A 48,769-nucleotide genomic window follows, 5' to 3' on the forward strand; every position below is an offset into this window, starting at 1 on the left:
CTTCACCCCCGGCGACCGCGTCGTGGTGATGACCTGCCCCGCGTGCGGACGCTGCACGGCGTGCCGCCGCGGCGACGACAACCTGTGCCAGGACACCCAACTGCCCGGGCACCAGCGTTTCGGCGGCTACGCCGAATACGTCACCGCCCCCCAGAACGGACTGCTGAAGGCACCCGACGGTGTCGACTTCGAAACCCTCGCCTGCGTCCTGTGGTCCTACGGCACGGTCCTGCACATGGTCAACGCTCGCGCCCGCATCCAGCCGGGCGACACCGTCCTGGTCACCGGCGCCTCCGGCGGCATGGGCACCGCCGCGCTGCAACTGTCCAGGCTCGCCGGAGCCCAGCTGATCATCGCCCTCACCGGTTCTGCCGACAAGACCGACGCCCTGCTGACTGCCGGCGCCGACATCGCCCTCAACTACAAGGACCCCGACATCGTCGAGCAGATCCGCGCACAGACCGGCGGCACCGGCGTCGATGTCGTCCTGGACAACGTCGGCGGCCCGATGCTCCCCCTGGCGATCAAAGCGTCCCGGCTCGGCGGCAAGATCGTGCTGGCCGCGGTGATGGGGGGCCGGACCGCCGAGGTCCACATCGGTGAGGTCTTCGCCAAGCACCTGGACATCCTGGGCACCCGCGCCTCCACCCGCCGTGAGCAGGAACTCGTCCTGCAGTTCGCCGCCGCCGGGAAGATCGCGCCCGTCATCGGCGCCCGCTACCCGCTCACCCAAGCCGCGACAGCCCACAAGGCCCTGGACGCGGGAAGCTACGTCGGCAAGATCGTTCTAGTGCCCTGACCCACCGCCAGACAACGCTTCCGCCGCCCCGCTCGCCTAGCCGGTCCTTCCTCGCCCACGCGGCAAACCGATCACCACTGGCCTGGTTCTATGCCGCGGCGCTTCACCGCGGCGGCCCCAAGCACCCCACCTACAAGGCCATCGAGGAACTCGGCCGTGCGCGGTCAAGAGCATCTTGGGAAAAGCAGGTGGCGCTACGGGGTGTCTGTGCGCGGGTAGGGCAGCACGAGATGGCCGATGGACAGGCCGCGGATCAATGAGCCGGCGAGGTTCTCGGTGAGGGCCGCCAGCGCCAGCAGATCGAAGGTCTGGCAGATGGCGATGCGCTCGTAGCCGGAGTCTTTGTAGGGCAGAACCATGCCCTGATCCCCTTGCCGGACGATTTCGTAGGCCCAGGCGCCGTTCAACCCGGTCACACGCAGGCCGACCAGCCAATCGCCCTGGTAGCCGCTGTGCGTGTCAGCCAGGCTTCCGGCGAGCGCGAGCGCCCCGTAGGCCAGGCCGAGGACCAGCCAGGGACTCACCGCCCGGTACTGCGGCTGCTCGTCGTGGAGGTTGGCGGATGCATTTCGCCATCCCGGGGCCACATGGGTGCACCCGACCCCGCATAGAAGGGTGACCGATCCGTCCTCGTGGACGGAGGTCACCAGGAAGCGGCTTTCGTGGATCGCACCGGTCTCTCGGTCGACACCGTTGACCAGCGCGTAGCCGGTGCTGCGCCGTTCCCACACGCCACGATCCAGATCCGGCGCAAACTCCGCATGGCCGCGGTCACGCACGATGCCGCCGGTGATCGGGGCGAGTTCATACTCGGGGCGTTGGGTGAGCAAGTCGACCAGCGCGTCCTCGGCCCCAGCGGCGGGATGGGCGACCAGGTACAGGTGGCCGTTCTGGGGGTAGTTGATTGACCTGGCAGGTCAGTGGCCTGGAGGCTGGTCCGCCCTGTAAGGCAAGTAGATGATTCGCCGTTCGGGGATCTGGGGGGCCCGCAGGATTCTCGGCCGTGCCGAGCTACGCACGTGGCGGGCCGGTGAAGCCCACCGGTTTCGGCGAAGTCAGTCGGGCTCTCGCTGAAGAAGAGCATCTCGACGCGAGAACCACCTGACCCTCCGCCCCATCGTTGGAGGACGTAGGCGAGAGCAGATCCACTCGTATCAGGCCGAGCTGGTGCTGGCGGTGCGATCCACGGCGCATCAGCGGCTGGCGTACCTCCCAGCCTAGACGCGGTTCAAGAAGGTGATCGCGCGCGTGCAGGACTGCCTCGCTCTGCCGCAGTCATGAAGGCGGCGCCGGAGTCGGCACGGCTCCTGTCGCGGCGCGACTGCGCTGTCAGCGTCGGCACCGTTAGCCTCCACTGGCCAACGCCTCCAACTTGCCTAACGTTCCTCAATCCGGTCCGGGATGCCGACCTGCATGATTGCTTGACAACCCAAGAAAACGATGGGCGTGCTCGGCGATACCTCCGTCCTCGAGGACGAGGAGCTGGTCGGCCGCGGTGACCGTCTCGAGCCGGTGCACGATGACCAGCACGAACTGGCCGGCTATCAGCGCGGTCAGCGCGCGGCCGATCGCGGCGGCCGACGCGGGGCCGCCTCGTCCAGCTGAACGGCGTCCGTACGCTCAGCGCACGTCCACGGGACGGGCGGCGCCGGTCGCCTCTGGCCACAGGGTCGAGTCGCCCGTCATGCTCCGCTACCTGGCGGCCCAGGACACGTTCGGGAGAAGGGTTCCTTATCAGGCAGGCCCGTAGGGGGGTATGGACCGGTCGGAGCCGCTTCCCTGTGCCCCACTGCGCCGTCCCCGAGTGCCTGGCCGGAGGCATCGCGCTGGAGCAGCCCGAGCAGAGCGATCACTGTGTTCTCTAGGCGCTCGGTGCTGCACAGGGCCTCCGTCAGCGCGGCGTAGGGATCGGCGGCATCCCTGTGAGTCAGTGCCTCCTCCAGCTCCAGCCGCAGTGCGGTAAGGGGGGTGCGCAGCTCGTGCGAGGCCTGAACGGCGAACCGGCGCTGCCCCGCGGTGAGGCGCCCATCAGGAACCTCACCATAAGGGCAGACGCCTGGATGCAGTTCGATCATCGTCAGTCACGTTCCCACACAGTCGCTGGTCGCTACCTCACCCACCATCACCCCGCGCTGGCACCCGCAACACCGGGGAAACTACCTATCCCGGTACCGGTCCCCCGCATGTCTCCCTGGAGCAGCCTCCGAGACAAGAGCCCCTCTCACGGACCTTTCCGGCGCCGCCGCGAACCGATGCCAGAGGCGTCGTCCCTGGTGAGCGCGTTGCCGGTGGCGCGGCCAGCGCGATCGCGCCACGGTCGACATGCCCGGGAACTGCAGCGATGCCTGTTGGACGACTCAGGGGTCGTAACAGTATGCGCATGTAGAATGACATGTAGTGATGGTTTGGTGTGGGCGGGTGCGCAAGGACGAGCAACCCCCATGGATCGCGCCCTTGGCGACTTCTGCGGCCGGGGTATCCTTGCGGCTCGGGGGAGCCGCTGTGCCGGGTACGCCGGGAAGCGGACAAGATGCTGTACGGCGCCTCCGGCGAGGCCCCCGGTCGGTGGACCGCACGTGCTGGCATTTTCCTGTTGCAGGTGGACGCGCACCGGTCCAGAGCGCGGTCTCGCAACAGGTGACGGCTGAACCGTTCGACAATGTCGGCGCCCAACCCGCGGCGTTCCGTAGCGCACCGGCGCACCCGAGAGCGATCTCAGTCGCTGCCCTGGCAACGACCAGTCCGTATGCTCTCACCAGCAAGATTAAGGAATCTGCTCCGCCTGAGCATACGAGGGCGGCACCACGTTGGCGCCCGCCCCAGCGGCCCGGTCTGTACGGACAGAGCCGACCGGAACCGTTCGACAATGTCGGCACCCGTTCGTTGACGGTTCTGTACCCCCAACTTAGCTTCAAGCCCATCCGCGCAGAAGAACATCTCTTCCCCGGCGAGCCACGCCGGCCGCGGCAGACAACGGCTTTGTCCGGCGGACCGCTGAAGCGACCCAGCCTCAGTGGTCGGCCCCACCCCAAACGCCGTAGGTCTGAGCTTCTGTAGGAAGGACGACCTGTGCCATCCACCACCCCGACACGAAGCAAGAAGGGCCGACTCGCCGCCTGGACCGCGTCCACGGCGACCATGCTGCTCGGCGCAGCTTTGCTGGCCGCGCCCACAGCCGCATCGGCCGCACCCCCCTCCGCAGGCCAGCCCAGCGGCACGTTGCCGCACATCACCGGCCCGCTGCCGGTGACCGCCTCCTCCCACCCGTTCGGCGCCGCCGACCACGAGGGCACGCCGGAGAACCTGAAGAAGATCGGGTACGTCGAGGAGGAGTACCTGATCAGCGGCAAGGCCAACGTCTACAGCTGGCCCAAGGACGGTCCGGCCCAGGTGCGGACCCCCGGCGCCCCCTACACCACCCGGATCCTGGTGCGCCGGCCCGCCAAGGCTTCGCGTTTCAGCGGCAACGTGGTGACCGAGATGCTCAACCCCTCCAACCTCTTCGACCTCAACATCGGCTGGGCGATGATGCATCGCCAACTCGTCGCCAACGGCGACGTCTGGGTCGGCGTCACGGCCAAGCCGGTGTCGATCGTCGCACTCAAGAAGTTCGACCCGAAACGCTACGGCTCCCTCAGCATGGCGAACCCGCTTCCGCTGAATGACCCGCGCAACTGCACCAACGTCCCCGCGGACTCGTCCCGCACCACCGAGAACGGCCTGGCCTGGGACATCTTCAGCCAGCTCGGCAGCCTGCTGCGCAGCAACAGCCGCAGCAACCCGGTGAGCTACGCCAACCAGAGGAACCACACCCACCGCGTCCAGCACCTGTACGGGTTCGGGTACTCCCAGACCGGCGGCTACCTGTACAACTACAGCAACGGCATCCACCCGCTCGACGTCCAGCGCAACGGCGGCCGCCCGACCTACGACGGCTACATCGTCGCCGTCGCCGGCGGCAACTTCGCCGGCGCCGTGCCGATGAACCAGTGCGATCCGGTGCCGCCCACCGGAGACCCGCGCAAGCAGTTCAACAACGTCGGCGTACCCATCCTTCACTTCATGTCCCAGTCGGACTACCTCGCCGGGATCGCCTCCCGGCGTCCCGACAGCGACAAGCCCGCCGACCGCTACCGCGGTTACGAGATGGCCGGCGCGGGCCACGCCACCCCCGACGAGCTCAACTACTCCGCCGCCCCCGCCGACATCCAGAAGGCCGGGCAGCCCGCTCCGCCGATGAACTGCAACGAGGGGCCCCGCAGCCGGTTCCCGAGCCACATCTTCTTCGACGCAGCGATCCGCAACCTCGACCTGTGGGTGCGGCACGGGATCCGTCCGCCGCACGCCTCTCCCATCGAGGTCAAGGACAACGCACCCGTCCTCGACCAGTACGGCAACGTACGCGGAGGCCTGCGCTCGCCGTACCTGGACGTCCCCACCAGCACCTGGTACGGCAACTCCACCGGCGCCTCTTTCTGCGCCATCGCCGGCCATGAAGTGCCCTTCACCGAAGCGCAACTCAAAAAGCTCTACCCCACCCACGGCGCCTACGTCCGCGCGGTCGTCAAGGACACCCGCGCGCTCGTCGCGCACCGCACCATCACCGGCGCCGATGGACGAGAACTCATCAACGAGGCAACCCACGCCGACATCCCATAGCGCGGACAGCGCACCCCCGCCCGGCGGAACAGGCGGAACACGATCAAAATGACGTGGTCGCAGGCAGACAGTTCTTGCCGCAAACGGCCACCTGAGACAACTGAACATTTCGGCAGAAAAACCGGGCAGTGACCCCCGGGCACCTGAGCCGCACGGTGCGTACCCAAAACACCATTTGGGTGCGCACCCTGGCGGTTTACGGACACTGGATTGCCTGCAAGAGAAAGGGCATGTGAGCGGTCATGGCGGGTCTGAATGCAGAGGCGACGGTGGCGGCCACCGCCGGGATCATCCATGATGTGGGGCGCGAATGGATGCTGCTTGAGGAGACCGCACAGCGCGGCAAGGACTCCGGATTCGAGAACCCAGTCGCGTTCTATTTCGCCGGACGCGGCGGTGTTCTGGGAGATGTCGATGCCGAGGTCGTGTCAGCGGCACTGGGGTGGTTCGAGCCCGGTTTCGTCAAGGCGATGTGGGAGGAAGGTGTCGCTGTAGCAGGGGCGCGTGAGGCGGCACGCCGGTACGGGCGGGCCTGCGCAGCCTGGGGTATGGAACACCTCACCCAGGTTCCCGGCGGCGAACGGCTGGCCGAACTGGCCGCCCGCATCATCATGGCGGCGGAGGGTTCGGGCCTGCCCCTGTTCGCCGGTTGGCGAGCCGAGCCGACCGTCGAGGAGTGGCCCGGCCGGCTCGCGCAGTATCTGCACGTGCTCAGGGAATGGCGTGGTGCGCTGCACCTGGTAGCGACGACCGCAGTGGGCCTGTCACCGCTCGAGGCGATCCTCACCGGGAACGGAGCAGAGCAGGCGCGATTCTTCGGATGGCAAGGCGAGTTCCCCGACTGCGAACCGCTCAAGGAACATCGCCAGCAAGCCGAGGACACGACCGACCGGCTCGCCGCCCTTGTTCATCAGCGAGCACTGGCGCCCGACGAGCGCACCGAATACGCCGAACTGATATTCGGGTTGGGTGCGACTGCCTTGCAATAGCGATACCCCCTGTGCATCGGCTGACGGATTGGTGGCTTGGCACCATCGCTTCCGCTCCCGGGCGGGCCGATCACCCGGCCCCTGACCTATGAGATCGGCCACCAGGTGCGGCTTGTAGTTTCCCTGGCGTGTTCTCCCGCGGGAAGCGTAGGAGCAGATCACCATCTGCACGCGGCTCCGGCGCTGGCCGGCGGGCGCAACGGGGACCGGTTGCTGGCTTCGGTCCGCGGACCGAAGCGCCCCCGGCGGGGGCGTCGACCGCCGGTTGTCGGCCGACTCCACGCTCCGTAGGCACGCCGGAGGGCGCCCGGCGCCGCACGGGCGCGCGGGCCTGGATAGGGCCCGGTGATCGGGCGGCGGCTCAGGTGATCGGTTAACCGGTGTAACACGAGCCGACGGGCGAGTACCGAGGATGCTTGCACGACGGGGTCGCGGAGGCTGATGCGCGCCGCCAATGGATTCACAAGCCGTTCATCTCGGCTCGGTAGGCCCTCGGTCGCCGTGACCGCCGTGGTGGCCGTGGCCGAGGATGCCGCGGTAGGTGTTGCGGTAGTCCTGGGGGCTGGTGCCCAGGAGGCGGCGAAAGTGTGGTCGTAGCTACACGGCGGTGGTGAAGCCGGCGCGGTCGGCAATGCTCTCGATGCTCAGGTCAGTACCTTCGAGCAGTCGTTGAGCATGCAGGATGCGTTGGTGGAGCAGCCACTGCAGCGGTGAGATGCCGGTGAGGGCACGGAAGCGCCGATCGAAGGTACGGCGGCTGTGCCCGGCGATGCTCGCGAGCGCGTCGACATCGAGCGGCTGGTCGAGGTGCTCGAGCGCGTGGCGCATCGCGGCTGGTCGATGTACTGGGCTTGGCCGCCGCTGCGGTGGGGCGGCACGACCATGCGCCGGGCGATGGGGCCCGCGACGCGAGCACCCCACGTACGACGCGCCAGGTGCAGACAAGCGTCACGGCGGGCCGCACGGTGCCGGCGTTGGTGATGACGTCGCCCTGGTCGAGGTAGAGCACTGTCGGGTCCACGCGGACGGCCGGGTAGCGGGCGGCCAGCGTTGGCGCGTGGATCCAGTGGGGCGCTGCGGCTGCCCGGCGGAGCAGTCCAGCGGCGGCGAACACGAACGCTCCCATACACGGGCTTACCGTGACCGCGCCGTCGGCATGAGCGTTGCGCAGTGCATCAAGTACCGGTTCGAGCGGGTCCTTGAGTGCATCGCCTGGTCCTTCTCTCGCCCGGGGACAGCACCATCCTTTAGTGAGCATCCGCGAGGCAGCAGGCTCTGGGGTCTTCCTCTTGCCCAAGGCCAGTCTGCTGCGGCCTACGGCGCTGACGCTCAAGAGAGCGCCTCGGAGTTTCGCGGGCATGTCTGCCCGGCTACGGCGGGCTCCTGGACGCGCTGCTGAGCCGGGCCGCCAATGCCATTACCAACACACCTGGCGCCCACGCCACTGAATCACCACCGCGCTCCGCCAACTCGTTGGCATCGTGCACGACCGCCTCAAAAGCGGAACTTCTCAACTCTCCCCGGGATGTCTTTCTCGCGTATCCCGGCCGCTTCCCCCGCATCGGGCACCCGTCCCAGCCAAAACATGAAGGAGGCTTTCAGCGCGGCGATCCATCACTGGGCGGGATCAGGCCGCCCCGAGCCCGGAGTGGAAGTCTCACCGTGGTGATGCGCTGACCTGCTGCAACCGTAAGGCGGCGCGTCCGCCTCTTGGTTGTCACGTGATGACAACGCATCGAAATTCGTTGTCCGACCCGTCATTGTTCGAGGTCGTTTCCCTTCCTATCGTTTCCAGCCTTGGAACATCGGTCAGCTAAGGGGACGGCTATCTTGCGATGCATTTTCGATGCCATCTGCCGCCGGGTGCACGCGCCTGGATTGGCAGCCTTTGCGGGTTACGTCAACGCCGCAGGAGAGATCGCGGGCCACGTTGCCGCCGGCCGGCTCGAAGGTGTATCGCCTCGCCGGGGGGCCGCGGATCTGGCACTGCCGGGGACCACTGAGCTCGCTCCTGTGATCCGGTGAGGAGCCGCTGACTCGTGTTCACCTTTACCGGCACCGACGGCCTGCGGCTGTATGTGCATCAGTGGCAGCATCCCGGCGCCCCACGCGGCGTCGTCCAGATCTCGCACGGGATGGGGGAGCACGGCGGTCTGTACTCCCGCCTTGCAGTGACACTCGTCCGCCACGGCTACGCCGTGTACGCCCATGACCATCGGGGCCATGGCAAGTCCATGAAGGAGGGTCCCGGTCACCTGGGTGAGGATGGCTGGAACCGCCTGGTTGCCGATCTGTGTGCTGTCACCGGGCACCTGCGCGATCGCCATCCCGGGCTGCCCTTGGTGCTGATCGGGCACAGCATGGGCTCTTACGCCGTCCAGCAGCTGCTGTTGGACAGGGCTGACCTGCTGGCCGGCGCGGTACTGACCGGGACGACTGCGTTGGACGGCCTGGTCGCGCGGCTGGAGAAGGAGCCCGACCGGATCGGCTACTACAACGCGGCCTTCGAGCCGGTCCGGACCAGCTATGACTGGGTGAGCCGCGATGACGCGTTCGTTGACGCGTTCGTCGTCGATCCGCTGTGCGCCTTTCCGCTGGACGCCGATGGCCTGCGGAGCATGTACGCCGCCGCGCCCCGGCTGGCTGCGCCCGACTCGGTTCCGCCGGACCTGCCCCTGTACGTGATGGTCGGCGAGCACGATCCGCTCAACGCCGGGCTGACCCTGTCTGACCTGCTGGTGCGCCGGTATCGGCGTGCCGGCCTGACAGACCTGACCTACCGGACCTACCCGGAGGCCCGGCACCACCTGCTGCACGAGACCAACAGCGACGAAGTCACCGCGGACCTCGTCGCCTGGATCACCCGGGTGACCGGCTGAAAGGAGAACGCCATGCAGTCCTGTCTGGAGACGGCATGCTAGAAGTATCCGGCCTCACCGTCCGGTTCGGAGGAATCACGGCGCTGAACAGCGTCGGATTCACGGTGGGCGCCCGACAAATGGTCGGCCTCATCGGACCGAACGGTGCAGGCAAGACCACCTTGTTCAACTGCTTGACCCGCCGATACCAGGCCGACGAAGGGATCGTCCGGTTCGAGGGCACCGATCTACTGTTGGTGCCGCCGGCGTCGGTGGTCTCGCTGGGAATCGCCCGCACATTCCAAAACCTCGGCCTGTTCGCCGAGATGTCGGTGTGCGACAACGTGCTGGTCGGCGCGCACATCAGGGCGCACGCCGGGTTCGTGTCCGCGGGCCTTCGCCTGCCGTCGGTGCGGCGGGAGGAAGCAAGGCTTCGGATCGAGGTCGAGGCGCTCCTGGAGCGGCTCGATCTCAGCGACGTCGCCGAGCATCCAGCGGCGGGGCTGCCCTTCGGGACGCTCAAGCGCATCGAGTTGGCCCGCGCGCTGGCGGCCGCCCCGAGGCTGCTGCTGCTCGATGAGCCGTGCAACGGGCTCAGCCACAGCGAGGTCAGAGAGTTCGCCGCTCTGCTGCGTGAGCTGCGCGAGGAGCGGGACCTCACCGTCATCGTCGTGGAGCACCACATGGGCTTTGTCATGGGGACCTGCGACCGGGTCATCTGCCTGGAGTTCGGCCGGAAGATCGCCGAGGGGACACCCGCCCAGGTGCAGAACAACCAGGCCGTCCGCGACGCCTACCTGGGGACTTCGACATGAGGCGCGCACCGAACGACCACGCGGCCGATGAGCGGTTCCTGGTCGCCGAGGATCTGCACGCCGGGTACGGAGCGGGCAGCGTGCTACATGGCGTCGGCTTCAGCGTCGCCGAGGGCGAGGTCTGCGCTGTCCTCGGCGCCAACGGCGCAGGAAAGACCACCCTGCTGCGTGCCCTGTGCGGAATGATCCGCACGACCGGGAAGCTGCGGCTGGGCGGCATCGCGCTACCGCGCCGTCGGCCGGAGGCCGTCGCCCGGATGGGAGTCGCGCACGTGCCCGAAGGCCGCGGCACCTTCGCGCCGCTGACCGTCGAGGAAAACCTGCGACTGGGCGCCTACACCCGCCGAGATCGCACCGCGATCTCCGCCGACCTCGATCGGGTCTTCGGCTATTTCCCTGTCCTGAAGCAACGGCGGGCGCAAGCCGCCGGAAGCCTCAGCGGCGGCGAGCAGCAAATGGTGGCGATCGGCCGGGCACTGATGTCTCGGCCCCGGCTGATCCTGCTGGACGAGCCATCCCTCGGCCTCGCCCCACTGGTCACCCGGGAGCTGTTCCAGATCGTCAGGGCAGTCAACGAGGAGGAGCGGACGACCATGATCCTGGTCGAGCAGAACGCGCACCTCACCCTGGAGTTCGCGCACCGGGCGCATGTGCTGGAGACCGGGCGGATCGTGCTGTCCGGCTCGGCCCAGGACATCCGCGCCGACGAGCAGACGGCCCGCGCCTACCTCGGAATCGGGGTGAAGTAGCCATGGCAGGATTCCTGCAACAACTGGTCGAAGGGCTCGGCTCAGGGGCCATCTACGCCAGCCTTGCCCTCGCACTGGTCCTCATCTACCAGTTCACCGGCATCGTGAACTTCGCCCAAGGCGAGCTGGCGATGTTCTCCACATTCATCGCCTGGCAGTTCGTGCACGCGGGGGTGCCGTTCTGGCTGGCGCTGGCGCTGACGATGGCGATCTCGTTCGCCGGCGGAATGCTCATCGAACGCGTCATCATCAGGCCGGTCGAAGGTGCCCCCGAGCTCACCTTGGTGATCGTCACCCTCGGGCTGTTCATCCTGGTGAACGCGGCCGCCGGCTGGATCTGGTCGTTCCTGATCAAGGACTTCCCCAGCCCGTTCCCCAGCGGCGCGCTGGACACGGGCGGGGTGAGCCTCTCCTACTCGACCCTGGGGGTCCTCGGCGTGGTCGCGGCAGTCATGGGACTGCTCTACCTGCTGTTCCGGTACACCAAGGTCGGGCTGGCCATGCGGGCGGTGGCGAGCAACCCCGAATCGGCGCGGCTCTCGGGTGTACGGGTGAGCCGGATGCTGGCCCTCGGCTGGGGGCTGGCCGCGCTGGTCGGTGCGGTATCAGGGGTGCTGGTCGCTCCGGTGCTGTTCCTGGAGCCCAACATGATGAGCGGCGTTTTGATCTACGCCTTCGCCGCGGCGACCCTCGGTGGCTTCGACAGCCCGGTCGGCGCGGTGCTCGGAGGGCTGATCGTCGGGGTCGCCGAGACGCTCGCCGGCGCCTACGTCGGCGCCATCGGCTCCGATCTGAAGATCGGCGTGCCGCTGGCCATCATCATCGTCGTCCTGCTGTTCCGGCCGCAGGGCCTGTTCGGGCGAGCGGCGGTGGAACGGGCATGAGCCACAATCACGATACGCGCGGAGTGCTCGCACCGGCGACCGCACGCGTGAAAGGCACCCACGAGTCCTCCCCGGCCACAAGCGGCATCGCCCGCCACTGGCAGTGGACGGTCATCGGCCTGCTGGCCGTGGCGGCGTGCGTCGCACCGTTCCAGCTCGTGCCGTTCCGGGTGTTCCAGCTGACGATGGTGCTGGTCTACACCGTGGCGCTGCTCGGCCTGAATCTGCTGGTGGGACACGCCGGGCAAATCTCGCTGGGACACGGCTGCTTCTTCGCCGTCGGCTCCTACGCAGCGGCGATCATGATGGACCGCTGGGATGTGCCGTACCTGGTGACGCTACCGGCCGCCATGGTGGTGACGTTCGTGCTCGGCTTCGGGCTCGGCATCCCGGCGCTACGGCTACGAGGCCTGTACCTGGCACTGGTCACCATGACCATCGCCATCTTCCTGGTACCGCTGCTCAAACGGTTCGGGTCGGTCACCGGCGGGTCGATGGGACTCACTCTGGCCCATCCGGTGCCACCGGCCTGGACGGGCCTGGCACCCGACCAGTGGCTGTACTTCGTGGCGCTGCTGATCACGGTCGTGGCCGGCGTGGTGGTCTGGTCGCTGCTGCGCTCCAGGGTCGGCCGGGCGTTGCACGCCATCCGGGACAACGAGACCGCCGCCGAGGTCATGGGGGTGCATCCGGCCCGGTACAAGACCCTGGCCTTCGCCTGGAGCGCCATGCTGGCCGGCGCCGCCGGCGCGGTGAACACCTGGGTGATCGCCTTTGTGTCTCCCGACTCCTTCACCGTCAACCTGTCGATCATGCTGCTCGCCGGGATCGTCGTCGGGGGCCTGGGGTCGACGTTCGGGCCGCTGCTGGGCGGCGCGTTCGTGATGTACGTCCCTTCCTTCTCCCAGGGCCTCAACGAGGCCGCACCCAACGTCGTCTTCGGGCTCCTGATCATCGCCGTCATGTTCCTCGCCCCAACCGGGCTCGCCGGCCTGGCAGGCCGCGCGGGCCGCATCCTCCACCGTCTCCAAGCAAAGAAGTGAGCCTCCATGCCTAACAAGACGATTCGCCTGACGCCGCCGCTGGCCCTGACCGCGGCCGCGGTACTGCTCGCCGCGACCGCATGCGGCGGCCGGGGCGACGACGGCGCCGCCACCGCACAGGGCGAGTGCAAGGGCCAGCAGACCACCGGCATCACCAGCAAGAGCATCAAGCTCGGCGGAATCTACCCCCTGTCGGGCCCGTCGTCGGCCTACGGCCAGATCCCCAAGGGCATCAAGGCCTACTTCGACTACGTCAACGCCGAGAAGGGAGGCATCGGCGGCCGCAAGATCGACTTCACTGTGCGCGACGACGGCTACCAGCCGCCCAAGTCGGTGGAGGAAGCCCGCCGCCTGGTCGAGGAGGACCATGTCTTCGCCCTGTTCCAGACGCTGGGGACCCCCACCTCCTCGGCGGTGATGCAGTACGCCAACCAGCAGAAGGTCCCGCAGGTGTTCGTCTCCAGCGGCGCGACCAAGTGGGGCGCCGACCCGGCGGAGGACCCGTGGACCATCGGCTGGCAGCCCAGCTATTCCTCCGAGGGGCGGGTCTACGCCCAGTACCTCAAGAAGGACAAGCCGGCGGCCAAGGTCGCGATCCTCTACCAGAACGACGACTTCGGCAAGGACCTCCGCAACAGCTTCGTCAACGCGATCAAGGGCAGCGGCGTGAAGGTGGCCGCCGAGCAGACCTACGAGGTCACCGACCCCAGCATCGGCCCGCAGATGCACAACCTCGCCTCCTCCAAGGCCGACGTCCTGCTGGACATCACCACACCCAAGTTCGGCACCCAGGCGCTGGCCGCCGACGCCGACGACACCAGCTGGAACCCGCTGCACATCATCAACAACGTCTCGTCCTCCTCGACCGTGCTCAAGCCGGTCGGCTTCGCCCGAGTGCAGAACATCGTCTCCGCGGCGTTCCTCAAGGATCCCTCGGACCCGCAATGGGCCAACGACCCCGAGATGCAGCTGTACAAGGCCAAGCTCGGCAAGTACGCGCCCGGCCTGGACCCCACCAACGCCTTCTACAGCCTCGGCTGGGCCTCTGCCAGCGCGATGGACAAGGCCGTCACCGCGATGAAGTGCCCCACCCGCGAAGGTCTGATGAAGTCGGCTCGCGACCTTAAGGGCGTCCGCTCCGACCTGCTCCTGCCGGGTGTCACGATGCAGACCGGCCCGGGCGATGGCTACCCGCTGGAGACGCTGCAGCTCGAACGGTTCAAGGGCACGCGCTGGAACCTGTTCGGCAAGGCCATCGACACCCGGAAGGCCGCCTGATGAGGAAACTCCTGCTCACCGCGGGACTGGCCGCAGGCCTGCTGACAGGCGTCCTGCAGACCCCCGCCGGCGCCGAGCCCACCAGGGCGCCGACCGGAGCGCCGACCGTCGCCACCGATGCAGGGGTGCTGCGCGGAGCCGCCACCGGCACCACCGATCAGTTCCTCGGCGTCCCCTACGCTGCCCCTCCGGTGCAACAACGGCGTTGGAAGCCGCCGCAGCCGGTGGCCCGCTGGAAGGGCGTGCGGTCTGCGACCCGCTTGTCCGCCAGATGCATTCAGAACACGACTGCGCCCACCTCTGAGGACTGCCTCTACCTCAACGTCTACACGCCCAAGGGGGCGTCCCCAAGCACGCACCGCTACCCGGTCATGGTCTACATCCACGGCGGCGCGTTCGTGTCGGGCACGGGCAGCAACTACGACCCGACCACGATGGTCGAGCGGGGCGCCATCGTCGTCACCCTCAACTACCGGCTCGGCGCCCTCGGCTTCCTCGCCCACCCGGCGCTGGCCGCCGCCGACGGCTCGGCAGGCAACTACGGCCTGATGGACCAACAGGCCGCACTGCGCTGGGTGCAACGCAACATCGGCAGGTTCGGCGGCCAGGCGAACCGGGTCACCATCTTCGGCGAGTCGGCCGGCGGCGACAGCGTCCTGGCCCACCTGACCTCGCCCGGATCAGCCGGCCTGTTCTCCGCTGCGATCGCCCAGAGCGGCGCCTACAACCTCAAACTCCAGTCCCGCGCGGACGCCGAGACCGACGGCGAGGCCCTGGCCGCCGCAGCCGGCTGCCCCGACCAGACGGCTGCCTGCCTGCGGTCCCTCCCGGCTTCGGCGCTGCTGGCACAGCAGAAATCGATCCTTTATCTGCAGACCGACGGTGCGGTGCTGCCCCGGTCGCTGGACGACGCCTTCCGCTCGGGCGCCTTCCACCATGTCCCGGTCATCAACGGGACCACGCACGACGAATCCACCTACTTCGTCGCGACCGGCTATGACCTGGCCGGACAGCGCGTGACCGCGGAAAACTACCTCGCCGGGATCCAAGCCATGACCGGCGTCTCGCCGGCCGCGGCCAAGCGGGTCGCGCAGCGGTATCCGCTCACCGCCTCCACCAACCCGGCCTCCGCGCTCGCGGCCGCCGCCACTGACGCCAGCTTCGCCTGCCCCGCCTTGCAGCTCGACGGCTGGCTGTCCAAGCGCGTCCCGACCTACGCCTACGAATTCAACGACCGCAACGCACCACAGCTGTACCTGCCGCCGGTGTCGTTCCCCTACGGCGCCTCACACGCCTCGGAACTGCAGTACCTGTTCACCGTCGGCAACGCCGTATACCCGGCGGCCCTGTCGAAGGATCAGCAGGCCCTGGCCGCCACCATGCGCAAGCACTGGACGAACTTCGCCAAGGACAGGCAGCCAGCAGACAAGCGGACCTGGCCGCTGTTCTCCGGCGCCGCTCCACAAATGATCTCCTACGCGCCGTCCAGGCTGGGCGAAGTCACCGACTTCTCCCGCGAGCACAACTGCGATCTGTGGGCCTCCCTGCAGTGACGGTCAGCGCCGCTCGGTGAACCACGCCGCGATCTGAGCCCGGGTGCGGAACCCGAGCTTGTCGAGGATGTTCTGGACGTGGGAGTCGGCGGTCCGCTGCGAGATCACCAGCTTGGCGGCGATGTCGCGGTTGGACAAGCCCTCGGCGACCAGCCCGGCGACCTGCCGTTGGCGCCCGGTCAGCGATCCTGGCCGGGCGCCATCGGCCGGTGCACCGGGCTCGGTCTCCTCCAGCGCGAACCCCGCAGCCTCTGGCCAGGTCATGCCGCGCCCGGCGGCGAACGCCCGCTCGAAGCGGTCATCGCCCAGCGCGGCGAGTGTGCTGGACTTGTGCGCGCGGTGCGGACCGGACACCGCTACCTCTGGTGCCGACCCGATCGCCTGCCACAGTGTCGCCGCCGCGCCGAACAAGGTGGCGGCCCGGACGTGCTCGCCCTTGCGGTCGGCGATCCACGCCAGATTGTCCAGCAGGTACGCGGTGCCGGAACCGGCGCCGATCTTCATCAAATTGCGCAGCGACTCGCGGGCGAGCTGCTCGGCCAGCTCGACGTCGCCCCGCTCGACCTCCAGATAGGCCAGCCCGAACTGCGCCATGGCGCGGTAGCGGGTCTCTCCCCGGGCTTCGCAGAGGTCAAGCATCCGGCGCAAGGCGCGCCTTCCCTCTTCCACCTCGCCCCTCCGGTAGCCGCTGGAGACGCCGAAGATCCACAAGGGGTGCAGTTCCCGCCGGACGTCGCCGTGCGCGCGGAACACCGCAGCCGCCTCGGCCGCCAGGTCGGCGGCACGAGTGTCGGTCCGGATCTGCGCGGCGAGGGCACGCACGTAGTTCAGCAGCGCACCGAGCAGCTCGTCGCGGGAGTCGGCCGTGAGCTGGTCGGCTTCGGTGAGCCGGTCCGCGGCGGCATCGAGGTCCAGGATCCACACCGCGTGCAGTGCGCAGAACGCCAGCGCCCGCGGACGGTCGGGATGGTCGGCGGAGGTTGCGGCCAGGGCCCGGTCGAGCCATTGGCGGCACTCGGCGCTGTGGCCGAAGAACGTCCAGTACTCATCGAGCCGGGACGCGATCCGAAGGACCGCACCGGCCTCGCCCGGTTCGGTGAGTGACCATTCCAGCGCGGCCCGAAGGTTCGCCTGCTCTGAGCGGAGCCGGGTAATCCAACCGAGCTGCTCCGGGCCGGCCCAGTGCGTATCTGCCGCCGTGGTGAAACGATCGATCCAGTCACGGTGGCGCCGGAAGGCGTCGGTGCCTTCACCTGCCTCATACAGTAGTTCGTGGCCGCGTTCGCGAATGGTCTCCAGCATCCGGTAGCGGGCGACGTCCCCGTGTTCCTCCCGAATCAGGACCGATTTGTCGAGCAACCCGTCCAGGGCGTCCAAGACCTCCTCGCGTGCAAGGCCTGGCCCGGCGCATACCTCCTCTGCGGCCGCCAGGCCGAACGTGCCGGCGAAGACCGAGACCCGGCGCCACAGCGCCTGCTCGGCGGGAGAGCACAGCGAAAAGCTCCAGTCGATCGTGGCGCGCAGTGTCCGCTGCCGTTCGGGCACCGTGCGCGGCCCGGCGGCGAGCAGCGGCAGCCGCCGGGTGAGCCGGTCGGCGATCTGCTGCAGTGACAGCGACCGCAACCTGGCCGCCGCCAGTTCGATCGCCAGGGGCAGCCCGTCCAGCCGCCGGCAGACCTGTACGACTGCGGCGCTGTTGCCATCGGTGATCTCGAAGCCGGGCAGGACAACCGAGGCGCGTTCCACTAGTAGATGCACCGCGTCGTAGCGGGTCAGTTCCCTCAGCGAAGGCGCTGCATCGGTCGCGGGCACCGGCAGCGGGGGAACATGCAGAACCTGCTCTCCCGCCACGCCCAAGGATTGTCGGCTGGTCGCCAGCATGGCGGTATGCGGACAGGCGGCCAAGACGGCAGAGGCGAACGCCGCCGCCGCGTCCACTACGTGCTCGCAGTTGTCCAACACCAGAAGCAGCGCGTCCTCACCCAGGCGGTCGGTCACCAGCTGCAAGGCGGGACGACGTGAGCGGTTGTGCAGGCCCAGCCGAGTGGCCACCAAGTCCGGCAGCAGCCCGCCTTCGCGCACCTCGGTGAGATCGACGAAAACCAGCCCGTCGGCGAACCGGGCGGCCGTCCGCGCCGCCACTGCCTCGGCGAGTCGGGACTTGCCCACCCCGCCCGGCCCGGTCAGCGTCACCAGCCGGCCCCAGCGCAGCATCGAGCACACCTGCGCGGTCTCGCTCCGACGACCGACATAGCTGGTGGCGACGCGTGGCAGGTTCATGGCGTCCATTACCGTAGCCAACAGCCATCACCTCTGCTACCAGGCATGCCAGCTCAGTTCGGGTATCTGGCGGCCCCGCGGCGCAGCAGCCGGGCGCGCAGCAGCAGGTGCATCTCCAGTTGCTTGTCGGGGTCGTACAGATCGTCGCCGAAGAGCTCCTGGAGTTTGCGGAGCCGGTAACGGACGGTCTGCGGGTGCACCTGCAACCGTGTCGCCACAGAGCTGGCCCGGAAATGGCACTCGAACAGCGCGAGCAGCGTCGCCTCCAGCTCGTTGCGTAGCCCGGCCTTGACCAGGGCCAACGGGGCCAACCGGTCGGCCGCTACGAGATCGGTGAGATCGGCGCCCAAGGCCATCAACAACTGCGGCAGGTGCTCGGCGGCGCAGACCGGTCGCACCCCGTTCCCCGTGATCCGTCCTTGTCTTACCAGTTCCAGCGTTCGATCTGCCCAGCGCAAGGACATGGCTGCCTCACCCACCCCTACTGTGGGCCCGATGACCGCCGTCCAGCCGCGCAGAGCGCTCCCCAGCCTGCTGAGGCGCTGCGGGCCGTCCGGGTCGGGCACGATCGCGCAGGGCTCGGCCAGGTGAAGACCCGAGAGCGCATCAGGCGGAAGCAGAGGGCGTCCGGTCACCGGCCCGCCCGGCCGCACCACAATGACGGCGATGCTGTGGGGCACCCGCCATCCGGCCTGCTGAGCGGCCTCTTTGATCTGTAGGTCCGTCGAGGCTGACGTCAGTAGTAGGTCAAGCAGTCTGCGTCGGTTTCTCTCCTGCTCGGCGATCGACGGGGCCTGTAGACCATGGCCTGTGACGATGGCTTCGGCGATGCGGTCGGTGTAGGCGAACGCTGTTTGGGCGATCCTGCCGACCGCGCTGAACGCGATGCTGAAGCCCAGCCGCTCGGCGTGCTCGGTAAGTCGTGCGATCGCTATCCCAGCGGCCAGCCGCACCGCGGCAGTCAGCACATCGGGTCCCCGGCCCTCGGCGGCCTCCTGAGCGCCTGCTTCACAAGCCCGCTGCAGAATCTGATCGGACGAGAGCTCCGGTTCTGCGAGAAGGTCAACGAAATGCCCGATAGCATCCTCGATGAGCGAGTCGAGATAGCCCACCCTGCCGAGCGCTGGAACTTCCCGCCGGATCTTGACCGTGACTTCCGCTGCGACCTCAGGCACGTGCGAGCGGAACGTTCTGTCGAGCGCAGCATTCTGCCGGATGATGCTCACCGTGGCCTCCTCGTCACCCGTCGCAGGTGCAAGGATCGTTGGAGGAAGTTTCTCCGCACTATCCGCAAAACTACGCATCTGCCTGACCCGGCCCGCCGCTCAGTTCCAGGTCAAGCGCCCGGAGGTGAGGGCTCCAGGACCGGCATGAGCGTGCACGAGCGGCCGTCGGGCCACATGCCCCTGCTCGACCACGGACGGAACGCCACGGTTGGCTTAACGGCCAGTTTGCGACGCCGCTTCGCCGAACCGGAAGACATCATCGTCGACGGTCCATTGTTGAGCCATCTCTACGGCTTTTCGGTATTTGCGATACTTGCGGGCGCCGAGGTCATTGTCGGGGTGCGGGGTCCAGGCAGCGGCGTACTGCCACCTGCTGCGAAGCGCGTCAGCACTCGGCCATATTCCAGTGGCCAGGCCGGCTGCATAGGCCGCGCCGAGGCAGCTGGTCTCCAGCAGCAACGACCGGACGATCCTTAGATCGAGCACGTCGGCGAGTGACTGCATGAGCAGCCCATTGGCGGTCAGTGCGCCGTCGACCCGCAAGAACTCGGGTTGGAAACCATAGTCGAGTGTCATGGCCTCGACGATTTCGCGGGTCTGGTAGGCCGTCGTCTCCAGCACGGCGCGGGCCAGGTGCCCACTGTCGGCGAGATCTGTCAGACCCGCCAGGACACCGTGCGCATCCGGGCGCCAATGAGGGACGGACAACCTCGATGGTGTCGGCGCCAGGTAGACCCCGCCGCTATCGGGCACGGATTCGGCGAGGCCTTGCAACTCGGGTGTGAGGCCGAGGTGGCTTGGCCGGTTCGGGAGCCAGCGGGTCAGCGGGGCGGTGTCGGCGATCGCGCCTTCAAGAGCATAAACCGCAGGTTCGCCTTCGAGCTGGAAACCGACCGTGGACAACAGCCCGTGTTGAGAGGCCACGGGTTGGTGGCCGGTGTTGAGCAGCAGGAAGCCGCCGGTGCTGTAGGTGCACTTGGCCTCTCCGGCCGCAAGGCAGGACTGCCCGAATAGCGCCGCTTGCTGGTCACCGAGGGCGGCGGCGATCGGCACGCCCTCCAATACGCCGCGCGCTGTCCCGTAGACCTCGGCCGATGGACGGATTTCCGGCAGCATCGAACGGGGGATGCCCATCGCGGCGAGGGCGTCCTCGTCCCATTTCAGGCTCCGCAGGTCCATCAGGAGGGTGCGGCTCGCGTTGGTGACATCGGTGACGTGGACGGCGCCGCCGGTCAGATTCCAGATCAACCAGGTGTCCACCGTCCCGAACAGCAGTTCCCCGCGCTCAGCGCGGTCTCGGACACCCGGCACATGGTCCAGCAGCCACCGGATCTTCGGGCCGGGGAAGTAGGACGCCACCGGAAGGCCCGTACGTGCCGCGAACCGCTGCAGGCCATGCCTCGCCACAAGTTCGCGGCAGAGCGCCTCGGCGCGAATATCCTGCCCGACCAGCGCATTGTGCACGGGCCGTCCGGTCGACCTGTCCCATACGATCGTGGTCTCGCGCTGGTTGCTGACTCCGACGGCGCAAAGATCGGCCGCCCGCAGGCCAGACGTGCGCAGGGCGCTAGCGACGACGTCCTGAACCCGCACCCAGATTTGGGTACCGTCGTGCTCCACCCACCCTGGACGGGGGAAGAACTGCTGGTGCTTTCGCTGGGCGGCTCCCAGCACCCTGCCGGAGGCATCGAAGATCATGCACCGGGTGGAGGTCACCCCCTGGTCGATTGCCGCGACATGGCGCTGCCGCATAGGTGGGTCCCCCTGTCTGGCTGTTCAGCGAATACAGCGAGACCCTAGGGACGTGAACGCGTCGCCAACAATGCCACGGCGGCTAACGTTCCCGACGACATTGTCACCGCGAGATAACGAGGAAAGCGGTGAGGTCGCTTAGCTGATCGTGTGGACCGCAGCCGTGGGAGCGTTCATCGTCGTGGCGCCGGCTGTAGTGTCGATGGTCGTCGCTTGGCCGGTCGGACCTCGCACAACACGTTCGGGCCCCGGCGCCATGGAACGCCAGGGCCCGAACATGACCGCAGCAGCCTCGCCCATCCCCAGTGGTGCCGCTGCGAGTCTCTACTGAGCCGACCGCGTCACCGGAGATTCTCTCCCGCGGTAGCTCTCCCGGGCGGGCCCCGGAACGCCGGGGCCCGCCCGGTCAGGTCACGATGAGCAATTCCCCTGGTGCGAGGACAGGTAGGAGTCGGAGGTGATGGGGCAGTTGAACTGCTGGTACCGCGAGTCGCCGGACAGGTACACCTTCAGCCACGGGACGACGTACCGGGCGATGTTCGCGTTGGCGGTGAGCACCGTTCCGTGGTTGCCGCCGGCGATGTCCAGCAGCTGCTTGGGCGTGGAGCTCGGGAGCCCGTTGTAGACGGTGGGGGACTCGCTGCTGAGGGTGTCGTTCTGCCCGGTGATGATCATGGTCGGGATGGCGACCTGGCTGAGCTGCGAGGACTGCACGGCGGGCTGGTTGACCGGGTCGAGCAGGATCGCGGCCTTGAGGGACGGCTTGTTGAACTCCTCCAGGAGCGACCCGCCGCCGCCGAAGGAGTGGCCCAGGACGCCGAGGGTGTTGGCGTTCACCCTGCTCTTGACGGTGCTGGTCTGGGTGAGGTAAGTCAGCGCCTTGTCGATCTGGGGCTGCCGCTGGGTCGGGTAGAGCATGGTGCTGGTGAAGTTGATCGTCATCGCCACGAATCCCTGCGATGCCAGCGTCTTGCCGTACCACGACAGGACGGACTGGGAGCTGGTGAGGCCGGGGGCCAGCACCACCCCCGGGTAGGGGCCGTCGGTGGTGGAGGTGGGGTAGTAGATGGTCGCCGCGCCGAACTGCCCGCTGTTCTGCACCGTCGCCGTGGAGGTCTGGTACGGGCCGGTCAGGGTCTTGACGTCGTTGAGCGTGGGGTCCGGCCCCGCTGCGGCCGTCGCGGGGGTGGTGGCGACGGTCGTCGACAGCAGGCCGGCGGCGGCGAGGGTGGCGGCCGCCAGTGCCCGCGAACGGACGGCGCGACCAGCGTGTCTCGTGCGGGGCTTCATCCACATTTTCATGCGGGGGTACCTCCTCGGGTAACGGCGGGTCGTTGGGTCCCGCTGCTGCCAGGGAGTGTCTGTCGGGCCGTTGATTTCCCGCTATCCGTATAACTACCTGTCTGCATACGTGCATTTCTTGCTTCCGATGGAGATCGTTCCGCTCTGAACGTCCATGACGCTGACGGGGTCGGCGCGACCGCGGTGAGCCTGCGCGCGGCGTCGACGAGCACCCTGGTGCACGACCAACGATGACGGGCGGGAGCGTGGTCGCGCGCTGACGCTCTGGAATTGCAGTGCTGCGGCCCGCTACTATCTGTGGCCCTGCGGCGCTTTCGACTGGTCGACCACCTCCTCCCACCCCCACCCAAGGAGGCGTCCCGTGTCCGAACCGTCTCCACCTCCCTCCGACGTCCCCGAAATGTCCCCCAGCATGGACGGCGAGGCCGCTGCTGGTCTTCCGGCCGAACTCACCAGTTTCATCGGGCGCCGGCGCGAGTATGTCGAGCTGAGGCGACTGCTCGGCGAAGCTCGCCTGATCACGTTGACCGGGCCCGCCGGGATCGGCAAGACCAGACTGGCGACACGGGTGGCGGCCCGGATCGGGCATGCCTTCGCTCAGCGCGTTGTCTTCGTCGACTTAGCGGGATTGCGTGATCCGAACCGGTTGCCCGATCAGGTCGCCAAGCGGCTGAACCTGCAGAACATGACCGGCAGGCCGATCTGCGATGTCGTGCTCGATTACCTGCAGGACCGTCAGGTTCTGCTCGTGCTGGACAACTGTGAGCACATGATGCCCGACTGCTCGGTGTTCGTCGGCTTGTTGCTTGCGCAGTGCCCCAAGACAAGAATCCTGGCCACCAGCCGGCAGTCGCTCGCGGTAGCGGGGGAGCGTGTCCTCCCGGTCGCGCCGCTACCGCTACCGGACGCGCGCGAGCATGCCGAGCAGCACGAGTTGGAACAGTACGACGGTATTCGGTTGTTCGTTGAGCGGGCGACGGCGGTCTGCCCGAGTTTTCAGATCACGCACGATAACAGTGCTCATGTCGCACGACTGTGTCGGCACCTGGAGGGCATCCCTCTGGCGCTGGAACTGGCCGCCGCACGGGTCCGCGTGTTGGCGCCCAATCAGATCACCGATCGACTCGCCAGTCGCCTGGAATTACTGACCAAAGGACCACGCTCTGCTCCAGAGCGCCATCAAACCTTGCGAGCGGCCATCCAGTGGAGCTATGACCTGTGCTCGACGGCAGAGCAGGTCATGTGGGCGCGGCTTTCAGTGTTCGTCGACGGGTTCGACCTAGAAGCCGCCGAATACGTGTGCGCTGGGCCGCACGTGCCCGACGGGGCCGTCATCGACCTGATCGACAGCCTGCTGGACAAGTCGATCATAGTCCGCACACAGCAGACCACGAGTGTCCGTCACCGCATGCTCGTAACCCTTCGCGAATATGGACGGGAACAACTGGAAAATTCTGGCGACCTCGCGAAAGTCACCCGCCGACACCGCGACTGGTTCGCGCGTCTTGCCTCCGCGGCGGACGAGCAGTGGGTCAGCCAGGCGCAGTCCAAGTGGACCGCCCGCCTGCACAACGATCTCGCTAACCTGCGAGCCGCATTGGAATGGTCGATCCACACACCCGGCGAGGCGGGCGCCGTGATGCGAATGATGCGTCACCTCAGCAGCTTTTGGGCCACACAGGGCCTAAACGCCGAGGGGCTGACCTGGCTGGGGCGAGCCTTGGCCGTCGCTCCACCTGATCATCTCGACCGCGCTTGGGCATTGGCTACCAGCGCGGAGTTCTCTTTCTGGATGACCAACCTTTCCGGAACCCTCATGCTGCTGGACCAAGCCGACGAGCTCAACGCGGGTCGAGACAAGTTACTGACCGGATACACCGTCGGGCTTCGCGGACTGGCACATCGTAACGATCCGCAAGCCTCTGCCGTGTTCACCGAGAAAGCCGTGGACATCTTCCGTGAGCAAGGACAAGTACGAGGCGAACTGCATCCGCTGTTCGGGTTAGCCGTAGCCCGGGCCTACCTGGACGACCTGGCCGGAGCGCGCGTCGCCCTGGAACGGATGACCGCGCTCACGAAGACCGCGGGAGACGTCATCTTCCGGAACATGGCCCGTTTCGCGACCGTGGCCGTCGAGGTCACCGCAGGCGACGCCGCTGTGGCGGCGCGAACCGCGCGCGAAGCCCTCGCAGCATCCGCGGCTACGGGATACCACAGTCTGGACGTGGCCTACTTCGTCGAAGCGCTCGCCTGGGTCGCCTCCCGACAGGGTGACCATAAGCGCGCCGCTATCCTCTTCGGCGCAGCCGCCGCTCGTTGGGAGCATCTCGGTATCTCGCCGGAACAGATGAGCGCCCGCGCACATCAGAACTTTCATGACGCAACCAGGTCGAACCTAGGAGCCGAACAATTCGCAGACGCCTTCGACGCCGGCCGTCGGTTGCTTTACGACGACACGATCAGTTTCGCGCTCGAGGAGCACGGAAGCGATACCTCACATTCTGGCCTAACCGCCCACGGGCCACTTTCTGAACGCCAATGGGAGATCGCTCGACTCATCGCCGACGGACTCATCAATCGCGAAATAGCCTCAAGACTGTTCATCTCTCCTCGCACTGTCGAGGGACACGTTCAAGTGATTCTCAAGAAACTCGGACTCAGTAAGCGAACGCAGATAGCCGCATGGGCAATAAAGTGCCAAAAATAGCTTAGGGTCGGCTTTCGGTGTTGATTGCAAAAGGCAACTGGCGAACAGCGCCTGGCGTTTCAGAGATGAGATGAACGCTTCGGCCAGAATGTTGCCGCCACTGGATCCAACATCGGCCGATGAGCGTCGCACCCGGGCCCCTGCGCATGCGGCGGCGACTCTACCGAAGGGCCCTGAGCTGATTCAACCAGCGACGCCCGGGCAACGTCGATGCGACGCCGATGAGGCACCTTGATCCTCGAAAGACCTCGACCTCTGCCTCCGGGAACGACTCTGTGCTTGCCGAAAAGTACGTCCGTGCAGGTGAGAGCCCTAATGTCCGGCGGGTGGCGTCGCAGGTTGGGAACCGTCGCGGGACATGCCACGACGCTGCCCTCGCCCCGGGAGAATGGGCGGTTGTGCTGTTGCGACTGGCCTACTTGACCGTGGCGAACGCGTTCGCGGTGCTGCGTCTGCTTCCGATGACCGACCGGGAGAAGGACGCCGAAATCTTGGTGCTGCGGCATCAGATCACGGTGCTGGAGCGCCAATTGGACGGGGCGAGGGTGCGGTTCACCGGTCCGGATCGAGCGCTGCTCGCGGCGCTGCTGCACCGGCTGCCTCGTGGCGTATTGCGGCAGACGCGGCTGCTCGTGCGGCCGGACACAGTACTGCGCTGGCACCGGGACCTGATTGCGGGTCGGCACGCTGCTCGCTCCAGCCCCAAGCGTCCGGGGCGACCACCGACCGTCCGCTCGATCCGGGCTCTCGTCCTTCGCCTGGTGCGGGAGAACCCGAGCTGGGGCTACCGACGGGTGCACGGCGAACTGCTGGTGCTCGGCGTTAAGGTGGCCGCCTCTACCATCTGGGAGATCCTCAAGGACGCAGGCGTCGATCCGGCGCCCGAGCGTTCCGCCACCACCTGGGCCGGGTTCCTGCGCTCGCAAGCGAAGGCGCTGCTGGCGTGTGACTTCCTGGAGACCGCGACCCTCACCGGTGCCCGCATGTACGTGCTGGCGGTCATCGAACATCGCACCCGCCGAGTCCGGATCTTGGGCGCTACCGCTCACCCGACCGCCTCGTGGGTGACGCAGGCGGCGCGGAACCTGGTCATGGACCTGGAGGACGCCGGCTGCCGGGCGCGGTTCGTAATCCGCGACCGCGATGGCAAGTTCCCCGAGGAGTTCGACGCCGTCCTGGCCGAAGCCGGTATCCGGGTGCTGCTCACTGGGGTGCGGATGCCGAGGATGAACGCGGTGATGGAGCGGTGGATGCAGACCTGCCGCCGTGAACTGCTCGACCGCACGTTGATCTGGAACCAGCGTCACCTGCTCCAGGCCCTCCGCGAGTTCGAGACCTTTTACAACGAGCATCGGCCTCATCAGGGCATCGCCAACGCCCGCCCGCTGAAGCCGCTGCCTTCAGCGATCACCGAACCGAACCAGATCGCTCACCTGAACATCCGAAGAAGGCAACGGCTGGGAGGGATTCTCAACGAGTATGAACATGCCGCTTGACCTGCGCGGACGAGATTTTCGGCAGGGACAGGGTCGAAGTGGTGGCCCGACGGACTGCGAAGGCTGGTTCTGAACGCGCGCTCAACCGAGTTTCGGGGTGGCGCGGTCGATGATGGGGGACAGGTCGAGGCCGGGTGGGAGGGTGCCGAAGGCGGTTCCCCAGTCGCCGGCGAGGCGGGTGGCGCAGAAGGCGTCGGCGACGGCCGGGTGTCCGTGCCGAACCAGCAGGGACGCCTGCAGGACCAGGGCCATGCGCTCGACGACGCGGCGGGCGCGGACCTGGAGGGTGGCGAAGTCCTGGAGGGAGTCCTTGACCTCGGTGATGGCAGTGTCCAGGCGCGGGTCGGCTCCGGCGGCCCGCCCGACCTCGGTGAAGAACGCCTCGACGGTCTGCGGCTCCTTGGCCATGGCGCGCAGCACGTCCAGCGACGCCACGTTGCCGGAGCCCTCCCAGATGGAGTTCAGGGGGGACTCGCGGAACAGGCGCGGCATGCCGGACTCCTCGACGTAGCCGTTGCCGCCCAGGCATTCGAGGGACTCGGCCGCGTGCGCCGGCCAGCGCTTGCAGACCCAGTACTTGCCGACCGCCAGGCCGAGGCGCTTGAACGCGGCCTCGGACGCGTCGCCGCGCACCGAGCGGTCGGTGGCGCCGGCGAGGCGCGTCATCAGGACGGTCGCCGCCTCCGACTCCACCGCGAGATCGGCCAGGACGTTGCGCATCAGCGGCTGGTCGATGAGGTACTCGCCGAACGCCTTGCGGTGCGCGGCGTGGTGAGCGGCCATGGTGACGCCCTGGCGCATTCCGGCGGCCGCGCCGATCACGCAGTCCAGCCGGGTCATGTTGACCATCTCGATGATGGTGCGGACGCCGCGTCCCTCGTCGCCGACCCGCCACGCCACGGCGTTCTCGTACTCGACCTCGGACGAGGCGTTGGACTTGTTGCCGAGCTTGTCCTTCAGCCGCATCAGCCGGAGCGGGTTGAGCGTGCCGTCGGGGAGGACGCGGGGGACGAGGAAGCAGGTCAGGCCGTCCGGCGCCTGGGCGAGGGTGAGGAACACGTCGCACATCGGGGCACTGGTGAACCACTTGTGGCCGACGAGGCGGTACGTCCCGTCCGGCTGCGGCGTCGCCTGCGTGGTGTTGGCGCGGACGTCGGAGCCGCCCTGCTTCTCGGTCATCGACATGCCGGCCAGCAGCGCGTTCTTGGTGAGCGGGGCGCGCAGCCCGAAGTCGTACTCGGGCTTGGCGAGCAGCGGCTCGTACTGCGCGGCCAGTTCGGGGGCCTGGCGCAGGGCGGGGACGGCGGCGTACGTCATCGAGATCGGGCAGCCGTGCCCGGCGTCCACGCGCCAGCTGTAGAACTTGGCGGCGCGCGCGACGTGCGCGCCCTCGCGGGGGTCGGCCCAGGGGGCGCCGTGCAGGCCGTGCGTGACCGCGACGGTCATCAGCTCGTGCCACGCCGGGTGGAACTCGACCTCGTCGATGCGGTGCCCGTAGCGGTCGTGGGTGCGCAGGACGGGCGGGTTCTCGTTGGCGAGGCGGCCCCATTCCTGGGCGCGCTCGGTGCCCGCCAGGCGGCCGAGCTCGTGCACCTCCGCCGCCGCCCAGCCGGCGCCCTCGCGCTCCAGCCCGTCCAGCAGGGCGGGATCGTCGGCCACGTCGTGCCCGGCGAGCGGGGGAACCTGGTTGAACACCTCGTGGGTCACGGCGCTGCTCCTGTGCTGCGGAGGACGGGTCGGGGGGACGCCCCGACGGCAGGATACAGAACCGGGTTCGGGTAGTTGAAAGATGGATCATGCCGTGCCGGGGGCGGACGGGTCATCCTCCTGAGGTGGTGGGACGATCTCGTCCGCGCGGCGGATTGTCCATGCGGCCCGGGGGCATAACTTCGAAACCATGAGTCAGTCCAGTCCGCAGCAGGGGCGGCCGTCGTGCCCGAGCCGCCCGCGGCCGCGGCGGCAGGACCTGCACCCCGCGCGGCCCGGCGCCGATCCGTCCGACCATCCCGCGGTTCCCGGCCCGGTCCGGGCCTCCGACGCCGAGCGCGAGGCCGTGGTCGAGCGATTGCGGGTCGCCTCGGTGGAGGGGCGGCTGACCTTCGAGGAGCTGACCGAGCGCACCGAGGCCGCCTACGCGGCCGTCAGCCGCACCGACCTCGAGCACATCACCGCCGACCTGCCCGGCATGGGCGCGCCCGGCGCCAACCCGGCGCCGCTGCAGGTCAAGCGGCGGTTCAGCGCCGTCATGGGGGACTGCAAGGAGCGCATCGTCGGCCGCATCGACGGCCCGCTGGAGGCGGTGTCGGTGATGGGCGACGTCGAGCTGGACCTGCGCGGCGCGCAGGTCCCCACCGGCGAGGTGCACATCGCGGCCACCGCCGTGATGGGCGACGTGAAGATCATCGTGCCGGACGGGGTGGCGGTCGAGCTGATGGGCCACGCCTTCCTCGGCGACCGCCGCGTCCAGACGCGCGAGTGCTGCCCGGGCGAGCGGATCCCCGTCGTGCGGGTCACCGCGAACGCCTTCATGGGCGACGTGAAGATCGTGGACGACGAGCACCACGCCCCGATCCGCGGGGCGGTCGCGTCCTGGTGGCGCGACCGCCGCTCCGGCTCCTGACGGCGGCGCCGGAGCCGGACCGTACGGGTCAGCGGGATTCGTCGTCGCGTTCCGCCTTGCGGACGCCCGCGTCGTCCGGGGGCAGCGCGTCGGGGTGACCGGTGCCGACGCCGGGCGTGCCGGTGCCGCTGACCTCATCCTCCTGGCGGGCGCCGCGCTCCGCGGGCTCCTCGCCCGGCACGCTCGCCGGGACGGAGGTGCCGGGGACGGTGCGGCCCCGCGCGTCCGACCCTTGGTTCACCGGTGCGAAGTCGCGGTCGTGCGTCGTCTCGGGCTCGTGTCCGGAATCCTCACGCTCATCCATGCGCGACCGCATACCCCGAGCCGGACCCGGCGAACGTGAGGAACCCGACGTCAGACCGCGGTGGCGGTGCGGCCCTCGGCGACGCGGTCGGCCAGCGCCTCGTCGTAGCGGCGGACGACCAGCTCGGCGACCTCCGGCGCCGCCCCCAGGACGGGGGAGACCGCGAAGGCGCCCGCGTCCAGCGACTCGGCGCGCACCTTGTCGGCGAAGTGGCCCGGCGCGAGGAAGTACGACGCCACCGCCACGCGGGGCGCGCCCGCGTCGCGCAGCGCCGCGACCGCCTCGGCGGGCGTCGGGCGGGACGCCGACGCGAACGCCGGGACGACGCCGCGCCAGCCGCGCGAGCGCCACTCGCGCGCCAGCCGCCAGATGGTGGCGTTGGCGGAGTCGTCCGACGACCCGGCCGCGACCAGCACCACGGCGGTGTCGGGGTCGCCCGGCTCCACGCCCGCCTCCGCCAGGCGGCGCTCCAGCGCGCCGGTCAGCAGCGGATGCGGGCCCAGCGTCGCGGCGGTCCGCAGCGCCAGCCGGGGCCGGCGCGCCCGCACCCGGTTCAGCACGCCCGGCAGGTCGGTCTTGCTGTGGTAGGCGGCCGTCAGCAGCAGCGGCAGCACGACCGCCGCTGCGGCGCCGTCCCCGGCCAGCGCGTCCAGCGCCCGGTCGGGGGAGGGCGGCGCGTGGTCGAGGAAGGAGGCCTGCACGGGCAGGCCGGGGCGCAGCGCCCGGACGGCCGCCAGCAACCCGGTGACGGTCGCGGCGGCACGGGGGTCCCTGCTCCCGTGCGCCACCGCGACCATCGGGACGGCGCTCACAGGTGGATGCCGCACTCGGTCTTGCCCATGCCCGCCCAGCGGCCGCTGCGCGGGTCCTCGCCGGGCGCGACCGGGCGGGTGCACGGCTCGCAGCCGATCGAGGGGTAGTCGTCGTAGTGCAGCGGGTTGATGATGACCCCGTTGTCCTCGATGTAGTTGTCCATGTCCTCCTGGGACCAGTCCAGGATCGGGTTCACCTTGACCATGCCGCGCTTGCGGTCCCACTCGACGACGCGGCGGTTGCGGCGGCTGGCGGTCTCGTCCCGGCGGATCCCGCTGAACCAGGCCATGTAGCCCTCCAGCGCCCGGCCGAGCGGCTCCACCTTGCGCAGGTGGCAGCACAGGTCGGGGTTGCGGCCGTGCAGGCGGGGGCCGAGCGCGGCCTCCTGCTCCTCGACGGTGCGCGACGGCGTCACGTTGATGACGTTCACCGGGTACACGGCCTCCACCGCGTCGCGGGTGCCGATCGTCTCGGCGAAGTGGTAGCCGGTGTCGACGAACAGCACGTCGATGCCCGGCTTCACCTTCGACACCAGGTGGATCAGGGCGGCGTCCGACATGGACGAGGTGAGGCAGATCCGGTCGCCGAACGTGGCGACGGCCCACCGGATGACCTCCAGGGTGGGCGCGCCCTCCAGCGCCTCGGCGGCCGATTCGACGATGTCCTCGAGGTCCAGGGTCGGTCTGTCGGTCTCCAGCAGCGTCACCGGGACTCCTTGGTCTGTTGGGCGGATCGGACACCGAGGAACTTCAGCTGGAAGGAGCGGACGCAGTCGTTGCAGAACCACGCCCCGTGCTCCTCGAGAGGTTCGAGATCTTCTTCACCGCAGTACGGGCAGTAGAACGGCGCGGCACGTTCGCTCATTCCGGCCTGCCCGCTACTTGAGGTCGGCCTCGTCGGCGCGCTGCGCCCACGCGGCGAACGTCTCGCCGTCGGCGCGCTGCTCGTCGAACCTGCGGACGACGCGCTCGACGTAGTCGGTCAGTCCGGCCGACGTGGTCTTCAGGCCGCGGACCTTCTTGCCGAACGAGGCGCCGAGCTGCCCGCCGATGTGGATCTGGAAGCCCTCGACCTGGTCGCCGTTCTCGTCCACGACCAGCTGGCCCTTCAGCCCGATGTCGGCGACCTGGATCCGGGCGCAGGCGTTCGGGCAGCCGTTGACGTTGATCGTCAGCGGCTGGTCGAAGTCGGGCAGCCGCTTCTCCAGCTCGTCCACCAGGTCCATCGCGCGCTGCTTGGTCTCGACGATCGCGAGCTTGCAGTACTCGATGCCGGTGCAGGCCATCGTCTGCCGCCGGAACGTGGACGGCCGGACCTGCAGGTCGTGCTCGGCCAGCGCCTCGGCGAGCGCCTCGGTGTTCTCCTCCGGGACGTCCAGGATGACCATCTTCTGCTCGATGGTCGTGCGGACGCGGCCCGAGCCGTACCGGTCGGCCAGCTCGCCGATGGTGCCGAGCAGCTCGCCGTTCACCCGGCCCACGCGCGGCGCGAACCCGACGTAGAACCGGCCGTCCTTCTGCGGGTGGATCCCGACGTGGTCGCGGCGGCCCAGCGGCGCGGCCGGCTCGGGGCCGTCCGGCAGCGCGTACCCGAGGTACTCCTTCTCCAGCACCTCGCGGAACTTCTCCGCGCCCCAGTCCTTCATCAGGAACTTCAGCCGGGCGCGGCTGCGCAGCCGCCGGTACCCGTAGTCGCGGAAGATCGAGGTGACGCCGTGCCAGACCTCGCTGGTCTGCTCCGGCTTCACGAACACCCCGAGGCTCTGGGCGAACATCGGGTTGGTGGACAGCCCGCCGCCGACGAACAGCTGGTAGCCGGTCTCGCCCGCCTCGTTCACCACGCCGACGAACGCGATGTCGTTGATCTCGTGGACGGTGCAGTGCGCGGTGCAGCCCGACAGCGCCGTCTTGTACTTGCGCGGCAGGTTGGAGAACTCCGGCGAGCCGATGTAGCGGTCGTGGATCACGCGCAGGTCGCGGGTCGCGTCGATGACCTCGTCGGCGGCGATCCCGGCCAGCGGGCAGCCGAGGATGGTGCGCGGCACGTCCCCGCACGCCTCCATCGTGTGCAGCCCGACCGCCTCCAGCGCCTCCCAGATCGCCGGGACGTCCTCGATCCGCACCCAGTGCAGCTGGACGTTCTGCCGGTCGGTGAGGTCGGCGGTGCCGCGGGCGTACCGGGTGGAGATGTCGGCGATGGTGCGCAGCTGCGGGCCGCTGAGCTGGCCGCCGTCGATGCGCACCCGCATCATGAAGTACTTGTCCTCGAGCTCCTCGTCCTCGAGGGCCCCGGTCTTGCCGCCGTCGATGCCCGGCTTGCGCTGGGTGTACAGGCCCATCCAGCGGAACCGGCCGCGCAGGTCGGCCGGGTCGATGGAGTCGAAACCGGTCTTGGAGTAGACGTCGATGATCCGGCGGCGGACGTTCAGCCCGTCGTCGTTCTTCTTGTTCTCCTCGTTCTTGTTGAGCGGTTCCCGGTAGCCGAGGGCCCACTGGCCCTCGCCCTTCTTGCGCTTGATCGCGGGTGGCACGGCGCGCGTCCTCATCTGTGGTCGTGAGGGACGCGTAGCGCAGCGGCGCTCTGAGGCAGCCGGCTCGACGCTGAGCAGGATGAAGTCAAAGGTGACGCCGGTGCACCACGCGCCCGGCTGAGCGAAGGGGCGTGGTCTGGGGCGTCAGCGACAGATCGCGCTGCGGACGCGGAGGAAGTCGACGTGCCGGCGCTTGGCCAGCAGCGGGTCCGCAGCAGTCATGCTCAAACTCTGACACGGCATCTCGCGGGCTGTCCAGTGACGTCCGGAATGTGGGCGAGTGAGAAGTGTCATCCCTGCCGCCTCCAGTTCACCGGAGGCTCCGCGCCCGGCGTCGCGCCCCGCCCGTCCGGCGAACGGGTCCCGGGGGCGGGCCCGGACGTCGTCGACGGCGTCGCGGGCGCGGCCTTGTGCTGGCAGTCGCACCACGACCCGCCACGGCACTCCTCGTGGTGGCGTTCGCGGCAGGACCGGCATATCACCCCTCTATTGTCACCGATCCGCATCGATGCTCGCGCACCGGCATAACGATCAGGGGCCGGACTGCGGCCGGCGCCGTCGAACCGGGTAGGAGCGGGGGATCGGAAGGCGGCGGCCCGGAGCCCGCGCCCGCGGGCGGCCGGACCCTTGAGCGGGCGGAGGAGGGGATCGGCGCGCGACGCGCGGAGCGGATCACGGAAATGGGCGATGCGGAATCTTCCGGGCGGTCCACACCCTACGGTGGGGCGCTGTGACCACCGTCTCGGACGCGGCCGGCGATTCCCCGGCCAGGGACCACGGCGGCGCGGACGGCGCCGGCGGCCGCGACCGCGCGCCCTCCGCCGGCGCGCCCCCGGTGCCCGCCCCCGCGAAGCCCGCGCCCTCCGAACAGGCGGCCCCGGAGGGGGCGTCCGGGGAGCGCGCGTCCTCCGGCCGCGCCGCCGCGAACCATGCGGCTCCCGATCTTGGGCATACCGGTCCCGTGCGTTCTGACCACGCCCCGCGCCTCGTCGCGGGCTCGGCCGCGCGCGTCCGTTCCGCGGGCGCGCGGGTCCGCGCGGCCGCCCGCCGCGCCGGCACGGCGTTCTGGGGCGCGCTGGGCGTCCTCGCGCGGTCCGGCGGCCCGGTCGGCTGGCGGCTGGTCAAGGGGACGGCGGTCGGGGCGTTCCGCTACCGGGTGACCGGGCTCGCCGCCGAGATCGCGTTCTTCGCGCTGCTGTCGCTGCCGCCGCTGGCGCTCGGGCTGATCGGCACCATGGGCCACTTCCAGGGCGTGATCGGCCCGGAGACGGTCGCCGACATCCGCACCAGGGTCGTCGAGCACGCCCACACGGTGCTGACCGACAACGCGGTGAAGACCGTGGTGGTCCCGCTGCTCGACGACGTGATCCGCGGCGGCAGCCCGGACATCGTGTCGATCAGCTTCGTGCTGTCGCTGTGGGCGGGGTCGCGGGCGGTCAACGTCTGCATCGACACGATCACGATCGCCTACGGGCTGTCGGGCATCCGCGGGGTGATCCGCACCCGGACGCGCGCGTTCATCCTCTACGTCCTCGGGCTGGTCGCCGGGCTGGTGGTGGTGCCGCTGCTGGTCGCCGGGCCGACCCTGGCGCGGCAGGCGCTGCCGGAGAGCGCCACGATCGTCCAGGTCCTGTACTGGCCGGTCCTGGTGGGCCTGTCGGTCCTGTCGCTGGCGCTGCTCTACCACATGAGCGTGCCGGTGCGGACGGCCTGGTGGCGCGAGGTCCCCGGCGCGGTGCTGGCGCTGCTGATCTGGGTGATCGGCAGCCTGGTCCTGCGGATCTACCTGAGCGGGTCGCTGAGCGGGGTGTCGGTGTACGGCTCGCTGGCCGCCGCGATCGCGGTGCTCGCCTGGCTGTACGTGGCGGCGCTCGCGGTGCTGATCGGCGCGACGCTGAACGCCGAGATCGACCGGCTGTGGCCGAGCGCCGGGACCGCGCGGGCGCGCGCCGTCCAGGAGGCGCGGGCCCGGCAGGAGGAGGAGGGGGACGACGGGCGGGACGGGCCCGGGGCGACCGCCGCCGAGCCCGGGGACGAAAGGTAAAAACTGCCCCGTTCACGGCTTTGAAAAGGCCAAACATGTCGTAGCCTCGCTTGCCATGACCCCCCGAGAGGACACCGGCCGGCTCCGGACCGTGACCGGCACGATCGCGACGTCCGAGATCACCGGCCCGGTGCTCTCCCACGAGCACCTGCAGCTGGACCTGCGCTGGCCCGCCCGCCCCCAGCAGGTCGACTCGGACCCGGCGCGCTGGCTGGACGAGGAGAAGGGCGTCCAGCGGGAGCTGAACGAGCTGCGCAAGGAGCACGGCCTCGGCCTCGTCGTCGACCTGACCTGCTCGGGGATGGGGCGCAACGCCGCCGCGCTGGCCCGCATCAGCGCCGGCGCGCGGGTCGCCGTGGTCGCCGGGACCGGCGTGTTCACCGAGCCGTTCCACCCCGCGTTCGTCCGCGAGGCCCTCGCCGACGCCGGGCCGGAGGGCCGGTCCGGCGTCGACCGGCTGGCCGAGCGGCTGCTCGCCGAGATCGGCTTCGGCCTGGACGGCACCAACGCGCTGCCCGGCGTGATCGGCGAGATCGGCACCTGGGGCGAGGCGCCCACCGAGGCCGAGGAGCTGTGCCTGCGGGCCGCCGCCCGCGCCGCCCGCTACTCGGGCCTGTCGGTGGCGACCTACGGCCGCGCCGGCGTGGCCCAGCTGGAGATCCTCACCGCCGCCGGGCTCGCCCCGGACCGGATCGCGGTCGGCCAGCAGGACCGGGTGGACGACCCCGGCCAGCACCGCAAGATCGCCGAGACCGGCGGGTACGTGTCGTTCGGCACGCTCGGCCTGGCCGGCGAGGACCACGCGGCGATCGGCGCCCGGGTGCGCGCCGTCATGGACCTGCTGGAGGCCGGGCACGCCGAGCGGGTGCTGCTGAGCACCGGCGTCTCGCGGATGGAGCAGGTCGTCCGGTACGGCGGCGCCGGCTACGGCTACCTGTTCGACACCTTCCTGCCCGCCCTGCGGGCCGCCGGTGCCGACGAGGCGGCCGTCGACACGATCCTGCGGGCCAACCCGCTGCGCTGGCTCACCGGCGGCTGAATCGCGGCGCGCCCGGCGGGTAGGGCCCCGTCAGGAGTTCTTCCGCGACCCCGGGAGGGGGTGCGCCGAATGACGTGGAACAGGACGGCGAAGCAGCCGGCGGCGCCGGACGAGGCCGTCCCGCTGCCCTACGCCGACCGCGCGGAGGCGGGCCGGGTGCTCGCGGCGCGGCTCGCCCCGATGGGCCTGGACGGCGCCGTGGTGCTCGCGCTGCCGCGGGGCGGCGTCCCGGTCGGCTACGAGATCGCGCGGCGCCTGGCGTCCCCGCTGGACGTGCTGGTGACCCGCAAGATCGGCTTCCCGCCGCAGCCGGAGCTCGGCGTGGGCGCGATCGCCGAGGGCGGCGGGCCGGTGTTCGACCGCGGCCTGCTGGAGCGGCTCGGGCTGACCGAGGAGGACATGGCCGCGACCGTGCGCGCCGAGCGCGCCGAGCTGGACCGGCGGGTGGCGGCCTACCGCGGCGGCCGGAGCCTGCCGGACGTCGCGGGCCGCGCGGTGGTGGTCGTCGACGACGGCCTGGCCACCGGAGGCACCGCGCGCGCCGCCGTGCGGGCGACGCGCGGGCGCGGGCCGTCCCGGCTGGTGCTGGCGGTGCCGGTCGGCGCCGAGGAGACCGTGCGGTCGCTGGCGCGCGAGGTGGACGACCTGGTGGTGCCCGCGGCGCCCTGGGACTTCCGCGCGGTGGGCCAGTGGTACCGCGACTTCGATCAGCTCACCGACCGCGACGTGATCGGCTGGCTGGAGCGGGCCGGGAATGGGCGCGGCCAATTTCGGTGAATAAGCCACGCGGCTGCGTCCGGTGCGGTAAAGGCCGCCGGGAAATCGGATGCGCCGCGACACAGATGTGATGCAGATGTGACGAACGCCCCGGGCCCGGCCGTCGGAGGCCGGGCCCGGGGCGGACGCAAACGGCCCCGCGGTGCGGGGCCGAGTTCGTTTTCCGGTGGCGTGCCGGGGTGCGCGCTGGGAGCGTTGTGGCGTGCCGTGCGGCGGTCAGGCTGCGTTGGCGCGACGCATGCGACGGCGGCGCTCGGAGGCGCGCTCGTCCTCGTTCAGACCGCCCCAGGTGCCGTACTTCTCGGGCCGGGACACCGCGTAGTCCAGGCATTCCGTGCGGACCGGGCAGCCCATGCAGATCTGCTTGGCCTTGCGCTCGCGAATCTCGCGCTCGGGCTGGCGCTCGCCGTCGGGGCCGAAGAAGAGCACGAGGTCTTCCCCCCGGCACGCCGCGGCGTCCTGCCAGCCCCAGCTGGGACGAGGGAGGTTTGCCTGCCGACGTACCTGAGCCATGGAACACCCACCTTGATTGGTTTCGAACAATTTCGGGACATGGACGCATCGACGAGCTTCGGGTGACATGAGTCAGAAGCGCCGAATGTTCCAACGTCTGGAGTTGCCGCTCTGTTCCCCGCCCGGTTACTCCGGAAACCTGGGGCCGTGCGACAGGGAGACCCTCGAATGGGGCCTCCGAGAGATTACACGAGGGCCGCCTCGTTGAGAAGGGTGAGTTCCGTAACAGCGTAGGTTCTCAGGTTCTCCGCGCAGCCCGGACCGCACGCGGGCTGCTCGACGGCCTCCAGGTTGACCCGGTAACGGCTCTCCTGGACGGTGACGACCGCTTCGTAGCGGGATGTCCCAGTGACCGACTCCACGGTCACGGTGTCCAGTTCGAGGTTCCCGGTGTGCGCGCGGACGAAGTGCTCCGCGGCCTGCGCGGGCTCGGGGCAGCCCGCGCGCCCGCGCAGCCGGTCGAGCACGACCTCGCCGCGCAGGTAGCCGTCGACCGCGGCCGAGGCCTGGGCCTCGCCGAGGTCGCCGTAGTAGAGCCCGTGGGGAAGACATACCAGGTTCGCTGCGAAACGGTCACCGCCGACATGAGTGGTTTCCCAGACAAGCCGGTCAAAACGTTTGGCCAGGGATCGGGCCAGCGGCGCGCCCGTGCGCGCGCAGCAGGCGTTGCGCCGGCCGTGCGTGCAGACCAGCAGCACCGGTTCGGCGAGCCGTTCGCCGAGCCCGGGGGATCCGCCGGCGGCGAGCGCGGCCAGGTCGAGCCCGGCCAGCTCGCGCGGATCGGCCAGCTCGCGCCCCTCGATCCACGCCTCGCGGCCGTGCGAGTACCCGGCGTAGACCTGGATCGGCGGGGTCGCCCGGCGGCGTCCGGGCCGCCGGATGAGCTGCGGCCGCACGCCGGCCGCCTGCGCGGCTCGCACGGCCTCGGCGACCGGGGCCGGCGCGTCCAGGTCGGCCACCCGCTCGGGCCACGGGCCCGGATGCTCGACCAGCAGCCAGGCGCGCGCCTTGGCGGTCGCGCTCGCCAGGCACGGCCGCTCGCCGGTGTGGCTTCCCGGGCAGTGCCCGCAGGCCTTCCCGCGCGTCAAATGACTCTCCCCCGGCCGCTCGTTCCGATCTTCGATGATTAGGTAAGGGTAACCTAAGCTATCGCCGTCAAACCAGCGTGGCCCCCGGGACACCAGAGTAATTCGGGGTGTATTGGGGCGGTTCGTGGGTGTCTGTGAGCCCTGTTACCCCGAACCGGGACGTCAATGCGGCGCGGTGCGGGGCAGCAGGGACTCGGCCGCGGGCAGGGCGGCGGCACGGTCGGCGGGCACCAGGCCGATGCGGGTGCGCCGATCCAGCAGGTCCCCGGCGTCCAGGGCGCCCTCGTGCAGCACTCCCCATGCCAGCTCCACCCCGAGCACCGGTAGCCCCGGGACGACCGGCTCCAGCAGCGCAGGGTCGTCCTTCGCCAGCGCGGCCAGCAGCGGCGCCTCCGTTCCGTAGCGCTGGACGAGGCGCTGCGGCGCGTCCAGCGCGTCCAGCCGGGCGCGCGGGGCGGCGCCCACCAGCGGCAGCGAGGCGGTGCGGCTCGGGCCCGCAGACAGGCCGCGGCCCCGCACCACGGCGTCGACGGCGTCCTCCGCCATCCGCCGGTAGGTCGTCAGCTTCCCGCCGACGATCGTGACGACGCCGTCCCGCGAGGTCAGCACGGCGTGCCGGCGGGACAGGTCGGCCGTTGCGCCGTCGCCGCCGTCCAGCAGCGGGCGGAGCCCGGCGAACGCGCCGAGCACCTCCGAGCGCCGGACCGGCACGTCCAGCGCCGAGCCCAGGATGTCCAGCAGGAAGCCGATCTCGCCGGGCGTCGGCTCCGGCACGTCGGGGATCGGGCCGTCCGCCGGCTCGTCGGTGAGCCCCACGTACACGCGGCCGTCGCCCTGCGGGATCACCAGCATGAACCGGCTGGTCGCGCCGGGGATCGGGACGTGCATCCCGGCGGACAGCCCGCGCAGCGACTCCGCGCGCAGCACCAGATGGGTGCCCCGGGACGGCCGCAGCCGCACCCCGTCCACCAGCCCGCCCGCCCAGACCCCGGCCGCGTTGATCACCGCGCGGGCCCGGACCGCGAACTCCCGCCCGGTGACCTCGTCGCGGACGAGCGCGCCGTCGCCGGTCAGCCCGACCGCGCGGCAGCGGGTCAGGATCCGGGCGCCGTGCGCGGCGGCGGTCCGGGCGACGGCGGTGACCAGCCGCGCGTCGTCGGCGAGCTGCCCGTCCCAGGACAGCAGGCCGCCGCGCAGCCCGTGGGGGCGCAGCGCGGGCGCGAGCCGCAGCGTCTCCACCGCCGACAGCCGGCGCGGGCCGGGCAGCACCGAGCGGGGCGTGCGGGCGGCCAGCCGCAGCGCGTCCCCGGCCAGCAGCCCCGCCCGCGACACCAGCGCCTGCGACCGCGACACCAGCGGCGTCAGCGGCAGCACGAACGGCAGCGCGCGCACCAGGTGCGGCGCCGTCCGGCACATCAGCACGCCGCGCTCGACGGCGCTCTCGTGCGCCACGTCCACCTGCCCGGACGCCAGGTAGCGCAGCCCGCCGTGGATCAGCTTGGAGCTCCACCGGGAGGTGCCGAACGCCAGGTCGTGCGCGTCGATCGCGGCGACCGACAGGCCGCGGGACGCGGCGTCCAGCGCGGCCCCGGCACCGGTCGCGCCGAGCCCGACGACCAGGACGTCCACCACCTCGCCGGGCAGGGCGGCGAGTTCGCGTTCGCGGCGGCCGGCGTTGAGCGACGAGCGGAGCGGTGCGGGGAGGGGGGTCACGGCGCGAGCATCCTCTCCAGGATGTGCCGGAGTTCGGCGTCGAAGGCGTCGGGGGCGAGCTCGGGGTCGGCCCCGTCGATCACGATCTGCGCGGACAGCCCGAAGGACTGCACGACCAGCAGCAGCGCGCGGGCCTGCCGGGCGGGGTGGCCGGCGCGGATCGTCCCGTCGGCGTGCCCGGCGGCCAGCGCCTCCTCGAAGAGCGCGAGGAACGCCTGCTGGCTGGCGCCGCAGCGGTCCAGCAGGTAGGGCAGCAGCGCCTCGGGGTCGACCTCGACGATCTTGCGGAGCAGCGGGTGGTCGCGGAACGTGCGCACGCCGGTGACCAGGCCCTCGACGAGGCGGGGCCGGACCGGGCGGCCGTCGTCGGGGGGCTGCACCGCGGTGCCGATCGCGGTCCACTCGCGGGTCATCAGGTCGGCCACGATCGTGCGGACGTCCGGCCAGCGCCGGTACAGCGTCATCCGGGAGACCCCGGCGCGGCGGGCGATGTCGGTGAGCGTGGTGCGGCGCACCCCGACGGCCAGCACGCAGTCGCGGGCGGCGTCCAGCACGGCGTCGTCGGCGGTCCGGACCGCCGACCTGTTGTGACGATTCGACGTCATGTGTCACAGTGTAAGCCCACCGGGACCGGTGCACGGAGACGCGGTGCCGGGAGAGCCGTCGAAGGGGAGGCGCCGTGACGATCGGGACGGGGCGGACGCGCGACATGCTGTGGAGCGGCTGGGGCGACCCGGCCGGGGCCGCGCCGCTGCCGGAGGCGGCGGTCGTGCTGCTGCGCGACCTGCTCGGAGTGAAGACCGGCGACGCCGCGCCCGTCGCCCTCGCGGAGATCGAGGTCGCGGAACCCCGGCTCACCGGGGACGACCTGGCCGCGCTCGCCGGAGCGGTGGGCGCGGAGCACGTCCGGACCGGCGCCGAGGCGCGCGTCCGGCACACCCGCGGCAAGTCGACCCCCGACCTCATGCGCATCCGCGCCGGCGAGACCTCCGACGCGCCCGACGCGGTCGTCCTGCCCGGCTCCCACGAGGAGGTCCTCGCCGTGCTGCGGGCCTGCGCGGCACGGCGGATCGCGGTCGTCCCGTTCGGCGGCGGAACCTCGGTGGTCGGCGGGCTGGCGCCCGAGGGGGTGGGCGCGTTCGTCGCGCTCGACCTGCGGCGGATGGACGCCCTGGTCTCGATCGACGAGGTCTCCCGCACGGCCGTCCTGCAGCCGGGCCTGCTCGCGCCCCGCGCCGAGGAGCTGCTCGGCGAGCGCGGCTACACGCTCGGGCACTTCCCGCAGTCGTTCGAGTGGGCGACGATCGGCGGGTTCGCCGCCGCCCGCTCCAGCGGCCAGGCGTCCGCCGGATACGGCCGGTTCGACGACATGGTCGTCGGCCTCACCGTCGCCACCCCCGAAGGCACGCTCGACCTCGGCCGGGCGCCGAAGTCGGCCGCCGGGCCCGACCTGCGCCAGCTCGTCCTCGGCTCCGAGGGCGCGTTCGGCGTGATCACCTCGGTGACCGTGCGGATCAGGCCCGTCCCGCCGGAGAAGGCGTACGAGGGCTGGCGGTTCGCCTCGTTCGCCGACGGCACGGCCGCGCTGCGGCGGCTCGCCCAGGACGGGCCGCTGCCGGTGGTGCTGCGGCTGTCCGACGAGACCGAGACCATGATCGGGCTCGCCGATCCGGCCGCGATCGGCGGCGGCTCGTCGGCCGCCGGCTGCCTCGCCGTCCTCGGCTACGAGGGCACCGCCGAGGAGATCGCCGAACGCCGCGCCCGGACCGCCGTCGTCCTGCGGGAGGCGGGCGGCGAGCCGCTCGGCGCCGAACCGGGCGACAAGTGGGCCCGCGGCCGGTTCAACGCCCCCTACCTGCGCGACTCGCTGCTCGACGTCGGCGCGTTCGCCGAGACGCTGGAGACCGCCGCGTTCTGGTCCGCCATCCCGGACCTGTACGAGGCCGTCCGGTGCGCGCTGATCGGCACGCTGTCCGGCGCGGGCACGCCGCCGCTGGTCATGTGCCACATCTCGCACGTCTACCCGGCGGGCGCGTCGCTGTACTTCACGGTCGTCTCCGCGCAGGGCGAGGACCCCGTCGCGCACTGGGACCGGGCGAAACGGGCCGCGTCCGACGCGATCGTCGACGCGGGCGGGACGATCAGCCACCATCACGGTGTGGGCACCGATCACCGCGACTGGTACGCCCGGGAGATCGGCCCGCTCGGCACCGACATCCTGCGGGCCGTCAAGCGGCGGCTCGACCCGGCCGGGATCCTCAATCCCGGCGTCCTCGTCCCGCCGGCCGCCGGGGAGTAGCCGCCATGACGCACCAGACGCCCGGGACGCCGCAGCGCGCCTTCACCGCGATCGTCAACCCGGCCGCCGGCGGATCGGCGTCCGCGTCCTCGCTGATCCCGCTCGCCCGGCTGCTGCGCGAGGCGGGCGCGGAGGTCGCCGTCGAGTACAGCCGCGGTCTGGAGCACGCGCACACCCTCGCGCGGGACGCCGCCGAGTCCGGCCGGGTGGTGCTCGGCGTCGGCGGCGACGGCATGATCGGCTGCGTCGGCGGCGCGCTCGCCGGCACCGGCGCGGTGTTCGGCATCGTGCCGGCCGGGCGCGGCAACGACTTCGCCCGCCAGCTCGGCGTCCCGTCCGACCCGGACAAGCTCGCCGCGCTGCTGCTGGACGGGGAGCCGCGCGCGGTCGACGTCATCGAGGCCAACGGCACGCCCGTCCTCGGCAGCGTCTACGCCGGGGTGGACGCCGTCGCCAACGCCAACGCCAACAAGACGCGGCTGCTGCGCGGGTCGGCCGCCTACTACGTCGGCGCGCTGCGCGCGATCGTGTCCTGGCGGGCGGCCGACTACCGGGTGATCGTGGACGGCGAGGAGCACCGCCGCGAGGGTTACACCGTCGTCGCCGCGAACTCCGGCTACTACGGCTTCGGCAAGCACATCGCGCCGGACGCCCGCGTGGACGACGGCCTGCTCGACGTGGTGCTCATCCGGCACGCCCCCCGGACGCTGTTCTTCGCGGTGATGCGGGAACTGGCGGACGGCACCCACGTCCGGCGGCCCCAGGTGGAGGTGCTGCGCGGCCGGGAGGTGCGGATCGAGCTGGCCGGGCCGCCCGGCCGCACGCTGCCCTACGGCGCGGACGGGGAACTGCCCGGCGTGCTGCCGGTGACCGCGAAGGTGATGCCCGGAGCGCTCCGCGTCCTGGCCCCGTAACGGCCGCGTCCGGCCCCGCGGAAATGCCATCTGACCAGGGCGAATGCGATGTGCCCGGGTTTTTTGGCCCCTCGTTTGGGGCGGTTTACGCGCCCATTACGGCCCTCCGTATAGCGTCAATTACGTCCCGCTTTCGGGACCTTGGGGCCGTCTGTGGAGGCATCATGAGAAGGCGATCACTCGCCGTTCTGGGGGGACTCATGATGGCCACGGGCGCCCTCCGCGTGGTGGCGCCGGCGTCTCTGGGGGTGGCGCCGGCGCCCACCACGGTCGGGTTCCGGCTCGGCCCGGCCCGCCCCGTCCCGATCCGGAGCCTCACCGCGCCCGCCCCGCGCGCTTTCGTTCGCCCCGCGGCGCCGGCGGCCCGCCTCTAGGCTGAGCGGGTGCGCACCCTCCTCAACCTCATCTGGCTCGTGCTGTCCGGTATCTGGCTCGCGCTGGGCTACGCCCTCGCCGGGATCATCTGCTGCGTGCTCATCATCACGATCCCCTTCGGCATCGCCTCGTTCCGGATCGCGATGTACACGCTCTGGCCGTTCGGGTACACGGTGGCCCGCCGCGCGGACGCCGGCGCCGGCTCGGCGATCGGCAACGTCATCTGGCTGATCGTCGCGGGCTGGTGGCTCGCCCTCGGGCACCTGTTCACCGGCATCGCGCTCTGCATCACGATCATCGGCATCCCGTTCGGCATCGCCAACTTCAAGCTGATCCCGATCTCGCTGCTGCCGCTCGGCCGGGAGATCGTCCCGTCCGACGACCCCCGCCGCTTCGGCGCCGCCTGAGCACCGTCCGGCGATACGGGCTCGGCGCCACGCGGCGGCGTTGCTTGACGGCCGAGATCGCCTCCGGACAATCTGTGCACACCCCCTCACTCCCGCCGGAGGCCCCCCGTGTGCGCCGAGCAAGCCGCCGCCCCCGAGAACTCCCGCGTGTCCGAGGCGGGCGCGGGGTGGGCGTGCCGCAAGCCCGGCACCTTCTGGGACCTGCTGCCCGAGCGCGTCCCCGACTTCTCCTGGCGCCGCCCCAAGGTGCTGTGGCGGTCCCGCAACGACGTCGTCGCGCGGCTGTTCGGCGACCCGTCCAACGCCATCCGCCGCCGAGCGGTGGCCGCGCTGCGGGAGCGCGGGACGCCCGCGGCGTTCACCGTCCACCGCTCCGAGCCGGAGTTCTCGTTCATCGTCATGGGCGACACCGGCGAGGGCGACCGGTCGCAGTACGCCGTGGTGCCGCCGCTGCTGCACGCCAGCGCGGGCACCGACTTCATGGTCGTCGCCAGCGACGTGATCTATCCGACCGGTGACGCGGCCGACTACCCCGAGAAGTTCTACCGGCCCTACCGGGACTATCCCGCGCCCATCTACGCCGTCCCGGGCAACCACGACTGGTACGACGGGCTCCGCGGCTTCCTGCACGCCTTCTGCGGCCTGGACGCCGAGTGCGCGCCCGACTGGCAGGGGCCGCTGGCGTTCGTCCCGCGCCTGTTCTGGCGCCGTTCCGGAAAGGTCGACCGGGAGGGGCTGGCCGAGGCGCACGCGCTCTACCGGGGAGCCCCCGGCCAGCAGGCCGTCCAGCCCGGGCCGTACTGGGCGATCGACACGCCCTCCCTGCGCATCGTCGGTATCGACACCGGGATCACCGGCGGCATCGACCGCGAGCAGGGCGAGTGGCTGCGCGAGGTGTCCGCCGGGCCCAAGCCCAAGATGCTGGTCACCGGCAAGCCCCTGTACGTGGACGACGAGCACCACCCCGGGCCGATCGAGGGCGGCGGGACGGTCGACGCGATCGTCCGCGACCCGGCGCACCATTACGTGCTCGCGGTCGGCGGCGACATCCACAACTACCAGCGCTACCCGGTGAAGGTGGACGCGGACGGGCGCGTCATCCAGTACCTCGTGGCGGGCGGGGGCGGCGCGTTCATGCACGCGACGCACACGATCCCGCGCGCCGACGTGGTGGAGGAGAAGGACTTCCGCTGCTACCCGCTGCGGGGCGACTCCCTGTCCCGCTACAGCCGGCTGTACGGGCGCTGGCTGCGGATGCCGGGGCTGTTCGACCTCACCCCGGAGGAGGCCACGGCCGTCATCCGGTCGCGGACGGGCATCGAGCCGGGACGGGGCTACGACGGGCTCGAGCCGTCCCGCCGCGCCCGGTTCGTGGCGTTCGTCCTGGGCGTTCCGCGCGGCGGCCGGCGCCGTTCCCGGTTCCTGCGGCTGCCGGTGCGCCGGATGCCGCAGCGGTTCCGCTCGGAAATGGCCGACTGGGACAGCCCGCCGTTCTTCAAGAGCTTCCTGCGCCTGGACGTGACCGAGTCCGCGATCCGGATCCGCTGCTTCGCGGCGACCGGCTGCGGCGACCAGGAGACCGCGCCGCCGGTCGAGGACGAGGTGACGATCCCGTTGCGCTGAGGGGCGCCGCCACCGGCGGATTGGAGAATTCGCCAGATATGTCGACAAAATACGTCGTGTCGCCCCCCGACGTGCCGGAATGCCGTTACAGTCTCAGCTCACCGCACAGGTGACCGGTAACGGGCGGTCGGCCGGAGAACGACCGCGTCCACAGGAGAGCGACTCGATGAGCTACCCCCAGCAGGGTCAGGGCCAGCCTTACCAGCAGCAGCAACAGCAGCAGCAGGGCTACCAGGGCGGCTACGCGCCGGCACAGCAGCAACAGCAGCAGCAGGCCGTCGCCCGCGGCACCGGCCAGAACATGAAGCGCCGCAACCCGGTCGGCGCCTGGCTCGGCCTGCCGATCATCACCCTCGGCATCTACGGCCTCGTGTGGACTTTCAAGGTCCACGACGAGCTCTACAAGTACGACCAGCGCACCGGCGACGCCGCCACCAACGCGCTGCTTTCGATGATCTTCGGGTTCATCACCCTCGGCATCTGGCCGCTGGTCATGTGGTGCAAGCTCGGCGGCCGCATCGCCCAGGCGCAGCGCGCGGCGGGCCTGCCCGCCAGCTGCAGCGGAGGCATGGGCTTCCTGCTCGGCATCCTCGGCTTCGGCGTGCTGTACTACCAGATCCAGCTCAACAAGGTCGCCGACCGCTACGGCGACACCCCCGCGGGCCAGCAGGTCTCCCTCGTCGCGTGACCTGACCGACACCCCGCGAGGGGGCCGCGGCCCTGGCCCCCTGGAACGACCGGAACCCCCTCCGCCACCGCGGAGGGGGTTTTGTCGTGGGGTCGCGCGAGAATGGGGGCGTGAGGGTTGCGGTGGCCTCGGACGGCGCGGGCGGGGGCGCGCTGCGGCCGCTGGGGGAGGACGGCGCGCCCGCCGGGCCCGCGTACGCCGTCGCCGACCTGCTCGGCGAGATCGCCGCGCGGGAGCGGGCGGACGCGCCGCGGTGGGTGTGGGCGTCGACCGCGCGGCTGTATCCCCGGCTGCTGGAGGCGGGGGTGCGCGTGGCGCGCTGCCACGACCTGGAGCTGGTCGAGAACCTGCTGCTCGGGCACGCGGGCCGCTACGGGGAGCCGCGTTCGGTCCGTGCGGCCTCGGCGCGGTTGCGCGGGGAGCCGGTCCCGCCCGATCCGCCGCCCGCGCAGGAGGCGACCGCGCAGCCGTCGCTGTTCGGCGACGACGAGAAGCGCGCGGCGCCGGCCGACGACCTTGAGCGGATCGTCGAGGTGCACGCGGCGCAGCAGCGCGCCATCGCCGATCTGGGCGGGTTCGCGCTGCTGGCCGCCGCCGAATCGGCGGGGGCGCTGGTGGCCGCTGAGATGAGCCACGACGGGCTGCCGTGGTCGGCCGCGGAGCACGACGCGCTGCTCACCGAGCTGCTCGGGCCGCGCCCGTCCGGGGGCCTGCGCCCGCGCCGCCTCCAGGACCTCGCCTACCGGATCAGCGCCGCGTTCGGGCCGCGCACGCACGTCAACCCCGACTCCCCGGCGCAGATCATCAAGGCGTTCGCGACGGCGGGGCTGCCGATCCCGTCCACCCGCGCGCACGTGCTCAAGCGCGTCGACCACCCGGCCGTCCCGCTGCTGCTGGAGTACAAGGAGCTCGCCCGGCTGCACACCGCGCACGGCTGGGCGTGGCTCGACACGTGGGTGAGCGGCGGGCGGTTCCGGCCCGAGTACGTCGTGGGCGGCGTGGTGTCCGGGCGGTGGGCGACCAACGGCGGCGGAGCCCTGCAGATCCCGCGCGTGCTGCGCCGGGCCGTGGTCGCCGACCCCGGATGGTGCCTGGTCGTGGCCGACGCCGCGCAGCTGGAGCCCCGCGTCCTCGCGGCCCTCGCGGGCGACCGCGCGTTCGCCGACGCCGCGGCCCACGGCGACCTGTACGAGGCGTTGTCGGACTCCTTCCGCTCGGACGAGTCCACCGGCGGCCTGTCGGCACGCGCGAAGGCCAAGCTCGCGCTGCTGTCGGCGATGTACGGCGGCGGGACGGGCGAGGCCGTGCAGCTGCTCGGCGTGCTGAAGAGCCGGTTCCCCGACGCGTTCGAGTACGTCGAGGCCGCCGCCCGCGCGGGGGAGCGGGGCCGGCTCGTCCGCTCGCTGCTCGGCCGGACCTGCCCGCCGCCGTCGGCCGGCTGGCGCGAGCTGACGCTGGCCGCCGACGACGAGCGCGACCCGCCCGAGGCGCCGGCCGGCGGCGGGCGGCGGAACGCGACGCCCGCGCAGGCGCTGCGCAGCCGGGGCCGCTTCACCCGCAACTTCGTCGTCCAGGCCACGGCCGCCGACTGGGCGCTGGCCCTGCTGGCCTCGCTGCGCCGCCGCCTCACCGCGCTCGGCCCGCCGCGGCTGGTGTTCTTCCAGCACGACGAGGTCATCGTGCACGCGCCGGCGGAGCTCGCGGACGCCGTGACCGAGGCGGTCCGCGCGTCCGCCGAGGAGGCGCGGCGCCTGCTGTTCGGCGCCACGCCCGTCGTCTTCCCGATGGAGGTCGCGGTCGTGGACCGCTACGCCGACGCCAAGTGAGCGGCGAGCGCGCGGATCGTGTTCGCGGCGGCGAACGCGTGGCCCCGGGCGTTCAGATGCAGCTGGTCGGCGCTGTAGATGCCGGGGTCGGCCGCGACCGGATGGCCGGGCGGGTTGTCGACGTGGCAGGCGCCGTGCTCGGCCGCCACGCCGGCGACCAGGGCGTTCAGCCGCCGGGTGCGCGACGACATGACCTCGCGGTAGCGGGACGGCCCGAGCCCGGCGGCGGTGATGTCCAGCAGCCCGATCGTGACGACGTCCGCGCCGGCGGACCGGAACGCCGCGACCATCGCGGCCAGCTCGCGGCGCACCTCGTCCTCGTCGAAGTGCGGGCGGAGCATGTCGTTGCCGCCGGCCACCACGAACGCCAGGTCGGGCCCGAAGTCCAGCGCGGGGGCGAGCTGCTCCGCGCCGACCTGGGCGGCGATCAGGTCGCGGCGGCCGAGGTTGAGCGCGGCGAACCCGTCCGCGACCGCGCCGAGGGCCTCCTCGACGCGGTCGGTCCACGACAGGTCGCGGTATCCGGGCACCGGGTCCCGGACGCCCTCGGCGACGCTGTCGCCGATGGTCACCATCCTCTTCCAGGGCGCGTCGGCCAGCAGCGCGGCGGCTTCGGCGGCGGGCAGGACGGCCGGGTCCGTCCATTCGGTCAGCGTTACGGCCGGTGTGGTGTCGGTCATGTCGTCCTACCTTTTTCCTTGGGTCTGAACTGGTCGTTCGTAAGATCGGTGGGCCCGGGGGCTCTGGGTATGGCTGCCATGTAGTCGCCGTCCGATGGCTGAGGAGACTTGGCCGCCCAGAGCCCC

The 48,769-nt window shown here is 70.5% G+C and carries 41 protein-coding genes (1 of these 41 running past the window's edge); 23 read left to right on the forward strand and 18 right to left on the reverse strand.

The annotated features are described in order from the left end of the window. Window positions 1-799, forward strand: partial view of an alcohol dehydrogenase catalytic domain-containing protein gene (locus tag QP089_RS43185; protein ID WP_285920353.1) — the 3' portion only. Its footprint begins 260 nt before the window's first position; only the last 799 of its 1,059 coding nucleotides appear in the window; its start codon lies beyond the left edge, outside the window; its stop codon occupies window positions 797-799. Window positions 800-993: 194 nt separating this feature from the next. Here QP089_RS43185 and QP089_RS43190 read toward each other — a convergent pair whose 3' ends face one another. Further along, window positions 994-1,629, reverse strand: coding sequence for a hypothetical protein (locus tag QP089_RS43190; protein WP_285920354.1), 636 nt, complete (start codon window positions 1,627-1,629; stop codon window positions 994-996). Window positions 1,630-2,239: 610 nt separating this feature from the next. On the opposite strand from QP089_RS43190, the gene QP089_RS43195 reads away from it, so the two are divergent. Further along, window positions 2,240-2,404, forward strand: a complete 165-nt coding sequence (locus tag QP089_RS43195) for a hypothetical protein (protein ID WP_285920355.1) — start codon at window positions 2,240-2,242, stop codon at window positions 2,402-2,404. Window positions 2,405-2,481: 77 nt separating this feature from the next. Here the strand turns inward: QP089_RS43195 and QP089_RS48960 are convergent, their stop codons facing one another. Then, window positions 2,482-2,874 carry a histidine kinase dimerization/phospho-acceptor domain-containing protein gene (locus QP089_RS48960; RefSeq protein ID WP_353070683.1) on the reverse strand — a complete coding sequence of 131 codons (393 nt, stop codon included), beginning with the start codon at window positions 2,872-2,874 and terminating at the stop codon, window positions 2,482-2,484. A gap of 994 nt (window positions 2,875-3,868) precedes the next feature. On the opposite strand from QP089_RS48960, the gene QP089_RS43200 reads away from it, so the two are divergent. Both QP089_RS43200 and QP089_RS43205 read left to right on the forward strand, forming a co-directional pair. Then, on the forward strand, window positions 3,869-5,458 hold the full coding sequence (locus QP089_RS43200) for an alpha/beta hydrolase domain-containing protein (protein WP_285920356.1): 1,590 nt from the start codon (window positions 3,869-3,871) through the stop codon (window positions 5,456-5,458). Between the two features lie 242 nt (window positions 5,459-5,700). Continuing rightward, window positions 5,701-6,447 carry an SCO6745 family protein gene (locus QP089_RS43205; protein ID WP_285920357.1) on the forward strand — a complete coding sequence of 249 codons (747 nt, stop codon included), beginning with the start codon at window positions 5,701-5,703 and terminating at the stop codon, window positions 6,445-6,447. A 597-nt stretch (window positions 6,448-7,044) separates the two neighbouring features. On the opposite strand, the gene QP089_RS43210 is transcribed toward QP089_RS43205, so the two are convergent. Beyond that, window positions 7,045-7,275, reverse strand: a complete 231-nt coding sequence (locus tag QP089_RS43210; protein ID WP_285920358.1) for a helix-turn-helix domain-containing protein — start codon at window positions 7,273-7,275, stop codon at window positions 7,045-7,047. A 1,211-nt stretch (window positions 7,276-8,486) separates the two neighbouring features. On the opposite strand from QP089_RS43210, the gene QP089_RS43215 reads away from it, so the two are divergent. From QP089_RS43215 to QP089_RS43245, 7 genes are read left to right on the forward strand one after another with little or no spacing between them, the layout of a single operon-like run. Next, window positions 8,487-9,326, forward strand: coding sequence for an alpha/beta fold hydrolase (locus QP089_RS43215; RefSeq protein WP_285920359.1), 840 nt, complete (start codon window positions 8,487-8,489; stop codon window positions 9,324-9,326). 35 nt (window positions 9,327-9,361) lie between these two features. Continuing rightward, window positions 9,362-10,120 (forward strand): ABC transporter ATP-binding protein, encoded by a 759-nt coding sequence (locus tag QP089_RS43220; RefSeq protein WP_285920360.1) that lies wholly within the window; start codon window positions 9,362-9,364, stop codon window positions 10,118-10,120. Further along, on the forward strand, window positions 10,117-10,869 hold the full coding sequence (locus QP089_RS43225; RefSeq protein WP_285920361.1) for an ABC transporter ATP-binding protein: 753 nt from the start codon (window positions 10,117-10,119) through the stop codon (window positions 10,867-10,869). Before QP089_RS43220 ends, QP089_RS43225 begins: the two co-directional genes overlap by 4 nt. Window positions 10,870-10,871: 2 nt before the next feature. Further along, window positions 10,872-11,753, forward strand: coding sequence for a branched-chain amino acid ABC transporter permease (locus QP089_RS43230; protein ID WP_285920362.1), 882 nt, complete (start codon window positions 10,872-10,874; stop codon window positions 11,751-11,753). A 47-nt stretch (window positions 11,754-11,800) separates the two neighbouring features. Next, window positions 11,801-12,796, forward strand: a complete 996-nt coding sequence (locus QP089_RS43235; protein WP_285920363.1) for a branched-chain amino acid ABC transporter permease — start codon at window positions 11,801-11,803, stop codon at window positions 12,794-12,796. Window positions 12,797-12,802: 6 nt separating this feature from the next. Then, window positions 12,803-14,074 carry an ABC transporter substrate-binding protein gene (locus QP089_RS43240; protein WP_285920364.1) on the forward strand — a complete coding sequence of 424 codons (1,272 nt, stop codon included), beginning with the start codon at window positions 12,803-12,805 and terminating at the stop codon, window positions 14,072-14,074. Continuing rightward, a complete protein-coding gene (locus QP089_RS43245) occupies window positions 14,074-15,627 on the forward strand; it encodes a carboxylesterase/lipase family protein (protein WP_285920365.1) in 1,554 nt (517 codons plus the stop codon). Before QP089_RS43240 ends, QP089_RS43245 begins: the two co-directional genes overlap by 1 nt. A gap of 3 nt (window positions 15,628-15,630) precedes the next feature. Here QP089_RS43245 and QP089_RS43250 read toward each other — a convergent pair whose 3' ends face one another. The 4 genes from QP089_RS43250 to QP089_RS43265 form a co-directional block, all read right to left on the reverse strand. After that, complete coding sequence (locus QP089_RS43250) at window positions 15,631-17,916, reverse strand: ATP-binding protein (protein WP_285920366.1); 2,286 nt, start codon at window positions 17,914-17,916, stop codon at window positions 15,631-15,633. Between the two features lie 44 nt (window positions 17,917-17,960). Further along, the gene (locus QP089_RS43255; RefSeq protein ID WP_285920367.1) at window positions 17,961-19,133 is read right to left on the reverse strand and encodes a PucR family transcriptional regulator; all 1,173 of its coding nucleotides are present in this window, start codon (window positions 19,131-19,133) and stop codon (window positions 17,961-17,963) included. A 213-nt stretch (window positions 19,134-19,346) separates the two neighbouring features. After that, window positions 19,347-20,885, reverse strand: a complete 1,539-nt coding sequence (gene glpK, locus QP089_RS43260) for a glycerol kinase GlpK (protein WP_285920368.1) — start codon at window positions 20,883-20,885, stop codon at window positions 19,347-19,349. 411 nt (window positions 20,886-21,296) lie between these two features. Further along, the gene (locus tag QP089_RS43265) at window positions 21,297-22,187 is read right to left on the reverse strand and encodes an alpha/beta hydrolase family protein (protein WP_285920369.1); all 891 of its coding nucleotides are present in this window, start codon (window positions 22,185-22,187) and stop codon (window positions 21,297-21,299) included. A 412-nt stretch (window positions 22,188-22,599) separates the two neighbouring features. On the opposite strand from QP089_RS43265, the gene QP089_RS43270 reads away from it, so the two are divergent. Continuing rightward, window positions 22,600-24,894, forward strand: a complete 2,295-nt coding sequence (locus QP089_RS43270; protein ID WP_285920370.1) for an ATP-binding protein — start codon at window positions 22,600-22,602, stop codon at window positions 24,892-24,894. 398 nt (window positions 24,895-25,292) lie between these two features. Beyond that, window positions 25,293-26,390, forward strand: a complete 1,098-nt coding sequence (locus QP089_RS43275) for an integrase core domain-containing protein (protein ID WP_285920371.1) — start codon at window positions 25,293-25,295, stop codon at window positions 26,388-26,390. Window positions 26,391-26,471: 81 nt separating this feature from the next. Here the strand turns inward: QP089_RS43275 and QP089_RS43280 are convergent, their stop codons facing one another. After that, a complete protein-coding gene (locus tag QP089_RS43280; RefSeq protein ID WP_285920372.1) occupies window positions 26,472-28,097 on the reverse strand; it encodes an acyl-CoA dehydrogenase family protein in 1,626 nt (541 codons plus the stop codon). 190 nt (window positions 28,098-28,287) lie between these two features. Between QP089_RS43280 and QP089_RS43285 the strand changes: the two genes are divergently transcribed. Next, the gene (locus tag QP089_RS43285) at window positions 28,288-29,010 is read left to right on the forward strand and encodes a DUF1707 SHOCT-like domain-containing protein (RefSeq protein ID WP_285920373.1); all 723 of its coding nucleotides are present in this window, start codon (window positions 28,288-28,290) and stop codon (window positions 29,008-29,010) included. 28 nt (window positions 29,011-29,038) lie between these two features. Here the strand turns inward: QP089_RS43285 and QP089_RS43290 are convergent, their stop codons facing one another. From QP089_RS43290 to QP089_RS43310, 5 genes are read right to left on the reverse strand one after another with little or no spacing between them, the layout of a single operon-like run. Then, window positions 29,039-29,314: a hypothetical protein gene (locus tag QP089_RS43290; protein WP_285920374.1), complete on the reverse strand. Its 276-nt coding sequence runs from the start codon at window positions 29,312-29,314 to the stop codon at window positions 29,039-29,041. 50 nt (window positions 29,315-29,364) lie between these two features. Next, window positions 29,365-30,111: a sirohydrochlorin chelatase gene (locus QP089_RS43295; protein ID WP_285920395.1), complete on the reverse strand. Its 747-nt coding sequence runs from the start codon at window positions 30,109-30,111 to the stop codon at window positions 29,365-29,367. A gap of 11 nt (window positions 30,112-30,122) precedes the next feature. Continuing rightward, window positions 30,123-30,833: a phosphoadenylyl-sulfate reductase gene (locus QP089_RS43300; protein WP_285920375.1), complete on the reverse strand. Its 711-nt coding sequence runs from the start codon at window positions 30,831-30,833 to the stop codon at window positions 30,123-30,125. After that, window positions 30,830-30,991 (reverse strand): Insertion element protein, encoded by a 162-nt coding sequence (locus QP089_RS43305; protein ID WP_285920376.1) that lies wholly within the window; start codon window positions 30,989-30,991, stop codon window positions 30,830-30,832. Before QP089_RS43305 ends, QP089_RS43300 begins: the two co-directional genes overlap by 4 nt. Window positions 30,992-31,004: 13 nt before the next feature. Further along, window positions 31,005-32,672, reverse strand: coding sequence for a nitrite/sulfite reductase (locus QP089_RS43310; RefSeq protein ID WP_446474137.1), 1,668 nt, complete (start codon window positions 32,670-32,672; stop codon window positions 31,005-31,007). Window positions 32,673-33,387: 715 nt separating this feature from the next. Between QP089_RS43310 and QP089_RS43315 the strand changes: the two genes are divergently transcribed. From QP089_RS43315 to QP089_RS43325, 3 genes are all read left to right on the forward strand, one after another. Continuing rightward, window positions 33,388-34,701, forward strand: a complete 1,314-nt coding sequence (locus QP089_RS43315) for a YihY/virulence factor BrkB family protein (protein ID WP_285920378.1) — start codon at window positions 33,388-33,390, stop codon at window positions 34,699-34,701. A 55-nt stretch (window positions 34,702-34,756) separates the two neighbouring features. After that, window positions 34,757-35,740, forward strand: a complete 984-nt coding sequence (locus QP089_RS43320) for a phosphotriesterase family protein (protein ID WP_285920379.1) — start codon at window positions 34,757-34,759, stop codon at window positions 35,738-35,740. Between the two features lie 69 nt (window positions 35,741-35,809). Beyond that, window positions 35,810-36,517 (forward strand): phosphoribosyltransferase, encoded by a 708-nt coding sequence (locus tag QP089_RS43325; protein WP_285920380.1) that lies wholly within the window; start codon window positions 35,810-35,812, stop codon window positions 36,515-36,517. 216 nt (window positions 36,518-36,733) lie between these two features. Here the strand turns inward: QP089_RS43325 and QP089_RS43330 are convergent, their stop codons facing one another. The 4 genes from QP089_RS43330 to QP089_RS43345 all read right to left on the reverse strand — a co-directional run bounded on the left by QP089_RS43330 (window position 36,734) and on the right by QP089_RS43345 (window position 40,436). Beyond that, window positions 36,734-37,030 carry a WhiB family transcriptional regulator gene (locus QP089_RS43330; protein WP_021600082.1) on the reverse strand — a complete coding sequence of 99 codons (297 nt, stop codon included), beginning with the start codon at window positions 37,028-37,030 and terminating at the stop codon, window positions 36,734-36,736. A 185-nt stretch (window positions 37,031-37,215) separates the two neighbouring features. After that, window positions 37,216-38,118, reverse strand: a complete 903-nt coding sequence (locus QP089_RS43335) for a sucrase ferredoxin (RefSeq protein WP_285920384.1) — start codon at window positions 38,116-38,118, stop codon at window positions 37,216-37,218. Window positions 38,119-38,280: 162 nt separating this feature from the next. Beyond that, window positions 38,281-39,831: a glycerol-3-phosphate dehydrogenase/oxidase gene (locus QP089_RS43340; RefSeq protein ID WP_285920385.1), complete on the reverse strand. Its 1,551-nt coding sequence runs from the start codon at window positions 39,829-39,831 to the stop codon at window positions 38,281-38,283. Further along, window positions 39,828-40,436 carry a TetR/AcrR family transcriptional regulator gene (locus QP089_RS43345; protein ID WP_285920386.1) on the reverse strand — a complete coding sequence of 203 codons (609 nt, stop codon included), beginning with the start codon at window positions 40,434-40,436 and terminating at the stop codon, window positions 39,828-39,830. Before QP089_RS43345 ends, QP089_RS43340 begins: the two co-directional genes overlap by 4 nt. Window positions 40,437-40,540: 104 nt before the next feature. Here QP089_RS43345 and QP089_RS43350 point away from each other — a divergent pair, with 104 nt between their 5' ends. The 6 genes from QP089_RS43350 to QP089_RS43375 all read left to right on the forward strand — a co-directional run bounded on the left by QP089_RS43350 (window position 40,541) and on the right by QP089_RS43375 (window position 47,963). Continuing rightward, entirely contained in the window at window positions 40,541-42,130 is a 1,590-nt protein-coding gene (locus QP089_RS43350) for an FAD-binding oxidoreductase (RefSeq protein WP_285920396.1), read from the forward strand. Window positions 42,131-42,135: 5 nt separating this feature from the next. Then, complete coding sequence (locus tag QP089_RS43355; RefSeq protein ID WP_285920387.1) at window positions 42,136-43,044, forward strand: diacylglycerol/lipid kinase family protein; 909 nt, start codon at window positions 42,136-42,138, stop codon at window positions 43,042-43,044. 383 nt (window positions 43,045-43,427) lie between these two features. Continuing rightward, the gene (locus QP089_RS43360; protein WP_285920388.1) at window positions 43,428-43,826 is read left to right on the forward strand and encodes a YccF domain-containing protein; all 399 of its coding nucleotides are present in this window, start codon (window positions 43,428-43,430) and stop codon (window positions 43,824-43,826) included. 108 nt (window positions 43,827-43,934) lie between these two features. Continuing rightward, the gene (locus QP089_RS43365; protein WP_285920389.1) at window positions 43,935-45,449 is read left to right on the forward strand and encodes a metallophosphoesterase family protein; all 1,515 of its coding nucleotides are present in this window, start codon (window positions 43,935-43,937) and stop codon (window positions 45,447-45,449) included. Between the two features lie 166 nt (window positions 45,450-45,615). Then, on the forward strand, window positions 45,616-46,137 hold the full coding sequence (locus tag QP089_RS43370; protein ID WP_285920390.1) for a DUF4234 domain-containing protein: 522 nt from the start codon (window positions 45,616-45,618) through the stop codon (window positions 46,135-46,137). Between the two features lie 110 nt (window positions 46,138-46,247). Further along, the gene (locus tag QP089_RS43375; RefSeq protein ID WP_285920391.1) at window positions 46,248-47,963 is read left to right on the forward strand and encodes a bifunctional 3'-5' exonuclease/DNA polymerase; all 1,716 of its coding nucleotides are present in this window, start codon (window positions 46,248-46,250) and stop codon (window positions 47,961-47,963) included. Here the strand turns inward: QP089_RS43375 and QP089_RS43380 are convergent. Then, complete coding sequence (locus QP089_RS43380; protein WP_285920392.1) at window positions 47,945-48,643, reverse strand: SGNH/GDSL hydrolase family protein; 699 nt, start codon at window positions 48,641-48,643, stop codon at window positions 47,945-47,947. The two genes, QP089_RS43375 and QP089_RS43380, sit on opposite strands and share 19 nt — an antisense overlap. Between the last annotated feature and the right edge of the window lie 126 nt (window positions 48,644-48,769).

Source organism: Actinomadura opuntiae (assembly GCF_030283205.1).
Taxonomy (GTDB): domain Bacteria; phylum Actinomycetota; class Actinomycetes; order Streptosporangiales; family Streptosporangiaceae; genus Spirillospora.

Excerpts from the sequence above, each read along its gene's own strand:
- QP089_RS43285 (WP_285920373.1), top strand. The coding sequence starts at position 28,288 with ATGAGTCAGTCCAGTCCGCAGCAGGGGCGGCCGTCGTGCCCGAGCCGC.
- QP089_RS43220 (WP_285920360.1), top strand. The coding sequence starts at position 9,362 with ATGCTAGAAGTATCCGGCCTCACCGTCCGGTTCGGAGGAATCACGGCG.
- QP089_RS43290 (WP_285920374.1), bottom strand. The coding sequence starts at position 29,314 with ATGGATGAGCGTGAGGATTCCGGACACGAGCCCGAGACGACGCACGAC.
- QP089_RS43320 (WP_285920379.1), top strand. The coding sequence starts at position 34,757 with ATGACCCCCCGAGAGGACACCGGCCGGCTCCGGACCGTGACCGGCACG.
- QP089_RS43270 (WP_285920370.1), top strand. The coding sequence starts at position 22,600 with ATGGACGGCGAGGCCGCTGCTGGTCTTCCGGCCGAACTCACCAGTTTC.
- QP089_RS43240 (WP_285920364.1), top strand. The coding sequence starts at position 12,803 with ATGCCTAACAAGACGATTCGCCTGACGCCGCCGCTGGCCCTGACCGCG.
- QP089_RS43350 (WP_285920396.1), top strand. The coding sequence starts at position 40,541 with ATGCTGTGGAGCGGCTGGGGCGACCCGGCCGGGGCCGCGCCGCTGCCG.
- QP089_RS43345 (WP_285920386.1), bottom strand. The coding sequence starts at position 40,436 with ATGACGTCGAATCGTCACAACAGGTCGGCGGTCCGGACCGCCGACGAC.
- QP089_RS43370 (WP_285920390.1), top strand. The coding sequence starts at position 45,616 with ATGAGCTACCCCCAGCAGGGTCAGGGCCAGCCTTACCAGCAGCAGCAA.
- QP089_RS43225 (WP_285920361.1), top strand. The coding sequence starts at position 10,117 with ATGAGGCGCGCACCGAACGACCACGCGGCCGATGAGCGGTTCCTGGTC.
- QP089_RS43265 (WP_285920369.1), bottom strand. The coding sequence starts at position 22,187 with ATGAAAATGTGGATGAAGCCCCGCACGAGACACGCTGGTCGCGCCGTC.
- glpK (WP_285920368.1), bottom strand. The coding sequence starts at position 20,885 with ATGCGGCAGCGCCATGTCGCGGCAATCGACCAGGGGGTGACCTCCACC.
- QP089_RS43305 (WP_285920376.1), bottom strand. The coding sequence starts at position 30,991 with ATGAGCGAACGTGCCGCGCCGTTCTACTGCCCGTACTGCGGTGAAGAA.
- QP089_RS43245 (WP_285920365.1), top strand. The coding sequence starts at position 14,074 with ATGAGGAAACTCCTGCTCACCGCGGGACTGGCCGCAGGCCTGCTGACA.
- QP089_RS43310 (WP_446474137.1), bottom strand. The coding sequence starts at position 32,672 with ATGAGGACGCGCGCCGTGCCACCCGCGATCAAGCGCAAGAAGGGCGAG.
- QP089_RS43380 (WP_285920392.1), bottom strand. The coding sequence starts at position 48,643 with ATGACCGACACCACACCGGCCGTAACGCTGACCGAATGGACGGACCCG.
- QP089_RS43250 (WP_285920366.1), bottom strand. The coding sequence starts at position 17,916 with ATGGACGCCATGAACCTGCCACGCGTCGCCACCAGCTATGTCGGTCGT.
- QP089_RS43210 (WP_285920358.1), bottom strand. The coding sequence starts at position 7,275 with ATGCGCCACGCGCTCGAGCACCTCGACCAGCCGCTCGATGTCGACGCG.
- QP089_RS43195 (WP_285920355.1), top strand. The coding sequence starts at position 2,240 with ATGGGCGTGCTCGGCGATACCTCCGTCCTCGAGGACGAGGAGCTGGTC.
- QP089_RS43295 (WP_285920395.1), bottom strand. The coding sequence starts at position 30,111 with ATGGTCGCGGTGGCGCACGGGAGCAGGGACCCCCGTGCCGCCGCGACC.
- QP089_RS43330 (WP_021600082.1), bottom strand. The coding sequence starts at position 37,030 with ATGGCTCAGGTACGTCGGCAGGCAAACCTCCCTCGTCCCAGCTGGGGC.
- QP089_RS43355 (WP_285920387.1), top strand. The coding sequence starts at position 42,136 with ATGACGCACCAGACGCCCGGGACGCCGCAGCGCGCCTTCACCGCGATC.
- QP089_RS43230 (WP_285920362.1), top strand. The coding sequence starts at position 10,872 with ATGGCAGGATTCCTGCAACAACTGGTCGAAGGGCTCGGCTCAGGGGCC.
- QP089_RS48960 (WP_353070683.1), bottom strand. The coding sequence starts at position 2,874 with ATGATCGAACTGCATCCAGGCGTCTGCCCTTATGGTGAGGTTCCTGAT.
- QP089_RS43205 (WP_285920357.1), top strand. The coding sequence starts at position 5,701 with ATGGCGGGTCTGAATGCAGAGGCGACGGTGGCGGCCACCGCCGGGATC.
- QP089_RS43325 (WP_285920380.1), top strand. The coding sequence starts at position 35,810 with ATGACGTGGAACAGGACGGCGAAGCAGCCGGCGGCGCCGGACGAGGCC.